This window comes from Stenotrophomonas daejeonensis (assembly GCF_001431505.1).
Classification (GTDB): domain Bacteria; phylum Pseudomonadota; class Gammaproteobacteria; order Xanthomonadales; family Xanthomonadaceae; genus Stenotrophomonas; species Stenotrophomonas daejeonensis.
Genome location: NZ_LDJP01000010.1, coordinates 1 through 54,473 on the forward strand (window position 1 = coordinate 1; position 54,473 = coordinate 54,473).

Sequence of the window (54,473 nt, forward strand, 5' to 3'; positions counted from 1 at the left end):
TTCGTTGCCGTCAACACCTCGTTGGAGAGTGTTGACCCTTCAACCCAACCCCAAAGGGCCAGCGCCGAAGCGAGCCGCCTATTATGACCGGCTTTTTGTTTCCGTCAACACCTAAAAAGTGGTGAATTCGACTTCCTTCGCCGTTGACCGCGTGGGCCGGCGGCGAGGGAGCGGAAGTATGTGCCTGTGTTGCAGCTTTGTGAAGGGGGCACGGGAAATTTCCCGCATATCGCCCCATCGCGGTTCAGCTTGCGTGGCGCGGTTGCCTCAACCCGCGACCAGCAGGACCCGCGCGAAGTTGCGCTTGCCCACCTGCAACAGGCCCTCGAAACCGGGCTGCAGCACGGTCTGCGGGTCTTCGACGACGTTGCCGTCGACCTTGACCGCGCGCTCCTTGAGCTTGCGCGAGGCTTCCGAGTTGCTCGGCGTCAGGCCGGCGGCGGTGAGCAACGCGCCAATGCGCAGGCCTTCGGCCGGGATGGCCACTTCCTGTAGGGGCAACTGGGTGATGTCGCCCTGCCCGGTCACCGCGGCGTTCCAGCCGGCGATGGCCTGTTCGGCGGCAGCGGCATCGTGGAAGCGGGTGGCCAGCTCACGCGCCAGCCGCAGCTTGATCTCGCGCGGGTTGATGCTTCCGGCCTCGACGTCGGCGCGCAGTTGCGCGGCCTCGGCGATGGAGATGTCGAAGCTGAGCAGGTCGATCCAGCGCCACATCAGCGTGTCGTCGATCTTCATGGTCTTGGTGACGATGTCGATGGCCGGCTCGCTGATGCCGATGTAGTTGCCCAGCGACTTGGACATCTTGTTGACGCCGTCCAACCCTTCCAGCAGCGGCATGGTCAGCACGATCTGCGGCTTCTGCCCGTAGTGCTCCTGCAGGCCGCGGCCCATCAGCAGGTTGAACTTCTGGTCGGTGCCGCCGAGTTCGACGTCGGCCTCCAGCGCCACCGAGTCGTAGCCCTGCACCAGCGGGTAGAGGAACTCGTGGATGGCGATGGACTGCTGGGCGGCGTAGCGCTTGGCGAAGTCGTCGCGCTCGAGCATGCGCGCCACGGTGTACTGGCCGGCGAGCTTGATCATGTCGGCCGCGCCCATCTTGCCGAACCATTCGGAATTGAAGCGGACCTCGGTGCGCTCGCGGTCGAGCACCTTGAACACCTGCTCTTCGTAGGTGCGGGCGTTGGCCAGCACGTCCTCGCGGGTAAGCGGCTTGCGGGTGACGTTCTTGCCGGTGGGGTCGCCGATCATGCCGGTGAAGTCGCCGATCAGGAAGATGACCTGGTGGCCGAGGTCCTGGAACTGGCGCAGCTTGTTCAGCAGCACCGTGTGGCCCAGGTGCAGGTCGGGAGCGGTGGGGTCGAAGCCGGCCTTTACCCGCAGCGGGCGACCGCTTTCCAGACGCTGGCGCAGTTCGTCCAGCTTGAGGACTTCGTCGGCTCCGCGGCCGATCTGGGCAAGGGCTTCATCAATCGAGGACACGCGTGGAACTCCGGCTTCGCCGCAAGGCATGAATGGTGTTAAGTGGAGGTTAACCGCCCAATTCATCAAAAAGCCATGCGGCTCAATGGTTTGACGCGGTATTTTCAGGTGTCTATGTTACCCGCGTTTGGGCCCACGATCCGGGCCGGCCAGAGAAACGCGAGATGTCCCAACCCGATCACGGCCATGCGCGCAAACAGCGCTTCCAGGAACGACTCCATGTCCTGCACGACACCGCCCTGCATCGGAAGCTGAAGCAGCACTTCCCGGCCGCGTTCAACGAGCGCTGGACGCGCCGGCACTGGATCCACGCCAGCCTGTTCGCGACCATCGGCGCGCTGGCGGCGACCATCGTCCCGGGCTTCTCCAATTCCATCGAGCAGGTGCTGCCGGTTTCGCAGGCAACGCTGGCGCTGCCGCTGCCGCCGCTTCCCCCCACCCACCGCAGCGAGGTGCCCGGCGACAGCTGGCAGGTGCTGCGGGTGGAGCCGGGGCAGACGCTGAGCGGCCTGTTCGCCTCGGTGGGCGTGCCGGCCACGGTGATGCACCAGGTGCTGGAGCACCCCGGCACCCGCGAGGTGCTGACCCGGCTGCGCCCCGGCGCCGAGATCGCCTTCGACCTGCCGGTGGACGGCGAGCTGCGTGCATTGCGCTTCGACCGCGACGCCAACCACCGCGTGCAGCTGTCGCTACAGGGCGGGAAGATCCAGGAGCAGGTGCTGGAACGCGTCACCAGCACCCGTACCGTGGTGACCAGCGGCGAGATCACCAGCTCGCTGTACGCGGCCGCGCGCAAGGCCGGGCTGAGCCCCTCGGCCATCGCCACGATGACCGAGGAGATATTCAACTACGACATCGATTTCTCCCGCGAAGTGCAGCGCGGCGACCGCTTCAGCGTGGTGCTGGACGAAACCTGGCGCGAAGGCGAGCGCATCGACACCAGCAAGATCCTCGCGGCCACGTTCACCACCGGCGGCAAGACCTACACCGGCTTCCGCTACGAGCATGGCGGCAAGACCGAATACTTCGACATCGACGGCCGGCCGCTGAAGAAGAGCTTCATGCGCATGCCGGTGAGCTATACCCGCATCAGCTCCACCTTCGGCATGCGCAAGCATCCGGTGCTGGGCACGATCCGCGGCCACAAGGGCATCGACTACGCCGCGCGCACCGGCACCCCGATCATGGCCGCCGGCGATGCCCGCGTGCAGTTCGCAGGCACCCAGCGCGGCTACGGCAACGTGGTGATCCTCGACCACGGCCGTGGCTACAGCACGCTGTACGGCCACATGTCGCGCTTCGGCAAGATCAAGGCCGGGCAGCGCGTGAGCCAGGGCACGGTGATCGGCTACGTGGGCATGACCGGCCTGGCCACCGGCCCGCACCTGCACTACGAATTCCGCGTCAATGGCCAGCAGCGCAACCCGGCCTCGGTGACGATGCCGCCGCCGGAACCGCTCAAGGGCGCCGCCCTGGTCGCGTTCCGTGCGCAGACCGCGCCGGCAATGGCTCGCATCCGCGGCATGGAGGAGATGCTCTATGCCCGGGCCGGCGGCGACAAGCCCGCCACCGCCGCGGCCGACAAGCGCGGCTGATCCAGAGCAGACATGCATTGACGATGCGGGCAGGGAGCCTCGAAGCTTCCCTGCCCGCTTTCTTTCCGGACGTCCCATGCCCGCCGCCGATCCACGATTGCCGCTGTTCCTCGGCCTGATGTCCGGCACCAGTGCCGACGGCATCGATGCGGCGCTGGTGCAGTTCCCCACCAAAGGCGGCTGCCGCTTCGTGCACGGGCACACGTTCGGCTGGCAGCCGGCGCTGCGCGCCGAACTGGTCGCGCTCGGCCAGGGCCGCGAGCCGACGTCGCTGGACGCGCTGGGGCAACTGGATGCGCGGGTCGGCATCGCCTTCGCCGAGGCCGCCAACGGGTTGCTGGCGCAGGCAGGCGTGGACCGCGCGCAGGTGCGTGCCATCGGCTCGCACGGGCAGACCATCCGCCACCGCCCCGCCGCCGAACCGGCCTTCACCTGGCAGCTCGGCGACGCCAGCCGCATCGCCGAGCTGACCGGCATCGCCACCGTGGCCGACTTCCGCCGCCGCGACGTCGCCGCCGGCGGGCAGGGCGCGCCGCTGATGCCGGCCTTCCACCTGGCGATGCTGGGCAGCGGCGACGAGGACCGTGCGGTGCTGAACCTGGGCGGCATCGCCAACCTGAGCCTGATCGCGCGCGACGGCGGCCTGCGCGGGTTCGACACCGGCCCGGCCAACGCGCTGCTGGACGGCTGGTGCCAGCGCCACCTCGGTACTCCTTTCGACGCCGATGGCGCGTTTGCCGCTGGCGGGCGGGTCGATGCGGCATTGCTGGCGCGGCTGCTGGCCGAGCCGTGGTTCGCGCTGTCACCGCCCAAGAGCACCGGGCGCGAGCAGTTCCACCTCGACTGGGTGCAGGCGCGACTGGGCGAGCCGGCGCTGGCGCCGGCCGACGTGCAGGCCACGCTGCTGGAACTCACCGCCGCCACGGTCGCCGACGCGCTGCTGGCGCACCTGCCCGGGGTGCGGCGGCTGCTGGTCTGCGGCGGCGGCGTGCGCAATCCGCCGTTGCTGCGGCGGATCGGCGCGCGGCTGCCCGGCGTGGCGGTCGTGTCCAGCGCCGAACATGGGCTGGACCCGGATTTCATGGAAGCGATGGGGTTTGCGTGGCTGGCGCGCGAAACCCTGGCCGGGCGTCCCGGCAACCTGCCGGCGGTCACCGGCGCGCGCGGGCCGCGGATCCTCGGGGCGATTCATCCGGCGTGAGTGCCGGAAGCATCGGCGGCCAAGCCCCGTGCCGGGCAAGCCCGACACCTACGTCGATCCGCGAAGAGTGGTCAGCCGAACTCGGCGCCGGCCGGCAGCGCCTGCAGGGCGTGGATGGCCTCGGACAGCGCATCCACCTCGATATTCCCGAAGCCGTGGCTCATTTCGTGCTCGCCGGCGAACAGGCCCTGCTCGAGCAGCACCATGCAGGTGTATTCGCGGGTCCAGCCACGCGCCACCGCCAAACGGCGAATGCGCTCAAGCAGCAGCGGGTCGACATCCCGCAAGATCACGTCGGCCATTTCATCGCGCCCGCCATCCAGCCGGTCCCCCCGCCCCGGATCATCGGCGAGGCCGTGGCCGGTTTCAACGGGCGCGACGCCAAGCTGCGACGTCCCGCTCATACCGGTGCGGCCCGCCTGCGCGCCTGCATCGCCGCCAATGCCAGGCACAGCAACAGCACCGGGATGGCCAACAGCGCGGTACCGACGAAGAACAGCGCATAGCCCTCCAGCAGGGTACGGCCCTGCGCCAGGTGCTGCACCGTCATGCCGGAGAAGCCCTTCAGCGCCTTGCCCGGCATCGCGTAGAACGAGCTGAGCAGGGCGTACTGGGTGGCGGTGTAGCCGATGCTGGTCAGGCTGGACATGTAGGCGATCAGCGCAGTGCCGGCAAAGCCGCTGGACAGGTTGTCCACCGCCATCGCTATGGCGAACTCGAGCCTGCCGGGGCCGACGTGGGCCAGCCATGCGAAGGCCAGGTTCGAGCAGGGGCCGAGGATGGCGCCCACCAGCAGCGCCGCCATCACCCCCCAGCGCACCGACACCACCCCGGCCAGGGCGATGCCGACGAAGGTGGCGACCAGCCCGACCGAGCCGCGCACCGCGCCCACCGTGTCCTCGTCCATGCCCAGGTCGACATAGAATGGGTTGGCCATCGGCCCCATCACGAAGTCGGCCATGCGGTAGATGCTGATCGCCGCCAGGATCAGCAGCGCGCCGCTGCGGTGCTCGCGGAAGAACATCAGGAACGGGCCGACCAGCGCGTCGAACAGGCCGCGCGGGGTCCACAGGCGCGCGGCCTGTTCGTGCACGGCGACCACGGCCCGCACCGGCTCGCGCGCCAGCGCCACGGCGGCCACGCCCAGCCCCAGCAGCACCGCCATGATTTCGTAGGACAGCTGCCAACCCACGCGCGCGGCGATGATCAGGATCAGCGCGTCGGTGACCAGCAGCGCGGTGCGGTAGCCCAGCGCCGAGGAGGCGGTCAGCAGGCCCAGTTGCTCGCTGTTGTCGGCCACCTCGATGCGCCAGGCATCGATGACGATATCCTGCGTGGCCGAGGCGAAGGCGACCACCGTGGCCAGCACGCCGAATACCAGCAGATGTTCCAGCGACAGGCCCAGCACGAGCAGATTGCCGCCCTTGGGCTGGACCAGCGCCATGCCCACCAGCGCCAGCGCCGCGACCAGCTGCGACAACAGCATCCAGCCGCGCCGCCGCCCGAGCATCCGCCCCAGCACCGGCACGTCGGTCTTGTCGACGATCGGCGCCCACAGGAACTTCAGCGAATACGCCAGCCCCACCCACGACAGGAAGCCGATGGTGTCCAGCTCGATGCCTTCCTTGCGCATCCAGAAGCCGAGCGTGTTGCCGACCAGGTAGATCGGCAGCCCCGAACTGAAGCCCAGCAGCAGCATCGCCAGCACCTTGCGCTGGCGCAGGTTGCCCAGCACCTCGCGCCAGCCCTGGCGGCGCTTCACCGCCGCTTCGCTCACAGGTCGTAGTCCACGATGAACGGGGCGTGGTCGGAGAAGCGCTCGTCGCGGTAGATCGAGCAGCCGCGCAGGCGCTCGCGCAGGCCGGGGGTGGCGAACTGGTAGTCGATGCGCCAGCCGACGTTGTTGGCACGCGCCGCGCCGCGGTTGCTCCACCACGTGTAGTCCTGCCCCTGCGGGTGCAGCGCGCGGTAGGCGTCCACCCAGCCGCGGCCGCTGGCCGGTTCGGCGTCGCCGGGCAGGTCGGCGCACAGGCCATTGAGCCAGTCGCGCTCTGCGGGCAGGCAGCCGGAGTTCTTCTGGTTGGATTTCCAGTTCTTGATGTCCAGCGCGGTACGGACGATGTTCCAGTCCCCGCACAGCACGTAGTCGCGGCCGCTGGCCAGCCATCCGGCGAGAATCGGCCGCAGCCATTCCATCACCTCGAACTTGAAGCCCTGGCGCAGTTCGCCCGAGGAACCGGACGGGATGTAGAACGACACCACGCTCAGGTTGCCGAAGCGCGCCTCGATATAGCGGCCTTCGTCGTCGAACGGCGCCCAGCCCAGCGCGGTGCGCACCTCGTCCGGCGCGCGCCGGCTCCAGATCGCCACCCCGCTGTAGCCCTTCTTGGTGATGGCGTCGCGGTAGAAGCAGTGGTGGCCATCGGGGCGGAACAGCGGGTCGGCCAGCTGCGCCTCCTGCGCCTTGGTTTCCTGGATGCACAGCACGTCGGCCTGCTGGCGGGCGAACCAGTCGCCGAAACCCTTGCTGGTGGCCGAACGGATGCCGTTGGCGTTGAAGCTGATGATGCGCATGGAAACCCGCTGGCGGCCTGGGGGAGCGGCACAGCATACCGCCGGCGCCAGCATTCGCCGAAGCCATGCTTTACCCTAGCCACCTTTACCAGACGACAAGAAACCGCAGCACCATGAGTGACCATCGTTCCCGTTTCCTGCAGCTGGCGCTGAATGCGGACGCCCTGCGCTTTGGCCAGTTCACCCTCAAGTCCGGCCGCGTCAGCCCGTACTTCTTCAATGCCGGCCGTTTCGACACCGGCCTGGCGCTGGCCCAGCTGGGCAACTGCTACGCCGACGCCATCGACGGCGCCGAGATCGCCTTCGACCAGCTGTTCGGCCCGGCCTACAAGGGCATCCCGCTGGCCACCGCGATCGCCTGCGAGTTCTCGCACCGCGGCCGCAACCTGCCGCTTACCTTCAACCGCAAGGAGGCCAAGGACCACGGCGAGGGCGGCAGCCTGATCGGCGCGGACATGGCCGGCAAGCGCATCCTGATCATCGACGACGTGATCACCGCCGGCACCGCCATCCGCGAGGCGCTGGCCACCATCCGCGCCGCGGGCGGCATCCCGGCCGGTATTGTCGTTGCGCTGGACCGCCAGGAGATCGCCTCCGAGGACGACCGCCGCTCCGCCGCGCAGGCCGTGGCCGCCGAGACCGGCATCCCGGTGATCGCCGTGGCCAACCTGGCCGACCTGCTTGCATTCGCCTCCGGGAACCCGGAACTTGTCGGCTACCGGGAACCGCTGCTGGCCTACCGCGGCCAGTACGGAAGCAATCCAACGAGCTGACCGCAGGGGGCTGCGATGATGCGAAATCCGTCCAAGACCGGCGCCACGGCGCTGCTGGCGCTGGCCGCGCTGGCCCTGCCGGCGCTGGCGCAGAACAAGCCGGAAGCCGGCAAGAAGCTGTATTGCTGGGACGAGGGCGGGCGCCGCATCTGCTCGGACACGCTGCCGGCCGAGGCGGTGAACAACGCGCGCGAGGAGTTCAACGCGCGCAGCGGCCTGCGCAGCGCCGAGGTGCAGCGCGCGCTCACCGCCGAGGAACAGGCCGACGCCGCGCTGGCCGCGGCGCAGGCGCAGGTGGATGCGGCCGCGGTGGAAACCCGCAAGCGCACCGAGCAGGCGATGCTGTCCACCTACGGCAGCGAGGACGCATTGCGCCGCGTGTTCAACGAACGCGCGGCGATCGTCGACAACAACATCCAGACCGCCGCCTACAACGTGGCCAGCCTGCGCGACGCGCTGGCCACGCAGCTGCAGGCGGCCGGCAACAAGGAGCTGTCCGGGCAGAAGGTCGCCGACAAGCAGGCCGACGACATCCGCCAGCGCCACCGCGAGCTGCAGGCGCAACTGCGGTTGCAGGCCGCGTTCGAGCGCCAGCGCAAGGCGCTGGACGTGGAGATCGACGAAACCCTGGCCCGCTACCGGGTGCTCAAGGGCATCGCCCCGGCCGGCGAGGTCGCGCCGCACGGCTGAGCGGCGGCGTGCAGGGGACGGGCGATCCAGGCCATCGGCAATACCCGTAGGAGCGCACCTTGGTGCGCGATGAAGCTTTCCCGGTGAGGCCCCATCGCGCACCAAGGTGCGCTCCTACAGTCAGTCAGAAGGACAGCTCGACGTCGGGCAGCACCTTTTGCAGCTGTTCGCGGAACAGCGCCTTGATCCGCTCCAGCGCGGCCTCGTCGTCGCCCTCGAAACGCAGCACCAGCACCGGCGTGGTGTTGGAGGCGCGCACCAGGCCCCAGCCGTCGGGGAAATCGACGCGCAGGCCGTCGATGGTGGAGATGCGCGCGGCGGCGAACGGCGAATCCTCGGCCTGCGCGGCGGCCACCACCAGCGCCACCTGTGCATGCTGGGTGCCCTCGGCCACCGGCACCTTCAGTTCCGGGGTGGCGACCGCGTCGGGCAGCTCGGCCAGCACCTCGTCCGGGGCCTCCTCGCGCTGGGCGAGGATTTCCAGTAGCCGCGCGGCGGCGTACAGGCCGTCGTCGAAGCCGTACCAGCGCTCCTTGAAGAAGAAATGGCCGCTCATCTCGCCGGCCAGCTCGGCGTCGGTCTCGCGCATCTTCGCCTTGACCAGCGAATGCCCGGTCTTCCACATCATCGGGCTGCCGCCGTTGCGCAGGATGTAGTCGGGCAGCTTGCCGGTGCACTTGACGTCGTAAATGACCAGTGCGCCGGGGTTGCGCACCAGCACGTCGGCGGCGAACAGCATCAGCAGGCGGTCGGCGAACACGATCCGGCCGTCCTTCGTCACCACGCCGAGGCGGTCGCCGTCGCCGTCGAAGGCCACGCCGAGGTCGGCGTCGAAGCGCTGGACCATCTGCACCAGGTCCTCGAGGTTGCGCGGCTCGCTCGGGTCCGGGTGGTGGTTCGGGAACTCGCCGTCGACCTCGCAGTACAGCGGGATGACCTCCGCGCCGATGGCTTCCAGCAGCTGCGGCGCCACCGCGCCGGCCACGCCGTTGCCGGCGTCGGCCACCACCTTGAGCGGGCGGTCCAGCTGCACGTCGTCGCCGATGCGCTGCACGTAGTCGTCGATGACCTCGCGCTGCTGCAGGCTGCCCGGTGCGTCGGCAAGGTGCAGGCGGCCGTCGCGGATGCGCTCGTACAGTGCGGTGATCGCCTCGCCGGCCAGGGTTTCGCCGCCGATGACGATCTTGAAGCCGTTGTAGTCCGGTGGGTTGTGGCTGCCGGTGACCGCCACGCAGCTGCCGGCGCGCAGGTGGTAGGCGGCGAAATACACCACCGGCGTCGGCGCCATGCCGATGTCGATGACCTCGCAGCCGGCGCGGCGCAGGCCGTCGATCAGCGCGTTGGCCAGCTCCGGGCCGGACAGGCGGCCGTCGCGGCCGACCACCACGTCGCGCAGCCCCTGCGCCTGCATCTGGCTGCCGATGGCCTGGCCGACCAGCCGGGCCACGGTGGCGTTCAGCTCGCTGCCGACCACGCCGCGGATGTCGTAGGCGCGGAAGATCCCCGGGACCACCGCGTCGGCTTCCGGCACGGCGGGGGCGGCCTCACCGGCGTCGTCGCCCGTGCCTTCCGCTGCCGGCGCCACCGGCAGCGGTTCCTGTTCCAGCGCCTGCTGCAGAGTGACACCGCCGTCGGCCGGCTCCGCGGCGGCCTTGCGGCGCAGCGGCGGCAGGCGCTTGCGGCCAACCAGCAGCAGCAACGCCACCAGCGCCAGCAATGCAGCCACCACCGCGCAGGCGACCGTACCCAGCCCCATCGGGCCTTCGGCGGCGTCGGGCAGTTCGGCGACCACGCGCAGGCCGGTATCGGGCACCGGCCGGGCCAGTGCGTCGGCACCGCCGCCGAGGCCGCTGTTGCCCTTCCGCACGACGGTGAAGGCCCCCTGGCGCAGGCCGAGAAAGGCGCTTTCCGGCGATTGCAGCATGTCGAACACCGCGGTCAGGCGGGCCAGCGGCTGGCGCACGTAGGCCACCGCCGCGCGGTCCTGCAACTGCACCGGCGCGGCCAGCCCCAGCCGCGGGCCATTGCCGTCGCGCACCACGCGCGCCACCGGCTTGCCTTCGCTCATCGCCAGCTCCAGCAGCGCCAGCCGCGAATAGCCGAAGGCCGCCGGGTCGGCGTAGGCGGCGGCCAAGGTGGCGTCGAACACCTGCACTTCGTCCACGCCGGTCCAGGTTTCCCGCAGCGCGTTGGCGGCGGCCTCGGCGTCGCCGGCCGCCAGCGCGGCCTTCACCGGTTCGCGTTCGAGCTGGCGGGCGAACTGCGCGTTCTGCTCGGCCACGGCCTTGCCGACGGCGGTCACGGCCTGGTCGCGGGCCTGCTCCAGCGCGGTGCCGGTATCGGCTTGTTGCCACTGGTCGAAGGCACTCCAGCCGAACCAGCCGGCCAGCAACAGCAGCAACACCGCCAGCAGCGGCGCCGAGCGCCCCAACCCGGCAGCCTTGCGCCGGCCTTCATTCCCCTCGCTCATCGCGCATCTCCCCCGTCAGCGCACGCCGGTATGGCCGAATCCACCCGTTCCCCGCGCACTGTCAGTGAAAGTATCCACCACCTGCAAGGCCACGCGGGCGATGGGCATCACCACCAGCTGCGCGATGCGGTCGCCCGGCTCGATGGTGAACGGCTCGCGGCCGCGGTTCCACACGCTTATCAGCAGCGGCCCCTGGTAGTCGGCGTCGATCAGGCCGGTGCCGTTGCCGAGCACGATGCCGTGGCGGTGACCCAGCCCCGAGCGCGGCAGCACCACCGCGCACAAGCCGGGGTCGGCAATGTGGATGGCGATGCCGCTGGGCAGCAGCGCGGTGTCGCCCGGCTGCAGCGTCATCGGCGCCTCGGTGGCCGCGCGCAGGTCGAGCCCGGCGCTGGCCTCGGTGGCGTAGGCCGGCAGCGGCCAGGCGTCGCCGAAGCGCGGGTCGAGCAGTTGTACCTGCAATGGCTGCAATGCGTTGTCGGTACTCATGCGTCCAGCCTCTCGGTGATCAGGTCCAGCAGCTGTTCGGCCAGCTGGGTCTTGGCGGTGCCCGGGAAGTCCCGCTGGCCGTCGGCCCAGTAGGCGGTGGCGGCGTTCTGGTCGCTCTCGAAGCCGCCGCCGGCGATGCCGACCTGGTTGGCGATGATCAGGTCCAGGTGCTTGTCGACCAGCTTGCCGCGCGCGTATTTCTCCACGTCGTGGGTTTCGGCGGCGAAGCCGACCACCAGCTTGAGCGCGTCCTCCTGCGCCGCCACCTCGGCCAGGATGTCGGCGGTGCGCACCAGTTCCAGCACCAGCGTGTGGCTGCCGGGCGTCTTCTTCAGCTTCTGCGGCGATACCTGCTGCGGCGTGTAGTCGGCCACCGCGGCGGCGCCGATGTAGATGTCGGCCGGCAGCTCGGCCAGCACCGCCTCGCGCATCTGCGCGGCCGAGCGCACGTCGATGCGGCGCACGCCGGGCGGCGTGGCGATCTGCACCGGACCACTGACCAGTACCACCTGCGCGCCGCGGCGCGCGGCGGCGGCGGCCAGTGCGTAGCCCATCTTGCCGCTGGAGCGGTTGCCGACGTAGCGCACCGGGTCGAGGTCCTCGTAGGTCGGCCCGGCGCTGATCAGCACGCGCACGCCGTTCAGGCGGTCGGGCGCGGCCGCGGGTACGGGGTCGGCGGCCAGCGCGGCGACGATCGCGTCCGGCTCGCTGAGCCGGCCGGGGCCGGATTCGCCTTCGGCCAGCGGGCCATCCTCCGGCCCGATCACCTGCACGCCGCGCCCGCGCAGCAGCGCGAGGTTGGCCTGGGTGGCCGGGTGCAGCCACATGCGGTGGTTCATCGCCGGGCATACCGTCACCGGCGCGGTGGTGGCCAGGCACAGCGTGGTCACCAGGTCGTCGGCATGGCCATTGGCCAGCCGCGCCAGCAGGTCGGCGGTGGCCGGGGCGATGACCACGCGGTCGGCCCAGCGCGCCAGCTCGATGTGGCCCATCGCCTGCTCGGCGGCGCCGTCCCACAGCGTGGTGCGCACCGGCTGGCCGGACAGCGCCTGGAAACTGAGCGGGGTGACGAATTGCTGCGCGCCCTCGGTCATCGCCACCTGCACGCGGGCGCCGGCATCGCGCAGCCGGCGCACCAGCTCCAGCGATTTGTAGGCGGCGATGCCGCCACCGACGCACAGCAGCAGCTTGCGTCCTTCCAGCGGCCGCGCAGGCGCCTGGGCATGGGAATGTGGGCCAGTCACGGGGGGAAAGTTCCTACCTGCACAAGAATCTTTAGCTTACCCGAAGGGTCTGCCGCCGCTTATTACTCCGGGTGCACGCCGCACCCATGCTTTGGGCATGCACATCCGCGACTGGCCCAGCACCGAACGCCCCCGCGAGAAGCTGCTGGCGCATGGCGCCGGCAGCCTGTCCGACGCCGAGCTGCTGGCGATCTTCCTCGGTTCCGGCCTGCGTGGCCGCGACGCGGTGCAGACCGCGCGCCACCTGCTGCAGCACCACGGCCCGCTGCGCCGGCTGCTGGACCGCAGCGCGCGCGAACTGGCGCAGCTGCCGGGGCTGGGGCCGGCCCGCGCCTGCGGCATCGCCGCCGCGCTGGAGCTGGGCCAGCGCCACCTCGCCGCCGACCTGGAGCGCGGCACCGCGCTGACCGACCCGACCGCGGCCGGGCGCTACTTCGCCCAGCGCCTGCGGCCGCGCCCGCACGAGGTGTTCGCCGTGCTGTTCCTCGATACCCGGCACCGCGCACTGGCCTTCGAGGAATTGTTCACCGGCACCATCGACAGCGCCGAGATCCACCCGCGCGAGGTGGTGCGGCGGGCGCTGGCGCACAATGCCGCGGCGGTGATCGTCGGCCACAACCACCCCAGCGGGAACCCCGAGCCCTCCGCCGCCGACCGCACCATCACCGCCCGCCTGCGCGAGGCGCTGGGGCTGGTGCAGGTACGCCTGCTGGATCATTTCGTCGTCGGCGACGGCCTGCCGGTGTCGCTGGCCGCGCGTGGCTGGCTGTAGGGGCCTATCAGGACGGGCCCGGCGCACCCTCCGTTGACCTTGCTGACCGCCGCATCCGCAAGGCCGGAGCGGCCGTCACGCCGGTCAGGTAAAATACGCAGTTCCGCGCTTCAAGCAGACCGTCAACGTGAAAGCCCTCCTCCGCGCCCTGATCGGCCAAGGCATCGAAGCCTTGCGCGCCAACGGCACACTGCCCGCCGACACCCTGCCGCCGGATTTCGTGGTCGAACGGCCCAAGACCCGCGAGCACGGCGATTTCGCCACCAATGCCGCGATGCTGCTGGCCAAGGCCGCGCGCAGCAACCCGCGCGCGCTGGCGCAGGCGCTGGTGGCGGCATTGCCGGCCAGCGACGACGTCGCCAGCGTCGAGATCGCCGGGCCGGGCTTCATCAACTTCAAGCTGGCGCCGGTGGCCTACCAGCGCGAGGTGGTCAACGTGCTGCGCCAGGGCGAGGACTATGGCCGCAACCTGGGCGGCAACGGCCGCAGCGTCGGCGTCGAATACGTCTCGGCCAACCCGACCGGCCCGCTGCACGTCGGCCACGGCCGCGCCGGCGCGATCGGCGACTGCATCGCCCGCGTGCTGGAAGCCAACGGCTGGAACGCCAAGCGCGAGTTCTACTACAACGACGCCGGCGTGCAGATCGAGAACCTCGCCCGCTCGGTGCAGGCGCGTGCGCGCGGCTTCAAGCCCGGCGACACACAGTGGCCGGCCGACGCCTACAACGGCGAATACATCGACGACGTGGCCAAGGCCTACCTGCTCGGCCAGAGCGTGGAGCTGGAAGGCAGCACCGTCACCGGCAGCGGCAACGCCGAGGACATCGACTCCATCCGTCGCTTCGCCGTAGCCTGGCTGCGCAACGAGCAGAACCTGGACCTGGCGGCGTTCGGCGTGGATTTCGACATCTACTTCCTCGAAAGCTCGCTGTACAAGGACGGCAAGGTCGCCGAAACCGTGCAGCAGCTCATCGCCTCCGGCCATACCTACGAGGAAGGCGGCGCGCTGTGGCTGCGCAGCACCGACTTCGGTGACGACAAGGACCGCGTGATGCGCAAGTCCGACGGCACCTACACCTACTTCCTGCCGGACGTGGCCTACCACCTCTCCAAGTGGCAGCGCGGCTACGAGCGCGCCATCACCGAGCTGGGCGCCGACCACCACGGCTCGCTGGCGCGGGTGCGCGCCGGTTTGCAGGCGCTGGGCGTGGGCATCCCGCAGGGCTGGCCGGAATACGTGCTGCACCAGATGGTCACGGTGATGCGCGGCGGCGAGGAAGTGAAGCTGTCCAAGCGCGCCGGCAGCTACCTGACCCTGCGCGACCTGATCGACGAAGTGGGCGCCGACGCGGTGCGCTGGTTCCTGATCGCGCGCAAGCCAGACTCGCAGCTGACCTTCGACATCGACCTGGCCCGCCAGCAGAGCAACGACAACCCGGTGTTCTACGTGCAGTACGCGCATGCCCGGGTCTGCTCGCTGCTGCGCCAGGCGCAGGAGAAGGGGCTGGACCACGACCAGGCACAGGGCCTGGCTGCGCTGGCGCAGCTGGACGACGCCCTCTCGCTGGAGTTGATGAACGAAATCTCGCGCTACCCGGAAGTGGTGGAAGCGGCCGGCGTCGCGCTGGAACCGCACCTGGTCGCGCAGTACCTGCGTGAATTGGCGCACGCCTTCCACACGTGGTATCACGGCACGCCGGTGCTGGTGGACGATGCCGCCACGCGCAACGCCCGGCTCGCCCTGGCCTGCGCGGCACGGCAGACCCTCGCCAACGGCCTGAGCCTGCTGGGCGTGAGCGCACCGGAAAAAATGTAAGCAAGGAGACGTGGCGGAAATGGCAGCACGACGCGGCAAGAGCCAGGCGCGGCGCAACAGCAGCAACGGTACCCCCGGCTGGGTATGGCTGGTCGCCGGCGCGGCGATCGCGGCCGTGGTGTTCCTGGCCGCGCCCGGCCTGTTCAAGAAGGACGGCGACGGCTTCCTGCGCGTGGGCCCGCAACCCAACCCCGATGCCCGGCCGGTACCGGTGGCCGACGCCGACCTCGATGCCGGCGTGGACCTGCCGCGCCCGGCCACTGGCGACGGCAAGCCGGCGACCCAGTACGACTTCTACACCCTGCTGCCCGGCAAGGAAGTGCAGATGTCCGACGCCGAACTGGCCGCCAGCGCCAAGGCCGAGGCGCAACGCCGCGCCGCCGCCGAACGCGCCGGGCAGGACAGCGAGGCCCAGCGTGCACAGGCCGCACTGGAAGGCCGCCCGGTGCCGCCGGCCGCCACGCCGCTGCCGACGCCGGTAAGCGAGGCACCGCGCCCGGTGGCGGCAGCAGGCACCGCGCCACAGGCGACCACCACCGCGGCCATCGACCGCAAGCCGGCCGAACCCACCCCAGCCACGGCTGCCGCCCCGGCGGCGGACAACGTGCGCTACATCCTGCAGGCCGGCGCCTTCGGTGCTTCCGGCGACGCCGAGGCGACCAAGGCCAAGCTGGCGATGATGGGCCTGAGCGCGCGCGTGGAATCGGCGCAGATCAACGGCAACACCGTCTACCGCGTGCGCATGGGGCCATACGGCAGCGCCAGCGAGCTGGCCGAGGCCAAGGCCAAGCTCGACGGCAGCGGCTTGCAGGCGATGGCCATAAAAGCCCAGTAACACCGCTTTGGAAGCCCCTCTCCCATCAGGAGAGGGGTTGGGGTGAGGGGCGAACGGAGTCCATGATGCATGGTCGGGATTGCATCCCCGACACGGGCATTCCCCCATCCCGCGCGTCGGGGGCGTAACCCCGGCCTACCTGCTTCGTACGCACCCTCATCCGGCGCTTCGCGCCACCTTCTCCCGGCGGGAGAAGGAACCTCAATGTCCAAGGAACCCGTCATGTCCAAGACCGCCCTGATCACCGGTGCCACCTCCGGTTTCGGCGCCGCCGCCGCCCGCCGCTTCGCCGCCGCCGGCTGGAAGGTGGTCGCCACCGGCCGCCGCGCCGCGCGCCTGCAGCCGCTGGTGGACGAATTCGGCGCGGACACGGTGCACGCCGCCGCCTTCGACATCCGCGACGGCGCGGCGATGGAGGCGGCACTGGCCGCGCTGCCGCCGGCCTTCGCCGGCATCGACCTGCTGGTCAACAACGCCGGCCTCGCCCAGGGCACCGCGCCGGCGCAGCACGCCAGCCTTGAGGACTGGCGCACGATGATCGACACCAACGTCACCGCGCTGGTCACCCTCACCCACCACCTGCTGCCGCGGCTGGTCGAGCGCCGCGGCGCGATCATCAACATCAGCTCCACCGCCGCCATCCACCCGTACCCCGGCGGCAACGCCTACGGCGGCACCAAGGCCTTCGTCAGCCAGTTCTCGCTGGGCCTGCGCGCGGACCTGCACGGCACCGGCGTACGCGTGACCACGATCGAGCCGGGCATGGCCGAAACCGAATTCACCGTGGTGCGCACCCACGGCAACCAGGCCGCCAGCGACCAGCTCTACAAGGGCGCCAACCCGATGACCGCGCAGGACATCGCCGAGCAGATCTTCTGGGTCGCCAACCTGCCGCCGCACTTGAACGTCAACCGCCTGGAGATCATGCCGACCAGCCAGTCCTTCGCCGGCTTCCAGGTCGCGCGCGAAGGCTGATTCCACCGTTGGCCGCGGGCTTCAGGCCCTCGGCTCGCCGGCGGCATGGATGTGGTAGCCGTTCTTGCCGCTGCCCTTGATCCGGTACATGGCGCGGTCGGCGCATTCCAGCAGTTCGGCCAGCGTGGTGCCGTGCTGCGGGTACAGGCTCACGCCGATGCTCACCCCCAGCTGGTACGGCTTGCCGTCCACTTCCAGCACCTCGGTGAGCGCATGCAGCAGCTTGCGCGCGATTTCGTGCACGTGCTCCTCCTGTTCGAGCTGGGTGCAGATGGCGACGAACTCGTCGCCGCCCACGCGCGCGCAGATGTCGGTGCTGCGCGTGGCCCGGCGCAGGCGCGCGGCCGTCGCCTTGAGCACCTCGTCGCCGACGCGGTGCCCGGCGCGGTCGTTGATCGGCTTGAAGTTGTCGATGTCGATGAAGATCACCGCCACCTGCTGGTGCGGGCGGGTGGCCAGGATCAGGGCGTTCTCGAACAACGCGCACATGTAGCGCTGGTTGCTCAGCCCGGTGAGCGGGTCCTGGAAGGCCATGTCCAGCGCGTGCGACTCGGCTTCCAGCAGGCGCTTCTGGAAGCTCAGCAGCACCGCCGCCAGCAGCGAGAAATACTGCGCCAGCACCAGCAGCGTGCCGAGCATGAAGCCATGCGTGAACCAACCTGGCTGGCGGTCGATGATCAGGAACGCGCTGGCCCAGTGCAGCGCAAGCAGCACGCTGGTCAGCGCGGTGAGCGACAGCAGCCGCGGGTCGAGCGCGTCGCGCCGGTGCCAGGCGATCCAGCCGGCCCAGGCGAGGAAACCGGCATTGAACGCGGCCACGCCGGCGCCGCGCAGCAGTGATGGCATGCCGATGGCCCAGCCCGCGAAGATCCAGGCCTCCACCCCCAACGCGGCGATCACCAGCCAGCGCATCCGCACCGGCACCTCGAAAAAGCGCGCCAGCCCGATCACCAGGCACAGCTTCTCCAGCACGTTCAGCGCGGTATAGGTGGATATGACGCCGATGCCGCCTTTCCCGCCATCGAGCAGAGCAACCAGCCCAGCCGCGACGCCAGCGCGAACAGCATCGCCGTCGCCCACCAGCCGGCGCCGGAATTTATCCGTGGCGTGCGCCGCACCCACAGGAACAGCAGGAAGAAAACGAAATAGACGGTCGAGCCAATCGTGTGGACGATCTCGTACGGCATGCGCGGGCACCCCCTGTTGTGCCTTGCCTTGCTTCCACGCAGGCGCGGCCCTCCCATTGCCTCCACCCGGCATGGGAGTACCACGGCCTCCGTTCCCCAGTGCGCAATATCGGCCGAATGTGACCGACATTACAAGTGAATGGTGATTTGCTTCACGCAAACCGGGTTCACGCGGGTACCGGCCATCCGCCGGAACTGGGGAGGCAGCCGGGCACCCGCGCGGCGAGGGCCGGCCGTCGCCGCGCCGTCGTGCTCAGCCCAGCGGCTCGTCGGACAGGTAGGTGTAGCCGGTGAGCCCGGCTTCCAGCGCGGCGTCCAGTTCGGCGGCGCGCGCGGGCGGCAGGTTGGCCGCCGCCACGCGCTGGCGGTAGGCCGCGCGCAGGTCGTCCAGCCGGTAGCCGACGTAGTCGAGCATCACGTCGGTGGTGTCGCCACGGCGCTGCTGGGCGATGCGGTAGCCGTCGCTGCCGACGGTGACCTCCACCGCGTCGGTGTCGCCGAACAGGTTGTGGATGTCGCCGAGGATTTCCTGATAGGCGCCGACCAGGAAGAAGCCGATGCGGTAGCCCTCGCCGGGGCGCAGCGCGTGCAGCGGCAGCGAGCTGTCCAGGCTCTCGTTCTCGACGTAGGTCTCGACCATGCCGTCCGAGTCGCAGGTCATGTCGGCGACGATGCCGCGGCGGTCCGGGCGTTCGTCGAGCCGCTCGATCGGCACGATCGGGAATACCTGGTCGATCGCCCACACGTCGGGGATCGACTCGAACACGCTGAAGTTGACGAAATACTTGTCCACCAGCCGCTCGTTGAGTTCGTCCAGCACCGGGCGGTGGCTCTTTTCGTCGTAGCTCAGGCGCGCGCGCACGCCGTGGGCGATGGCGTAGAACAGGTCGTCGATGCGCGCGCGCTGCGGCAGGTCGATCTGGCCCAGCGCGTAGGCGCTCAGGCCTTCGGCGTGGAAATGCTGGGCCTCGTGGAACAGCTCCACCGCCGGGCGCACGTCCAGTTCGCCATGGATCTCGCGCAGGTGGCGGATCGCCGCCGGTTCGTCGTCGTGCGCTTCGGGCACGCGGCCTTCCGGCGCCTGCTCGACCTCGGCGACGTTGGCGATCAGCACCGCGTGGTGCGCGGTCATCGCGCGGCCGCATTCGGTGACGATGCGCGGCTGCGGCAGGCCGTTGGCCTCGCAGGCCTCGGCCAGCGGCTGCACGATGTTGCCGGCGTAGGAATCCAGCCCGTAGTTGATCGAGCAGTAGCTGCGCGAGCGGGTGCCCTCGTAGTCGATGCCGAGGCCGCCGCCGACGTCGACGTGGCTGATCTTCGCGCCCAGCCGCGACAGTTCGACGAAGTAGCGGGTGGCCTCGCGCATGCCGTTGGCGATGTCGCGCACGTTGCTGATCTGGCTGCCCATGTGGAAGTGCAGCAGGTTCAGGCAGTCGGCGTACTCGGTGTCGCGCAGGGTCTTCCACAGGTCCAGCAGCTGCCGCGGCGACAGCCCGAACTTGGCCTTGTCGCCGCCGCTGTTCTGCCACTTGCCGGCGCCCAGCGAGGCCAGGCGCATGCGCACGCCGATGCCCGGCTTCACCTCCAGCGCCTTGGCCTCCTCCAGCACCAGCTTCAGCTCGGAAGGCTTCTCGATGACGATGAAGGTCTGCAGGCCGAGCTTGCGGCCGATCAGCGCCAGGCGGATGTATTCGCGGTCCTTGTAGCCGTTGCAGACGATCAGCCCGCCCGGGCGGCTCAGCGCCAGCACCGCCATCAGTTCCGGCTTGGAACCGGCCTCCAGCCCGAAGCCCTCGCCATGGTGCGAGGCCAGCGTGCCGGCCACGCCCTGGTGCTGGTTGACCTTGATCGGATACACGGCGGTGTAGCCGCCGCCGTAGTCCCAGTCCTGCTGCGCCTGCGCGAAAGCGGCCTGCAGCTTGCCGAGGCGCTGGCCGAGGATGTCCGGAAAGCGCACCAGCAGCGGCAGCTTGGCGCCGGCGGCGCGGGCCGAATCGACGATCTGCGGCAGCGACACGGCTGGCCCCTGCACGCCGGTGGGACGCACCACGACATGGCCGTTGCCGTCCACGTCGAAATAGCCATCGGACCAGTGCGGGATCGAATAGGTCTTGCGGGCCTGGTCGAGGGACCAATTGCTCATCGGTGTAGCGGCTCGGTGGGGCGAAAGAGCACGCATTCTAACGTCTGCGGGGCAAGGGTCCGTTACAATCCGCGCCCGCGCCCGCGCCTTCAGGCCCGGCTTTCAAGCCCCTCTCCCATCGGGAGGGGGGTTGGGGTGAGGGGCAACGGAGTCACGATGGTTCAACCATCATGGACTGCGTTCGCCCCTCATCCGCCCTTCGGGCACCTTCTCCCGGAGGGAGAAGGGCTTGTCCCCCAACTCCCAGCAGGACCACCGCCCATGACCACCCACGACAACTGGTTCATCGAACACTTCCAGCCGACCGGCTCGGCCATCGGCTTCCGCATCACCGGCAAACTCGATGAAGTGCAGTCGCCGTTCCAGAAGATCGAGATCTACGACAGCACCGACTGGGGCAAGCTGATGGTCATCGACGGCGCGATGATGCTGACCACGAAGGACAACTTCTTCTACCACGAGATGATTTCCCATCCCGTGCTGTTCACCCACCCGGCCCCGAAGCGCGTGGTGATCATCGGCGGCGGCGACTGCGGCACCCTGCGCGAGGTGCTCAAGCACCCGGGCGTGGAGAAGGCCACCCAGTGCGACATCGACGAACAGGTCACGCGCATGGCCGAGAAACATTTTCCGGAACTGTGCGAATCCAACGGCGACGCCCGTGCCGAACTGCTGTTCGACGACGGCGTGGCCTACATGGCCAACTGCGCACCGGGCAGCGTGGACGTGGTGATCGTGGATTCCACCGACCCGGTCGGCCCGGCCGAGGGCCTGTTCAACAAGGCGTTCTTCGAGAGCTGCTTCCGCGCGCTGAAGGACGACGGCCTGCTGGTGCAGCAGAGCGAGTCGCCGCTGGCACTGCTGGATTTGATCAAGGACATGCGCGCGGAGATGGGCAAGGCCGGCTTCGCCTCGTTCAAGACCCTGCCGTTCCCGCAGCCGTGCTACCCCACCGGCTGGTGGAGCGTGACCGTGGCCAGCAAGCAGGCCGGTTTCGGCTTCGGCTTCCGTGAAGCCGAAGCCGCCGCCAAGCCGTTCGACACCCTGTACTACACCGCGCCGCTGCACACCGGCGTACTGGTCAGCCCGCCGTTCGTGGCCAAGGCACTGGGCGAATAAGCCCGCACGCCACCGCAGCGCTCCACCCTCGACCCCGCGCCGGCCACCGGCGCGGGGTTTTTGTTGCCGCCATCCACGGTGACCTCCTTCGAGCCATCGGCAGGCGATGTCAAAACCGCTCCCGGCGGTTTTTCGTCGTGGCACCCCACGCCGGCACCGGAAGTAAACGCCACCGCAACAATCCGTTGCGCCATTTCGGCTCTTACATTTTTTTGACATTCAGGTTTTATGGACTGCCCAGTTCTAAAATTCAGCCCACGTTTCATCCCCCGCAAGACCGGCAGCCCCCGGCGCTTTCCGCGCCCCGCGCCGGGTCAGGAAAGCCTTCATGAACACCGTGTCCGCCTGCTGCGGCGATATCGCCGTTCCCGCCCCCGTCCAACTGCTCAAGCGCGGCGAACGCCTGCTCGAACCCGACGTCTATCGCACCGAGTTCAATGGCCAGCCGGCCGTGTTCAAGGACTATCGCCGCTACCGCGGCACGCTGCTGGCGCCGGTCGCGCACCTGCTGGTGCGGCGCGAGGCCGGGGTGCTGCGGCGGTTGCAGGGCTGGAAGCACGCGCCGGCCCTGCTGGGCACCATCGGCGGGCTGGCGCTGGGCATGGAGTTCGTACCCGGCGACACCCTGAGCAGCGTGCAGCACGCCGGCCAGGAGGTATTCGACCAATTGCAGCAGGCGTTGTCGCGCCTGCATGCGGCCGGCATCACCCACAACGACCTGCATGGCACCAACATCGTGGTCAGCGCCGGGGTGCCGGTGCTGCTGGATTTCACCTCGGCCCTGCGTACCCCGCGCTGGCTGCGCAACGGCCCGATAAGCCGCCAGCTGCGCCGCAGCGACATGAAGAACCTGGTCAAGATGCGCCAGCGCCTGACCGGGCTGGCGCCGACGCCGGAACAGGCGGCGCTGCTGGCCGAGCCGGGCTGGGTGCGCACGCTGCGCAATGCCTGGAAGCGGCTGTACCGGCGGATCAAAGGGCAGAATTGAGCCATCTTCCGTAGCTGCCGGGCTTGCCCGGCAGGGGCCTTGCCGGCAACGCCCGGCGGGGCAAGCCCCGCCGCCACGGGTGCAAAGCGGGCGCTCAGAGCGCGTCGGCGTCCAGCTCGCCGGTGCGGATGCGCACCACGCTGCCCAGGTCGTAGACGAACACCTTGCCGTCGCCGATCTTGCCGGTGCCGGCGGCCTTGACGATGGCTTCCACCACCTCGTCGGCCTGGGTGTCGGTGACCGCCACCTCGATCTTCACCTTGGGCAGGAAATCGACCACGTACTCGGCGCCGCGGTACAGCTCGGTGTGGCCCTTCTGCCGGCCGAAGCCCTTGACCTCGGTGACGGTGATGCCGGCCACGCCACGTTCGGCGAGCGCTTCGCGCACGTCATCCAGCTTGAACGGCTTGACGATGGCCATGATCATTTTCATCGGTCGGTTCCCTGTCGGTGTGCCGTCGAAGGATACCCCGCGCCACCGCGGGCAGGGCAAACGCGCAGGCGAGGGATTATCCTTACCGCCCGACGCAACAGAGCCTGATGGCCGCGCGTGCCGGCACCGAGCAACATCGGCCGGCCCCCTGCGGAGACTGCCCATGATCGACCTGAACCACATCGACGCCCTGGCCCGCCGCCTGAGCGAACTGGTGCCCCCGGGGCTGCGCGAATCGCGCGAGGAACTGCAGGCCACCTTCAAGGGCGCGCTGCAGGCCGGCCTTGCCAAGCTGGACCTGGTGACCCGCGAGGAATTCGAGGTGCAGCGCGCGGTCCTGCTGCGCACCCGCGAGAAGCTCGACGCGCTGGAACAGGCCGTCGCCGCGCTGGAAAAACACCCCGCCAACGACGCCTGAGGCGCCGGCCGTGAGCCTGGCGCTGGTGCACGCCCGCGCCCGTGCCGGCGTGCACGCGCCGCCGGTGCGGGTGGAAGTGCACCTGTCCGGCGGCCTGCCCTGCACCCAGATCGTGGGCCTGCCCGCGGCGGCGGTGCGCGAGGCACGCGACCGCGTGCGCGCGGCCATCCTCTGCGCGCAGTTCGAGTTCCCGGCACGGCGCATCACCATCAACCTGGCCCCGGCCGACCTGCCCAAGGACGGCGGCCGCTTCGACCTGCCGATCGCGCTGGGCATCCTCGCCGCCAGCGGCCAGATCGACCGCCAGGCGCTGGCCGGCCACGAGTTCATCGGCGAGCTGGCACTGACCGGCGAACTGCGCGGCGTCGATGGCGCGTTGCCGGCCGCGATCGCCGCCGCGCGCGCGCAACGCACGCTGGTGGTGCCGCCGGACAACGCCGAGGAAGCCGCGCTGGCCGGCAACGCGCAGGTGAAGGTGGCCCGCACCCTGCTGGAAGCCTGCGCCGCGCTGGCTGGCGAGAAAGCGCTGCCGGACGCGCAGGCGGCCGCCGTGGCGCCTTCGCCGCTGCCCGATCTTGCCGACGTGCGCGGCCATGCGCAGGCGCGGCGCGCGCTGGAGATCGCCGCCGCCGGTAGCCACCATCTATTGCTGGTCGGCTCGCCCGGCTGCGGCAAGACCCTGCTGGCCTCGCGCCTGCCCGGCATCCTGCCCGAGGCCAGCGAGGCCGAGGCGCTGGAAACGGCCGCCGTCGCCTCGGCCGGCGGGCATCGCGTGGACCCGGCACGCTGGCGGCAGCGGCCCTTCCGCTCCCCGCACCACACCGCCAGCGCGGTGGCGCTGGTCGGCGGCGGCCCGCAGCCGCGGCCGGGCGAGGTATCGCTGGCCCACAACGGCGTGCTGTTCCTCGACGAACTGGCCGAGTGGAAGCGGCATGCGCTGGAGGTGCTGCGCGAGCCGCTGGAATCGGGCGTGGTCACCATTTCCCGAGCCGCGCGCAGCACCGCGTTCCCGGCCCGCTTCCAGCTGGTCGCGGCGATGAACCCCTGCCCCTGCGGCTGGGCCGGCGACCGCAGCGGGCGCTGCCGCTGCTCGGCCGAGGCGGTCGCCCGCTACCGCGCGCGCATCTCGGGGCCGCTGCTGGACCGCATCGACCTGCACCTGCAGGTGCCGCGGCTGCCGCCGGCCGAGCTGCATGGCGATGCGCCGGGCGGCGAAGCCAGCGCCGTCGTGCGGGCGCGGGTGGTGCAGGCCCGCACCCGCCAGCTGCAGCGGGCCGGCAAGGCCAATGCCTGCCTCGACCCCGGCGAGACCCTGCGCGACTGCGCGCTGGCCCGCCCCGACCAGGCCCTGCTGGAACAGGCGATGGAACGCCTGCAGCTGTCCGCGCGCTCGATGCACCGCATCCTGCGCGTGGCCCGCAGCATCGCCGATCTCGCAGGCGCCGACGCCATCGAACGCCCGCACCTGGCCGAAGCCATCGGCTACCGGCAACTGGACCGCGCCGCGGAATGATGCCCGCTGTGCAAAACCCGTAGATGCGGGGCTTGCCCCGCATGGGGCTTTCCCGGTGAAGCCCGGTCGCGACGGGCGTCGCTCCTACGGGTTTGGCGGATGCCGGCGCCACGGTCGCCGCCAATGCGACGACAATGGGCGACGATCGCCCTTCCCCGCTGCTGAGCCGGACATGGACAGGATCGAACGCCCGTACTACCCGATCATCTACGTGCGCGGCTATGCGATGACCCGCGCCGAGATCGTCGAGACCACCTCCACCCCGTTCATGGGCCTGGAGGCCGGCTCGACCAAGATCCGCCAGGCGCAGGACGGCTCGGTGGTGAAGTTCGTGTTCGAGTCGCCGCTGGTGCGGCTGATGAAGGACCACGGCTACCGCGACGTCTACGACGGCGGCGCCGAGCTGCGCAGCGGCATTTCGCCGCGCAGCATCGTCATCCACCGCTATTACGACGTGGCCGACCCGGCGTTCGGCGGCGGCAAGGCGCCGTCGATCACCGAGGCCGCCGCCAGCCTCGGCAGGCGCATCCTCGAACTGCGCGACAGCGTGTGCGGCGGCAACGCAACGATGCGCCGCGATTTCCGCGTGTACCTGGTCGCGCACTCGATGGGCGGGCTGATCTGCCGCTGCCTGCTGCAGAACCCGGAGGTGGCCGGCGCCGAGGTGCGCGCGCTGGTGGACAAGGTGTTCACCTACGCCACCCCGCACAACGGCATCGACATCGCCGGCATCAACGTGCCCGACCTGCTCTCGCTCAACGACCTGAACAACTTCAACCGCGGCAACATGGCCAAGTACCTGAAGGTGGCCAAGGACAAGGTCAACACGCTGGGTGACTCCGGCTTCCCGTCGTCGCGGCTGTTCTGCCTGATCGGCACCAACAGCCGCGACTACGCGGTGGCCCGCGGGCTGTCCTCGTTCGCGGTCGGCGCCTTCAGCGACGGCCTGGTGCGCATCGCCAACGCCTACGTTGAGGGCGCGCCGCGCGCCTTCGTCAACCGCAGCCACAGCGGCCACTTCGGCATCGTCAATTCGGAAGAGGGCTACCAGAACCTGACCCGCTTCCTGTTCGGCGATACCTGCGCCACCGCGCAGTTGGACATCGCAGCGCTGCCGCTGCCGCCGGAGATCGAAAGCGCGCGCAAGCGCGGCAAGCAGGTGCGTTCCTCGTACTACATCGAGGCCACCGTGGCGCCGCGCGGCGCCTACACCTACCAGCTCACCGCGCGCACCCAGGCCAACGAATGCGCGGTGCGCCGCGAGTACGGCGAGCTGTTCGACGGGGACGGCAACCTGCGCCGCGACGCGCGCTCGCCGGTGCTGTTCTCGGTGTTCCTGGACAGCCGCCGCATCACCGCCGGCAGCGAGATCGCCTTCTCCATCGAGCTGGCGGTGTGCAACGCCGGCTACGAGGTCGATGGCGCGTTGTTCCTGAAGAACCACATCCCCGGCGAATACCTGTTCCGCAACACGCTGGTGCTGTTCGCCAAGCCCGGCGAGGACGGCCAGTGGCGGCTGCGCTACGTGTGGGGCGACGACCAGTGGGCCGGTGGCCCGAAGACCCGGGCCGAACTGGACAGCGCGCGCAGCCGCGCCATCGGCATCGTCCAGCAGGCGCCGGACGTGTTCTCGGTGCCGCTGTCCTCGGCCAAGGGCTTTGCCGCCGAACTGAAGATCGCGCTGTCGGCATGGGCGTGAACGGCATCGCGAAAAGGGGGCGTACCTAGCACGACCCCAGGCGCACGAAGCGCTCCACCTCGTCCAGCCAGACGATGTGGATGCCCGCATCGCCGGTGTCGATCCGCAGCTGGCCGTTGGTGCCCTCGTTGCCTTGCGGGTCGAGGAACTGCTGGACCGTCGGCCGGTCGGGAAGCGTGCCCACCCGCGTCGTTCCATCGCGCAGGTGCAGCTCGACCGTCAACTCCGCGTCGAGCGCCAATTGCAGCTCCTTCAATCGTTCGATGGTGGCCTGGTCCACATGGACGCGGGGGGCTGTTCTGCTCATTGCATGCCTCGCCTGTCATTCGTTGCGTGGAAAGGGAAAATCCGGTGGCCACGCGCCAACCGTTCCGCGCTCAGGTGCCGGTCTGCGAAGCGGGCGCCTGCAGCGGCTTGGATTGCGGCGACTTGTCCTGCCGCAGCCAGATGCTCAACACGACGATGGACAGCACCGCGAGGAATTCGCTTTGCCAGTTCTGCATCGACTCGAACCAGAACCGCGCACTGCACAGATGCTCGAACAGGCTGATCGCGGCCTGGCCCTGCATGACCCGCTGCTCGTTCTCGTGCAGCCAGCTGCCGCAGGCGTGCCCGGCGAAACTCAGCAGGAACAGCAGTGCATACGCCAGCGACAGCGAGTTGGCGTACAGCACCTTGCAGATACCGCCCCTGCGCAGCGGCCACGGCCGCGTGCCGGCTTCCACCCGTTCCCGTTCCTCGCCCGGGTCCAGCGGCCGCGATTCGGCCGAGCCCTGCTGGCGCAGGCCCACGGTCAGCAGCACGTACATGCCCATCTGCAGGAACTCGCTTTCCCAGTTTTCGAAGGTGGCCGACAGGAAGTGCCCGCTGGCCAGGTACCGGCGCAGCGATTCCGGCGCGGCGCCGGCATCCAGCAGCTCCGCGTTGTGCACCAGGAACCCGGACCACACCTGCCCGGAAAGGAACACGCCGAACAATCCCAGCAGCACCAGCGACAGGCCATTGCGGCGGAAGAAGGATGACGGTTCGTTGCCCATGTGCGGTCTCCGGCGATGACAACGCAAGCTGGACGCCGACGTTGCAAGGACGCGTAAAGGAACCGCGGCGGACGTCGCCGCCCCGGTCACATCCATGAACCGGCGCGCGCGGAGACGACGGCGTGAACGCAGGCGGCGCCGGCTTCACGTGCGGATCAAGCGGCGGCCGGAACAATCGCCGGTACCTGCCAGGAGGTTGTGCCATGTCCAGAGACCGCAAGGATCCGCCGGATCCGTCCGAAGACCGCCAGTGCGGGGAAACCCGCAAGCAGCACCACGAGCGCAAGCAGCACGAAAGCGCCAACCATGACGAAGCGCTGGAAGAGACGTTCCCCGCCAGCGACCCGGTATCGCCCTTCGTCCCGGCCAGGACCCCCGAATGAACCGTGCCCGGCCACGCGCATCCCGCTGCGTGGCCGCCGCGGTGGCGCCACGCAGCGCGCGACGCTAGAACCAGCGGCGGTGGCGCCCGAGCAGGAAGGCGCCGGCGGCCAGCAGCAGCAACCCACCGACCACGGCGAAGAACCCCACGTCGTCGGTCTTGAAGAAGCCGGCGCGGAAGTTCATGCCCAGCGCGCCGACGATGGTGGCCAGCAGGCCGGTGACCACGGTGACGAAGGTGAGCACGCGCATGGCGTCGTTGGTGCGCAGCGCGGTCTGGTTGCTGAACAGCTCGAAGCTGCCCAGCACCAGCTCGCGCGCGTTCTCGACCATGTCCATCGCCCGCTCGAAGCGGGTGTCGAGCGCGACGAAATGGCGCTCGGCGGTGCGGTTCTCGTCCGGGCGGAAATCCGGCCGCGACAGGGCGCCGAACACGCGGCGGTGCGGGGCCAGCATCCGCCGCAGCCGCGAGGCCCAGCGCCGCAGCCGCTGCAGCTCGGGCAGCATGTCGCGCGCGCGCTCGCCGAGGATGCGGACCTCCAGGCGCTCGATGGCGATCTCGTAGTCGTTGATCGCCGTGAAGTAGCTCGCCAGCTGGCGGTCGAGCAGGGTGGCCACGAAGCTCTCGGCACACAGCACGCCCAGCGCACCGTTGCCCCACTGCCGCCCGCGCATGTCCTCGACGAAGTCGATCGGTTGCCGGTGGAAGGTGACCACGCGGTTGTCGCCGGTGATGCACGACAGCACGCTGCCGGCAAGCTTCTCGCGGTTGCCGCTGCCGCCGGCGGCGATGACCCGCACCCAGAAATGCCTGCCCTCCTGCCCCATCTCCGGCGCGGTGCCGCCGTCCACGAAGGCCCGCGCCGCCGCCGGCAGTTCCCAGGCCTGCCATACCGCATCCAGCATCGCGGCCGGTGCGTCGCCCAGGTCCACCCACGCCAGCGCGTCGTCGCCGGGGCAGCATTGCGCCAGTGCCTCCAGCGCGACCGCGCGGGAGTGGCCTTCGGCATCGAACACGCGGCAGAAGAACGCCCCGTCCGCCGGGGGATCGTCCGCCGTGCTGGCCGCCGCGGTCGCCACGTGCGGTTACAGGTAGTCCTTGCGTGCGTTCTCCGCCCGCGCCGCGCCGATGGCGGTCTGCACGTCCTTGCGTTCCTCCGGCGGGGGCAGCACCGCCGGCATGCCCAACTGCTGGATCCACAGTTCCCGCGCCCAGCCCTTGGTGTGGTACAGGTGGTGGTCTTCCTGTTTCTCCACGGCCTCGTAGGCCTGCATCAGCACCTTGGCATGCGGGCCACGCCTGCCGGCGACCTTGCCGATCAGTTCCCAGTTCAGGTGGTCCTTGGTTTCGGCAAGGACGACGCATTCGGCCGCCACCAGCTCCGCCTCGGCAGGTCTGGCGTTGGCCAACGCCATCTCGATCGCGGCCACCAGCGAAGCGCCCAGGTGGGCGACGACCTCGCGGCCGGGGCTGGCGGTTTCCGTATCCAGGCCGATCTGCCCGAACACGCGGGTCAGGATTTCCTCGTGGGTGCGGGTTTCGTCCAGGTAGCCCTGCCACTCCTTGCGCAGGTCCTCGTTCCCGGTGGCGCGCAACGCGGCGGTATAGACCTGGATGCCACCGCGCTCGGTTTCCAGCGCCTGCAGCAACAACTCGGTGACGGATGCTTCATCTGCTTTCGTGGCCATGCCTGCTCTCCTCGTCGGGGACGGCCGGTATAGCCAGCCATCCGCAAAGCACGCGTGAGCCGGCGTGAACGGCAGGTATTCGCCGTGGCAGGGCCTCCCGTGCGGGCAGGCCCCGGCCCGTCAGCCGACCACCAGCGACCAGGGGATTTCCGATCCGTTGAACTTGAACTTGAACCCGTCGCAATCCACCTGCCTTGCCAGGTTGCCGCGCTCGTCGACCAGCGTGCTGACCTCTATCCGCGTATCCGCCGCGGCGGGCCCGCTCCTGCTCGGGATGCCGGCTGTCCTGATGTCGGCCATTTCCCTGGAAACGATCGTGACCGGGCGCAGCTCCCGCCCCGGGCCCTCCAGATAGAATTGAATGCCTTTCACGGTGCGATGTCCTCGAGATCATTCCCCCCATCCAGCGCCACCTTTTCTACAGGTGGCGGGGTTAAGGCGCCGGGTACGGCATGCCTTGCATTCGTTAAGCGGCGACATGGAACGCGGCATGGATCGCGACATGCCCTTCACGCCGATACGCCACCGCCGCGCTTTCCGACCGGCCGCGCGTGCACGCGCCCCTCACCAATGGCTGCATGTTCTTAATCCATGCCCCGACACGATGGCGGCGGAGCATTCCTGCTCCCCAAGTGGAGGATCGACATGAAGACTCGCAAGCTCAAGCAACTCCTGTTCGCCACCTTGGTCGCCACCGGTTGCGCGGGAACCGCCATCAGCGTCCAGGCCGCCGGCCAGGCCACGGCCGGGCAGGAATCCGTGCAGCCCGGCAGCGACACCTGGATCACCACCAAGGTCAAGGCCGAACTGCTCGCCACCAAGGACGTTTCCGGCCTGGACATCAAGGTCGAGACGGTCAACGGCGTGGTTTCCCTGAGCGGCACCGTGGACACGCAGGTCGAGGCCGACCGCGCGGTGGCGGTGGCGCGGGCCATCGAGGGTGTCAGCCGGGTGGATGACAGCGGGCTGGTGGTGCGCAACAAAAGCTGAACACGCCGCCCGCGGTGGTCCGCTGGTCATGCCGGCCGGCGGACCCACCCGCGCCTGCCGGCGCGATCATCCGCGCCGCTTGCGGGCCGAACGCGAGACGGTCCTGTCCAGATCCTGTTCCATCGCGGCGATGTCGCCCCACGGATGCGCCTTCATCCGCGCCATGCGCCGCGGCGCGGAGGCCAGCGTGCAGGCATCGCCGCGCTTCACTCTTCCCAGTTCCTCCCAGCGCAACGGCATCGCCACCGGTGCTCCCACCCGCGCGCGCAGCGAGAACGAGGCCACGCTGGTCGCGCCGCGGCCGTTGCGCAGGTAGTCGATGAAGATGCGCCCCTTGCGCTGCGCCTTGCCGGCGGTGGTCACGTACGACAACGGATCGGCCGCGGCCATCGCCTCGGCGAAGGTGCGCGCGAATTCCCGCACCCGCGGCCACGGGCAGGCCGGCCGCAACGGCGCCACCACGTGCAGGCCCTTGCCGCCGGAGGTACGCACGAACGATTCCAGGCCGAGCGCGCGCAGGCGGTCGCGCACCTGCCGCGCGGCCGCCACCACCCGCGGCCAGGCCACGCCCGGCGCCGGGTCGAGGTCGAACACCATGCGGTCGGCCTTGTCCGGGTCATCGGCCAGCGCGCCCCAGGGGTGGAATTCCAGCGCGTTGAACTGCACCAGCTCCAGCAGCGCATCGGCGTCGCGCACGACGAGGTAGTCGGCGCGGGTGCCGTCCTCTTCCTCCAACGGCAGCGCATCGACCCGCGCCATGCCCGCCAGCAGGTGCTTCTGGAAAAAGCACGGCCGCTGCGCGCCCTGCGGGCAGCGCACCACCGGCGATTTCCGGCAGCAGCCAGGGCAGCATGGTGCGGTAGTAGGCGAACACGTCGCACTTGCGGATGCCCGCGCCCGGGTACACCACGCGGGCCGGGCTGGTGAGCGTCACCGCGGCTGTGAACTTCCCGATCTGGTGGTGGCTGCAGGCATTTCCGGCTCCCGGTGGGTGTGGGTATCCGCCGCACGCAGGCCGGTGATCATCCTGCTGTCGGCGTGGATCATCTTGAATGCGGCCTGCCGCGTTGGCGCCCCCCATCACCAGCATGGGCTTGGTCCCGTTGCACCCGGGGAACCGCCACCAACGCCGACCGGCATGAAAAAGCGCCGCGGCGATTTCACGGCGGCACCGGGAACAGGCCGGGCACCGAGCGCGACGAACGGGTGTCGCCGTCCAGCGACTGCGCGACGACGGCCAGCGCGGCGCGCTTGCGCCGTGGGGTGATCGCCGCCACGCAGTCGCCGGGCACCCACAGCGCGAACTCGCGCATGTTGGCGTCCTGCGCGGTGGCCAGCACGCAGGAATCGGCGGCCACGCCGGTCAGCACCAACCGTCGCACCTGCAGCTTGGCCAGCAGGATCGTCAACGGCGTGGCGAGGAAACCCGAGTGCTTGGGCTTGAGCACGTGGTAGTCGTGCGGGCGCGGCGCCAACCGCCGCGCCACCGCCGCCGCATGGCCGCCGGCATCGGCGCAGGCCGTCACCAGGTTGCCGAACTGCCCCTGCCAATGGGCGAAGTTGTCGTTGACGTGGATCACCGGCGCCGCGGCGGCGTCGAAGCGGCGGCGCAGGCGCACGATGCCCGCGCAGGCCGCCTCGGCGGCGGCACCGAGCGCGTCGCCGCCGGCGAAATCGAACAGGTTGATCATGTCCAGGATCAACAGCGCGGTCACGTCGCCGTGGCGGGAGGCAAGGGCCTGCCCGCCACCGTCGCCGCCCGCCTTGCGCTTCGTGCCCATGACCGGCCGCCGCCGCTCAGCCGCGCGGGCCGCCCATCACCGGCAGGATCGCCCCGCTGATGTAGCTGGCGGTCACCGGCGAGGCGAGGAAGACGTAGGCCGGCGAGAGTTCCTCCGGCTGCGCCGGCCGGCCCATGTCGCTGTCCTTGCCGAACCTGGCGACATCCGGGGCCTGCTTGTCGGCCGGGTTCAGCGGCGTCCACACCGGCCCCGGGGCGACGCAGTTCACCCGGATGCCGCGGCCCAGCAACTGCGCGGCCAGCGCCTTGGTGAAGGCATGGATGGCGCCCTTGGTGGCGGTGTAGTCGAGCAGCGACGGGCTGCCGAACAGCGCGGTTTCCGAGCCGGTGTTGATGATGCTGGCGCCTTCGCCCAGGTACGGCAGCACCGCGCGCGCCATCTGCACGTAGCCGGCGATGTTGGTCTGCAGGGTTTCCTGCAGGTGCGCGTCGTCGAGGTCCTCCAGGCGGTGGCAGTGCAGCTGGAAGGCGGCGTTGTTGACCAGGACGTCGATGCCGCCGAGCGCCTCGTTCACCCGTGCGGCCGCCGCGTTGCAGAACGCCGGGTCGCGCACGTCGCCGCTGATGGCGATGCAGCGGCCGCCCTCGTCCTCGACCGCCCTGCAGGTTGCCTCCGCGTCCTCGTGCTCGTCCAGGTACAGCACCGCCACGTCGGCACCTTCGCGCGCGAACAACAGGGCCACCGCGCGACCGATGCCCGAGTCGCCGCCGGTGACCAGCGCGCGCATGCCCTGCAGCTTGCCGCTGCCCCGGTAGTCGGCCGCCAGGTAGCGCGGCTGCAGTTGCAGGTCGTGCTCGTTGCCCGGCTTCTTCAGGCTCTGCGCGGGCAGTTTCGCCGGCTGGCGGCGGGTGCCCGCCTGCACCCCGCCGGACGGTGCCGGCTTCGGCTTGCCGGCGCCCTGCTGCTTCGTCTTCGCCTGCATGCGGCGCTGGCGTTCGGCCGTCGCCTCCGCCCCGGCGCGGGCGGAACTGGCGCTCTTGCCGGCGGCCTTGCGGGCGGGGGTTTTCTTGCTGGGGGTCATGGGCTCGATCTCCGATGTGGGTTCGCGGGCACGTCGTGATGGGCGCTCAGCCCGCGGAGGCATGGCGGGCGCAGTGTTCGCAGCAGAAGACCGCCTTGCCGACCTCCACGCCGTGGCCAATGACGGCGCACTCGCAGTGCGCGCAGCGCGGTGCCATCGCATGGATGGCGCATTCGAACGAATCGAAGGTGCGCGTCACCGCGCCCTGGGTGATGGTGAAGCTCCTGTCGTAGTTGTTGCCGCAGACGTCGCAGGTGGCCATGGGCGTTCCTCGGTTGCTTGCCGGGCAACCGATTCTTCGCGGGCCGGTGCTGCGCGGCAGTGAAAAAACGTGGAAGCGCCGTGTAGGCGCGCGCCCGCTCAGCGCGGCGCCGGGCAGGCCTTCAGCACCTTCAGCGCCGCCCGTTCGCACTGGCGGATGCCGCGCAGCGCGCGCAACGGCCGCAGCGCGCCGTCCTGCCAGGCACGGAACACGCGCGGGTCGATGTAGGACTTCCGGCAGACCGCGGGGGTATTGCCGAGCGTCGCGGCGACCGCGGCGACGACCCGGTTGCGCAGCGGCGCCAGCGTCCGTTCGTCCGCATCCGCCGGTACCGGCAACCGCGCCAGTTCGATCATCGCGGTCAGGGTGGCGCCCCAGGTGCGGAAATCCTTGGCGGTGAAATCGCTGCCGGTCAGCCGCTTCAGGTAGGCGTTGACGTCGCCCGAATCGACCGGGCGCACCCGGCCCGCGTCGTCGCGGTACTGGAACAGCGGCTTGCCGGGCAGGTCGTGGCAGCGCCGGATCAGCGCCACCAGCCGCCGGTCGTCTATCCGCAGGTGCTGGGAACGGCCGGATTTCCCGGCGAAGCGCATCTCCGCGCGCGCCCCCGCGCACAGGTGGAGGTGGCGGTTGCACAACGTGGTCAGGCCGTAGGAATGGTTGCTGCGCGCATAGGCGTCGTTGCCGATGCGTGCGTAGGTCCTGCCCATCACCGTGACCACCAGGGCCAGCACCTTGTCGCGCGGCAGGCCGGGCAGCGCCAGGTGCCGGCGCAGCTTGCCGCGCAGCGCCGGCAACGCCCTGCCGAAGGCGAGGATGCGGGCGAACTTGTCCGCGCCGCGTTGCCGCACCCAGTCCGGGTGGTAGCGGTACTGCTTGCGCCCGCGCGCGTCGCGGCCGGTGGCCTGCAGGTGCCCATCGGCGCGCGCGCATATCCACACCTCGGTGTAGGCCGGCGGTATCGCCAGCCGGCGGATCCGTTCGAGTACCGCGCCGTCGCGTACCGGCGCACCGGCGCTGTCCACGTAACGGAAGCCGCGCCCGGCGCGCTGCCGCGAGATTCCCGGCTGCCGGTCGTCGCTGTGGCGCAGGCCGGTGCCGCGCAGCGTGCGCGAGGGCGTTTCACGGGCGTTGGCGCTTGGCATCAGGTGGGAGGCGGGGCGGGGTTCTCCGGCGCTCGGCAGGGGCGCCGCATCACCAGGGCGGCACGCTCAGCACCACGGCCAATGCCAATACGACGATAACGATGACGATGATCCATCGGCGGGGAAACCTGCGGCGCTGCGTCATGTGCGGAGCCCTCTGGCGGGTGTCGATGGCCCGAGGGTGCGGCAGGCGGCGTCAAGATGGCGGGAAGCGCGGCGCCGTCGTCGGCTCGGAAGGAGGGCCGCAATGTGGCGGGATGCGGTTACGCCTCCGGGTCGGTACGGTCCGTTACCGCGACGCGATCGACGAACGCTTCGATTCCCAGTGGGCGTGCCAACGCATAGCCCTGCCCGTAGCGCACCCCCGCCGCCAGCAGCAGTTGCACCTGCTCCATCTTCTCGATGCCCTCGGCGACGGTCTGCGCCTCGACGGCGTGGGCGATGTTGACGATTTCGGGGATCAGGTTGGAGCGCACCGTGGCGTCCTCCAGCTCGTAGACGAACGAGCCGTCGATCTTCAGCAGGTCGGGGGAAAGCTGGGTGACCGACCTGAGGTTGGAATAGCCGGTGCCGAAGTCGTCCACCGCGATCAGGAAGCCCCGGGCCTTCAGCCGCTGCACTTCCGGGATCAGCTCGCTGGACAGACTGTGCTCGGTGATCTCGATGCAGACTTCGAGGTCGTTGCGGCCGGTGGCCCGCAGGGCCTGTTCCAGCAGCGGAATCAGCACGTCCGGCTCGATGCTTTCGGGAAAGCAGTTCAGGGCGATGCCGAACCTGCCCTCCCATGCCGGCAGGTGCGCCGCCAGTTCCCGGATCGCCTTGCGCGCGACCGCATGGTCGAAGCGGCGCTGCAGGCCGGCGCCGCGGATGGCCGGGATCATCCGGTCGGGCGCCCAGGTCGTTTCACCCTCCCGCAGGCGCGCCAGCACCTCGCAGCCGACCGGACGCAGCGTCGCCAGGTCGAACACGGGCTGGTAGACCAAGGCCAGATGGGCTTCGTCGCAAAGCAGGCCGATGCGGTTGCGCAGGCTGCCGAGCCGGTACACGAAGGGCGTGACCGTCCCGATGACCAGCCCGGCGATCAGCAGCGATCCGGCCAGCAGCACCGGCAGCAATGCGTTGCCCTGCACGATGGCCGGCAGGTTGCGCCGCGTCTGCAGCACCACGTCCTGGCCGGGCGCCATGCTGACCCGCTCGTAGCCCAACCCTTGCCACGAAAGGCTGGAGCCCTCCAAGTGGCCGGCACGCGCCTGCATCGCCGGCAGGGCCCGGGCCTCGATGCCGTTGGCATTGAGCAGGAACAGCCCGTCCGTGGTGCGCAGCCATACCGCGTCGGCGCTGGCGTACAGGTCGTCGGTGGCATAGGGGCTGACGACGACGTTGACCGGCGGGCGCTGGATGATGGTGGCGGCCACCTTCCTGCCCGCCATCGTCAGCGGGACGTTGGTCAACAGCTCCAGCCCCGACCGCGAGACATGGACCGGGTAGTCGTCCTTGATCGGCACGGACAACCGCCCCAGCGCCGTGGAGCAGATCAGCTGCCGGTTTTCGTCCAACACGCCGATCTCGCGCAGGTAGCGGGAGCCCAGCAGTTCGGCATTGAGGTCGACCAGGCCCTGGTCGCTGCAGTTCAGCCGGCCCTTGCGGGCCAGGCGGTCCAGCAGCCCGCTGCCTTCCGCGGTGACCTTCTGCATCAGCTGCAGGGCCGCGTCGTGGCGCTGCGCCGTCCGGCTCTGGTCGAGCCATGCAACGGCGGCCACCGAGGCCAGCATCAACGCGAGGGAGACGAATATCCCGATGCCGCAGATGAAGACCCTCGGCATCCTGGCGATCTTCAGCAGCAACCAGTGGCGCACCTTGTGCAAGAAGCCTCCCGACCTTGCCGCGCGGCTCGAAGCCAGCCGTTGGAATCGTATGCGCTGTTCAACCGGGCGACAACGTCGGCTGGACGGCCATGCGCCAACCGCAGCCGATGACGACCGGGAAATGGTTTGGAAGATGGCGCGCCCGGAGGGATTCGAACCCCCGACCAATGGCTTCGGAAGCCACTACTCTATCCGGCTGAGCTACGGGCGCGTTGTCTGTTGCGGCGGGAGCGTTGCACTCCCGGACCGGCCGGCATCGCCGGGCGGAGGCGCATTCTAACGGCAAATGCCTGCGCAGGTCTGCCCCCGTGCGCCGAGGGCGGCGGGGGCTGCTGGTAATCTTCGCGCATGGGTTACGAACGACACGAACCGCCGCCGGCTCCGGCACCGTCGCGGCTGCTGCCTTACTGGAAGCTGATGCGCGCCGACCGCCCGATCGGCACCCTGCTGCTGCTGTGGCCCACGTGGTGGGCGCTGTGGCTGGCGGCCGGTGGCCTGCCGCCGCTGTGGACGCTGTTCGTGTTCACCGCCGGGGTGTGGCTGACCCGCTCGGCCGGTTGCGTCATCAACGACTACGCCGACCGCTGGCTGGACCCGCACGTCAAGCGCACCCGGGACCGCCCGCTGGCTACCGGCGCGGTGTCCGGGCGGCAGGCGCTGGCACTGTTCGCCGGGCTGATGGGGGTGGCGTTCGCGCTGGTGCTGACGATGAACCGGCTGACCGTGCTGCTGAGCTTCGTCGGCGTGTTCCTGGCCGCCACCTACCCGTACCTGAAGCGCTACACCCACCTGCCGCAGGTCTACCTGGGCATGGCCTTCGGCTGGGGCATCCCGATGGCGTTCGCCGCGGTGCAGGGCGAGGTGCCGCCGCTGGGCTGGGTGCTGTACGGCGCCAACATCCTGTGGTCCACCGCCTACGACACCTGGTACGCGATGGTCGACCGCGACGACGACCTGAAGGTCGGCTCGCACTCCACCGCCATCCTGTTCGGCGATCTGGACCTGGTGATCCAGGGCATCCTCTATGCGCTGTTCCTCGGCGCGATGGCGCTGGTCGGGCAGCGCGCGCAACTGGGCGCGTGGTACTGGCTGGGGCTGCTGGTGGCCGCCGTGCTGGTGGCCTGGGAGTTCTGGCTGGCGCGCAGGCGCGAACGCGAACCGTGCTTCAAGGCATTCCTGCACAACAACTGGGTGGGCGCGGCGCTGTTCGCCGGTATTGCGGCCAGCCAGTATCTGGATTGATTGGGGTAGCTGGCATGATGCCGGTGATGCGCCTGTCGTGAAGGTTCCGCGGCCGGTACTGGTGCCAAGGGTGGTGGTGAGGGCATGCGGGGCGAGCCCCGCATCTACGGCTTTCGAGCCGACCGGCGCGGGCGCGGGTCACTGGCCCGCGGGCGGCTCCCACAGCTCGACCTTGTTGCCGTCCGGGTCGATGACCCAGCCGAACTTGCCGAAGTCCGAGGACTCGGTGGCGTCGAGGACGTCGCAGCCCTCCGCGCGCAACGCGGCCAGCAGCGCGTCGAGGTCGTCCACGCGGAAGTTGACCATGAAGGTCGCCGAACCCGGTTCCATCTTCTTCGTGTCGCGCGCGAACACGCTCCAGATGGTCATCCCCGACGCGCTGCCGGGGCCGCCCCACGGGAACACCGCCCCGCCCCACTCGCCCACGTCCAGCCCGAGGTGGTCGCGGTACCAGGCGCCAAGGCGCACGGGGTCCGCGGACTGGAAGAAGATGCCGCCGATGCCTGTCACGCGCTTCATTGACCTGTCTCCGGATTGGCTCGCGCCCGTGGTCCGGCAGCATGCCACGGCGCCATTGCCGCCCGGCATTCACGGCACCCGCGCGCAGACCCAGGCATCGACACGCGTCACGCCGGCCCGGCGCAGCGCACGGGCGGCCGCGTGCAGGGTGGCGCCGGTGGTCATCACGTCATCGACCAGCGCCACGTGCGGCGGCAATGGCCCGGCGGCGACGAAGGCCGCGCGCAGGTTGCGGCGGCGCGTGGCTGCATCCAGCTCCGACTGGGCGGCGGTGGCGCGTACCCGGCGCAACCCGGCCAGCAGCGGCAACTGCAGGTGGCGGGCCAGCGGCCGCGCCAGCTCCAACGCCTGGTCGTAGCCCCGCTGGCGCAGCCGCGACCGGTGCAGCGGTACCGGCACCAACGCCTGCGGCGGGTCGGCGGCGGCCAGCCGCTCGCCCATCAACTGCGCCAGCAGGCGCCCGGCGGCAAGGTCGTGGTGGAACTTGAAGCGGCGCAGCAGGCCATCCACCGGCGCGGCGTACAGCAAGGCGGCGTGCACCTGTTGCAGCGGCGCGCGCGCCTGCCGGCAGGCGCCGCACAACGTGCCGGCGCTCTCCGCGGCCGGCAGCGGCAAGGCGCAGCGGCGGCAGGCACTGTCCAGCCACGGCAGGCCGGCGGCGCAAGCGGCACACAGGTCGCGGCCGGCGGCCGCCGGTTCGGTGCAGACCAGGCAGGTCGGCGGGAACAACAAGCCGGACAACCGGCTACCCCATATGTAAACCCGCTCTGAAATCGATTGGTTGACAGGGGTGACCATGCTCACCAGACTGCCGCGTTTCCCCTGCCCGAATCTGTCAGGAAACCACGATGTCCGCCGTCATCCGCCACGACTGGAGCCGCGAGGAATTGCTGGCGCTGTTCGACCTGCCGTTCCCCGAGCTGCTGTTCCGCGCCGCCGGCGTGCACCGCGAACACTTCGACCCGACGCAGGTGCAGGTGTCCACGCTGCTGTCGGTCAAGACCGGCGGCTGCCCGGAGGACTGCGCCTACTGCCCGCAGGCGCAGCGCTACGACACCGGCGTCAACGCGCAGAAGCTGATGGACACCGACGCGGTGGTCGAACGCGCGCGCGCGGCCAAGCACGCTGGCGCCTCGCGCTTCTGCATGGGCGCGGCGTGGCGTTCGCCGAAGGACCGCGACATCCCCAAGGTGGCGGCGATGATCGCCGAGGTGAAGGCGCTGGGCCTTGAAACCTGCGCCACGCTGGGAATGCTCGAAGACCATCAGGCCAAGGCGCTCAAGGACGCCGGGCTGGACTACTACAACCACAACCTCGACACCGCGCCGGACTACTACGACTCGATCATCCACACCCGCCAGTACCAGGACCGGCTGGACACGCTCGAACACGTGCGCAACGCCGGGCTGAAGACCTGCTGCGGCGGCATCGTCGGCATGGGCGAGACCCGCGAGCACCGCGCCGGCCTGCTGCTGGCGCTGGCCAACCTGCCGGCGCACCCGGATTCGGTGCCGATCAACCGGCTGGTGCAGGTGGCCGGTACGCCTCTGCATGGAAGTGCGGAGCTGGACCCGTTCGAGTTCGTGCGCATGATCGCGGTGGCGCGCATCGCGATGCCGCGCTCGATGGTGCGGCTGTCGGCCGGGCGCGAGAGCATGAGCGACGAATTGCAGGCGCTGTGCTTCGCCGCCGGCGCCAACTCCATCTTCTACGGCGAAAAGCTGCTGACCACCGGCAACCCGGACACCGAACGCGACCAGGCACTGTTCGCGCGGCTGGGCATCCGCCCGATGGAAGTGGCGGTGGATGCCGAGGACCACGATCATCCGGGCACCGTGCATTTGGATATTGCGCCGCAGTGCGGCTGTGCGGCTTCGGCCTGAGTTGCCTTGTTGATTGGCAGCGGGTGCCTGGGGGTGCCGACCGTTGGTCGGCACAATCAACCAATCCGCGACGAGCCGCCGCCCACCCAACGGTCAAGCGCTACCGGAAAGCCATGTGATCCGGCACCAGCCTCGGGACCCTCGCCATTGCAGATGCCGGCCAGCGGCCGGCACTGCCTTCAATCGGCCGACACCGTGCGCCCGCGCGCCCAGTCGCGCAGCGCCTGCACCTGCTCGGCCATCAGCACCGACAACGGCCGCGTGTTGCGGATCTCGGCCATCAGCAGGTCGGTATCCAGCGGCTTGCGCTCGGCGTGCGCGGCATACAGGCCGGCGACCACCGCCTGCTCGATCTCGGCGCCGGAAAAGCCGTCGGCCGCCGCCGCCAGCGCCGGCAGCGCGAACGCCTCGGCGTCCAGCCCGCGCTTGCCCAGGTGCAGGCGCAGCAGCTCCACGCGGGTGTCGGGCGCGGGCAGGTCGACGAAGAAGATCTCGTCGAAGCGGCCCTTGCGCAGCAGTTCGGCCGGCAGCTCGTGCACCTGGTTGGCGGTGGCGACGATGAACACCGGCGCCTTGCGTTCGGCCATCCAGGTCAGCAGGTAGCCCAGCACCCGGCGCGAGACGCCGCCGTCCTCGCCGCTGCTGGCCAGGCCCTTCTCGATCTCGTCGATCCACAGCACGCACGGCGCCAGCTGCTCGGCCGAGGCCAGCGCCTGGCGCAGGTTGTTCTCGGTTTCGCCGTGGTACTTGTTGTAGAGCGTGCCGAAGTCCAGCCGCAGCAGCGGCACGCCGAAGCCGGCGGCGGTGGCCTTGGCCAGCATCGACTTGCCGCAGCCCTGCACGCCGAGCAGCAGCATGCCGCGCGGCGGGTCCAGCCCCGGTGGCGCGTCGCCGGCGACGAACACCGCGCGGCGCTGCTCGATCCAGCGCTTCAGGCGCGCCGCGCCGGCCACCTCGCCGAAGCGCGCGCTGTCGTATTCGTAGTGCAGGTGGCCGCTGCGGTTGAGCAGCTCGAACTTCAGCTTGGCCAGCTGCGGCAGGTCGTCGGCATGCAGCGCGCCGTCGCCGTGGATCAGCTGGCGGGCGATGCGCCGCGCATCGGTCAGGCTCAGGCCCTGCAGGTTGCGCAGGATCTGCCGCACCGCGTCCTGGTCCACCTCCACGCGGCGGCCGCCGTTCTCGCCGGCGTAGGCCGCCGCTTCCTCGCGCAGCATCTTCAGCAGCGCGTTGGCGTCGGGCAGGCGCGGGTTGAAGCGGGTCGCCAGCGGTTCCAGTTCGGCCGGCAGCTCGACCTTGGCGCCGACCAGCACCAGCACGTGCGGCTGGCTATGGCGGCGCTGCACGATGTCGCGCAGCAGCCGCTGGTGGCTGGCGTAGCCGAGGTAGGGGTGGAAGTCGAGCAGCAGGTAGATGCCGCGCTGGTCGGCCTCGTGGATCATCCGCAGCACCGAGCTGGCGTCCGGCGGGCCGCTGGCCTCGTCCTCGCGGTCCATGTCGATGCGGCGCAGGCCCTCGGTGATCGACCAGCGGTACAGCGCGCGCCACACGTTCATCAGCGCCTGCCGGAACAGCTCCACGATCCGCGCCTCGTCCCGCGTCTCGATGACGATCAACGGCGTGCTGGCGCGGATCAGCGCGGTCAGGTCCTGCAACTCGCTCATGGGGGCTCCGGCGGCGGGGCCGACAAGATAGCAAAGCGGCAGGGGCGTCGTGGTTGCATCCGGAGTGATGCAGGGGCAACGTCAGTCGCGACCGGGCCTTTCCCGGTACGGACACCGCCCGGCGACTACCGCGGCCATCGCTTCGCGGTGTACGCTGCCGGCCAGTCCCGCGCAAAACGAGGCGTGCATGAAGACGATCCTGGTGGCCGGTTCCAAGGGCGGTGTCGGCAAGACCACCATCGCCACCCATCTGGCCGCGCATTCGGCGCTGGCCGGGCAGGCGACGGTGATCGCCGATGCCGATCCGCAGGGGTCCAGCACGCGCTGGGCGCAACGCCGCGCCAACCTTGAAAGCGCGGTGCTGCCGGTGGACGTGCACCGCAGGAAGAACTGGGAAAAACTCATTCCCGAGGGCGCCGAGCAGGTGATCGTCGACGCCCCGGCCGGTGCCTACGCCGAGGACCTGGAGCGCTTCATCGACGCGGCCGACGCGATCGTGGTGCCGGTGCTGCCCTCGGCGCTGGACATCGAGGCCATCGTCGGCTTCCTGAACAGCCTGTCGAAGATCAAGCGCGTGCATTCGCGCGCGCTGCCGGTGGGGCTGGTGCTCAACCGCACCCGGCCGTGGACGCAGACCTCGCAGCAGGCGCGGCAGATGCTGGCGCAATGGCCCTACGAAGTGGTCGCGCAGCTGCGCGACAGCCAGAGCTACGTGGTGATGGTCGGGCTGGGCCGCAGCCTGTTCGACTACCACTCGGCGATGGTCCGCGAGCACCAGCAGGACTGGGCGCCGCTGCTGCACTGGTTGAACAAGGCCTGACCCGGAGTGATGCCCCGCCATGCGTGAACTGATCCTGCTGCGACATGCCCATGCCGAACCGGCCGACAATGGCCTGGCCGACATCGACCGCCCGCTTTCCCCGCACGGCCTGGCCGAGGCCGAGGCGGCCGGGCGCTGGCTGCTGGAACAACGGCTGGTGCCCGACCGGGTGCTGTGCTCGCCGGCGCGGCGCACCCGCGAAACGCTGGAGGCGGTGCTGGCGCTGACCGGCTACGTCGAGCAGCGGCTGGACCCGCGCATCTACGACGCCACCCCCGGCGCGCTGGCGGCGCTGGTGGACGAGCACCGCGAGGTCGAGCGCCTGTTGCTGGTCGGCCACAACCCCGGCCTGGAGCAGCTGGTGGCGCTGATGCACAGCGGCCAGTCCGGCGACTACCGCGGCATGCCGCCGTCGGCGGTGGCGGTGCTGGCGCTGCCGAAGGAGGCGACCATCGAGCCGGGTGTGGCCCGGTTGGCGGCATTCTGGTGGCCCTGAGCCCATGCCGGCGGTACGCGGCGCCCTGCTTGCCCTGCTGCTGGCGGTAACCGGCGCTGCGTCGGCGACGCAGCCGCTGCCCTTCGACACCACCCACTCGCGCTTCGGCTTCGAGATCCGCACCCGCTTCGGGCAGCGCATCGAGGGCGAGTTCCCGCACTTCGAGGGCTGGCTGACGATACTGCCCGACGGCCGCCACCAGGTGCGCCTGCGCATGTATTCCCGCTACGTCGAGATCCCCGGCAAGCCGCGCTACACCAGCTGGATGCGCGGCGAGGATTTCTTCGACGCCGCCCATTACCCGCTGGTCGAGTTCGAATCCGAGCCGTTCGAGCCGGACATCGTCAACCAGGGCGGCGACGTGCAGGGGCAGCTGTCGATCCGCGGCATCAGCCGGCGCGAGACGCTGCACGTGGGCGAACCCGAGTGCGCCCGGCCCGGCTATGATTGCGACCTCGTCAGCCGGGGTACCGTCTTGCGCGGCCGTTACGGCATGGACAACTGGCAGTTCGCCCTGAGTGACCGAGTGACCTTCATCCTGCGTACGCGCCTGTCCGGCGCGCCCCAACCGTGAACCTGCCCTTGCGCCTGCTGCTGCTGGCAGCCGCCGTGCTGGCCGGCGGCTGCGCCTCGCTGTCGCCGCAGCAGCGCGAGCGCGCCGAGGGCATCGCCGTGGCCGCGCGCTCGACCGTGGTGGACTGCGGGCGCCCGGACCGCTGCGCGCTGGATTCGCCGCTGCGCGCGCTGGGCGGGCAGGCGATGGCCGAAACCGCCGCCGCCGGCGCGCCGCGCCATTACGCCACCCTGCTCGACGAAGGCGAGCTGTCGCTGGTGGCGCGGCTGAACCTGATCCGCAGCGCCACCCGCGGCATCGACCTGCAGACCTACATCTTCGACACCGACGACAGCGCGCGCATGGTCATCGACGCGCTGCTCGACGCCGCCCGCCGCGGGGTGAAGGTGCGGGTGCTGATCGACCAACTCTCGGCCATTTCCAACCTGCAGATGCTCGGCGCGCTGGCCGGCGCCCACGCCAATTTCGAGCTGCGCATCTACAACCCCACCTTCGGCAAAGCCGTGCCGAACTACTTCGACTACGCCGGCAGCGTGCTGTGCTGCTTCCGCCGCTTCAACCAGCGCATGCACAACAAGCTGCTGGTGATCGACGACGTCATCGGCGTGGTCGGCGGACGCAACTACCAGGACGACTATTACGACTGGGACGCCGAGTACAACTTCCGCGACCGCGACGTGGTGGTGGCCGGCCCCGAGGTGCGGGAGATGGCGGCCAACTTCGACGCGTTCTGGAATGCGCGCCGCAGCGTGCCGGCCGAGCGCCTGAACGACGTCGGCCGCAGCCTGTTGCGGCAGGGCGTGCCGCCGTTGCCGGACCCGGCGTTCCTGCGCCCGGAGCGCATCGCCCGGGTGGATGCCGAGGCCGACGATGCGGCGTTCGTCGCCAGCCGCTTCGTGGACACCGCGCTGCCGGTGCGCGCGGTGAGCTACGTCGCCGACCTGCCGCGCAAGCACCGCCGCGAGCGCGCCGGGCAGCCACCGCCGCCGCACCTCACCGAACCGCGGCTCGACGCGCTGATCGCCGGCGCGCAGTCCGAGGTGCTGCTGCAGACCCCCTACCTGGTGCTGTCGCGGCCGGCGCGGCGCCTGTTCGAGGACCTGCGCGAGCGCGAGCTGCCGCCGCGCGTGGTGGTATCCACCAACAGCCTGGCCGCCACCGACAACCCCATCGTCTATGCGATGGCCTACAAGTACAAACGCCGCAACCTGCGCGAGCTGGGCTTCGACATCCACGAATACAAGCCGTTCCCGCAGGACGCGCCGGTGGACTACGCCAACCTGCTGCCGCCACCGCCGGGCACGGCGGCGCCGCCGTCGGGCCGCAACCCGTTGCTGGGCGCCAGCGCCGCCGGCAGCAACGCCCGCGGCAGCGCCCGCCCGCCGGCCGGCAACGAGATCGAGCGCGAGGTGCTGCGTACCGAGACCCGGCCCTCGTTCCTCGGCAGCAAGGCGGTCAACCGCCCGCTGCCGGTGACGCGCGAGGGCGCGCGCATGGGCCTGCACGCCAAGTCGCTGGTGGTGGACCGCCGCATCGGCGTGGTCGGCACCCACAACTTCGACCCGCGCAGCGAGAACTACAACACCGAAGGCGCGGTGATCATCGACGACCCGGCCTTCGCCGAAGCGCTGGCGCAGAGCATCCTGCGCGACACCCGCCCGGAAAACGCCTGGGTGGTGGCGCCACGGCAGAAGCCGCCGGTCCTGTCGGGCCTGAACTACAGCCTCGGCAAGGCCTCCGAGGCGCTGCCGGTGCTGGATTTCTGGCCGTGGCGCTACGCCACCAACTACGAGTTCCGCCCCGGCCCCGACTGCCCGGCGCCGCTGCCGCGCCAATCCCCGGACTTCCACCGCTGCTACGTGGCGGTGGGCGATTTCCCGGAAGTGGCGGTCGGCCCGAAATGGCTGCTGGTGCGGATGCTGACCGCCTTCGGCGCCGGGCTGGTGCCGATCCTGTAGATGCCGCCGGCGCGGCATGCACGGCGCGTGGACGGCGGCCGCGCTGCAATGGCCGCACCGTCCGCAACCGGAGACCCGCCATGCCCCACGCCTTCAAGGTCGGCGACCACGTCCGCTGGAATTCCGAGGCCGGCCACGTCAGCGGCCACATCACCAAGGTCCACACCCGCGACACCGAGTACAAAGGGCATATGCGCCGCTGCAGCCCGGACGACCCGCAGTACGAGATCCGCAGCGACCGCACCGAGCACGTCGCCATGCACCGCGGCGCGGTACTGGAAAAGATCGGCTGAGATGGGCGACGCCGCCACCCTCTGGACCATCGGCCATTCCACCCGCGGCTGGGAGGAGTTCCTCGCCCTGCTGGCGACGCAGCGCATCGAGGCGATCGCCGACGTGCGCCGCTTCCCCGGCTCGCGCCGCTACCCGTGGTTCGCCAGCGAAACGATGGCCGCGAACCTGCCGGCCGCCGGCATCGACTACCTGTGGCTGCCGCAATTGGGCGGCCGCCGCCGCGTGCAGCCGGGCTCGCCGAACGGCGGCTGGCGCAACGCCTCGTTCCAGGGCTATGCCGACCACCTGTACAGCGCCGAGTTCGCCGAAGGCCTGGAGCAGCTGCTGCAGCTGGCCGTCCGCCGCCGCACCGCAGTGATGTGCGCCGAAGCGGTGTGGTGGCGCTGTCACCGCCGCCTGATCGCCGACGTGCTGACCGAACGCGGCATCCCGGTCCTGCACATCCTCGATGCCGGCCACGTGCAGCCGCATGCGCTGACCGGAAACGCGCGGATGGTCGATGGCCGGCTCGTCTACCCGCCCGAACAGCAGGATCTGTTTGCTGCAACGTGATTACCCCGGGAGCAGCTGCCCCTGTAGAGCGGGGCTTGCCCCGCTGAGGCCTTCCCGGCGGAGCTTCAGCGGGGCAAGCCCCGCTCTACAAGAGAACCGCACACACTGAACCAACCGGCCGGCAGCTATAAACTGCCGCTTTCTCCAGCATCCATTCCACACATGGCCTTCCGCGCCCCGGTCTCCCTCGAAGCACTCAACCGCCTCAGCCAAGGCACCCTGATCGAACACCTCGGCATCGTCTTCACCGGCGCCGGCGACGACTGGCTGCAGGCCACCATGCCGGTGGACCCGCGCACCCGCCAGCCCTACGGCCTGCTGCACGGCGGCGCCTCGGTGGTGCTGGCCGAAACCCTCGGCAGCAGCGCCGGCAACCTGTGCGTGGACACCACCACCCACATCTGCGTCGGGCTGGAGATCAACGCCAATCACCTGCGCGCGACCCGTACCGGCACCGTCACCGGCACCGCCCGCGCCGTGCACGTCGGCCGCACCACCCAGGTCTGGGACATCCGCATCGAGAACGAGGCTGGCAAGCCAGTCTGCGTCTCGCGGCTGACGCTGGCGGTGGTGCCGGCCTGACACTGTATGGCGCCGTGCGGAAACGCTTCTCATCCAGCTGGCGGAAGCCGGACCGCATCCGGTATCGTGCGCGGATGACTTCCCCCCGTCCCGCCCGCCAGGGCCGCGTGGCGCGTGCCTTCCGCTACCTGTACCGCGTGCCGCTGCTGCTGGTCCACGTCCTCGTGTTCCTGCCGTTGATCCTGCTGCTGATGGCACCGCCGTTCGGCCGCCTCGGCGCGGCGGCCGACCCGCTGGAACACAAGGTCGTGCGCTGGTGGTCGGGCGGGCTGATGTGGATCTTCGGCTTCCGCCTGCAGCGCCGCGGCCAGCCGCTGCCGGGGGCGGTGCTGTTCGTCGCCAACCACGTCGGCTGGGTCGACATCAGCATGATCCACAGCCAGAAGATGGTCGGCTTCGTCGCCAAGCGCGAGATCGCCAGCTGGCCGCTGGTCGGCTGGGTGGCCAGCCGCGGCCACACCATCTACCACCAGCGCGGCAACACCGAGTCGCTGGACGGGGTGATGGGGGAAATGGCCAAGCGCCTGCGCGAAGGCCGGCCGGTGGCGGTGTTCCCGGAAGGCCGCACCCGTGGCGGCCACGAGGTCGGCCCGTTCCACGCACGCATCTTCCAGGCCGCGGTGGAAACCGGGGTGCCGGTGCAGCCGGTGGCGCTGCGCTACGGCGTGCGCGGCGACGCGCAGACGATGGTGGCGTTCGCGCCGGGCGAAAGCTTCGCCGGCAACTTCCTGCGCCTGCTCGGTGAGCCGGCGCGCCGCGCCGAGGTGCACTTCCTCGCCCCCATCGGCAGCCACGATGGCGAAGGCCGCCGCCACATCGCCGAAACCGCGCGCGCGCGCATCGTGGCGGTGATGGAGGGCGCGTGAGGCGATGGCGGTGGTCCGCGCCATTTCCCGCACGCATCGCCCGGCATGGCCGCCATGCTGAGCGCCGCCCAGTACCGACCGCCGCGCTGGCTGCGCAACCCGCACCTGCAGTCGATGCTGGCCTCCAGCAGCGTGCGCCTGCGCCGCGGCCAGCGGCTGCTGGCCGGCAGCGGCGCAACCACCCGTGAACTGATCCTCGGCGGCGGCGGCGACGTGCGCCTGCAGGCCTGGCACAGCCACGTGCCGGGCACCGCCCCGGTCGGGCTGGCGCTGCTGCTGCACGGCTGGGAGGGCAGCGCCGAATCCAGCTACATGCGCATGGCCGCCGCGCGCCTGCTCGGGCAGGGCTTTGACGTGGTGCGGCTGAACTTCCGCGACCACGGCAACACCCACCACCTCAACCCCGGCATCTTCCACTCCTGCCGCATCGGCGAGGTGGTGCATGCCGCCGCCGACGTGGCCAGCCGCTTCCCCGGCCTGCCGATGGTCGCCGCCGGCTACTCGCTGGGCGGCAACTTCGTGCTGCGCCTGGCCCTGCACGCGCCGGACGCCGGCGTGCCACTGCACCACGTCGCCTCGGTCTGTCCGGTGCTGGACCCGGCGGTGACGATGGAGAGCATCGAGCGCGGCCCGGCGATGTACGACTGGTATTTCCGCCGCAAGTGGACCGGCTCGCTGCGGCGCAAGCGCGCGCTGTTCCCGGAGCTGGCCGACTGCGACGACGACGTGCTGAAGCTGGACATCCGCGCGCTGACCGGCTGGCTGGTGAACCGGCATACCGACTTCGCCAGCCTGCAGGACTATTTCGACGGCTACTCCATCGCCGGCCAGCGGCTGGCCGGGCTGCGGGTGCCGGCCAGCATCCTGATGGCGCAGGACGACCCGGTGATCCCGTTCGCCACCTTCGAGCATTGGCAGCTGCCGGCGCACGCGCAACTGGAAACCGCGCGCTGGGGCGGGCACTGCGGCTTCCTCGAGAACCTGCGCGGCGACGGCTTTTCCGAACGCTGGGTGGCGCAGCGGCTGGCCGCGGCCATCGCGTAGGGGCGGGGCCTGCCCCGCCCGTGCACATCGCCGCCGAGGACATGCGGAGCAAGCTCCGCATCTACAATGCGTGTTTTGCGCCCTCACGCCGGACCATCATGCAAGACACCCTCATCCAAGCCCTGCGCCGCAACGCCACCGACGAGGCCGTGGCCACCGCCCGGCAGTGGGTCACCGCCGAACCGCAGCAGCCGCAGGCCCACCGCTGGCTGGCGCTGGCACTGCAACAGCATGGCGACGTCGACGCCGCGCAGGCCAGCCTGGAACAGGCACTGGCACTGGCGCCGGACGATGCCGCCCTGCACCTGCAGCACGCCGGCCTGCTGCTGGCGCAGCGCCAGCTCGACGCCGCCGGTGCCGCGCTGGACCGCACCACCGCGCTCAACCCCAACGAATTTTCCGCCTACCTGATGCAGGCGCACCTGGCGCTGGCGCGCGAGGACATCGACGAGGCCGAGCGCCTCGGCCGCCTCGCCGCGCGGGTGCAGCCGGACAGCCCCGAGCTGGGCACGGTCGAAGGCATGGTCGCGCTGCGCCGCGGCGACGTGGACCGCGCGCTGGCGGTGCTGTCGGCCGCCAGCCAGCGCCTGCCCGACGACCCGCGCGTGCTCTACGCGCTGGGCTTGGCCTATCTCGGCAAGGGCATGCTGGCCTTCGCCGAGCAGGCGTTCCGCCGCGTCCTCGAACTGAACCCGGCCAACCACGCCCTGCACGGCCTGCTGGTGCAGCTGGCGCTGCGCCAGGGCCATACCGACCGGGCCGCCGAGGCCATGCGCCAGGTGCTGGCCACGCCACAGGGCGACAACCCCGGCATGCACCGGCTGGCCGGCGAACTGGAACTGGCCTCGGGCCAGCCGCTGCAGGCACTGGAACACCTGCGCCCGCTGCTCGCGCAGCTGCCCGGCGACCGCGCCACCCTGCAACTGCTGCTGCTCGCGTGGCAGCGACTGGGCCGCGACGAGGAAGCGCGCAGCGAGCTGGACGCCGCCCTTGCCAACCACCCGCAACTGCACGACCTGTGGCTGTCGCGGCTGGCGGTAGCCGCGGTCGGCAGCGACGAAGCAGTGGACGTGGTCGAACGCTGGCTGGCGGCGATGCCCGAACACATCCCGGCGCTGGAAGCGCGCATGCGCCTGCACGACATGAAGGACGAAGCCGACGACGCCGAAACCGTGGCCAAGCACATCGTCGCGCTGGAACCGGGCCGCGCCAGCGGCGAGCAGCGCATCGTCGAAGCCCTGCTGGCACGCGACCCGGCCGCCGCCATCGCCCACGTGCAGGTCCTGCTCGACAACGCCCCCGCCGCCGCGAAGCCGGCATTGCGCGGCTGGCTGGGCGCGGTGCAGGACCGCGCCGGCGAACCGGCGGCGGCGCTGGCCACCTGGCTGCAGCAGCATGCCGACCAGGCCCCCGTGCGGCTGCCGCTGCCGCCGCAGGCCAAGGCCCCGGGCGAATGGCCGGCGCTGGGCGAAGTGGCGCAGGACAACCCGGTGCGGCCGATGTTCGTCTGGGGTGCCCCCGGCTCCGGCGTCGAGCGCGTGGTCAGGGCGATGGCCGCGGCCAGCCCGGTGCTGCGCGGCGACCGCTTCGGCCCCACCCCGCCGGACGACGCCTTCCAGAATTTCAACACCCTGCAGCGCCTGTCCGACGGCAGCCTCGATGCCGCCCAGCTCGTGCAACAGTGGCGCGACGGCCTGCCGGCGCGCGGCATCGCCGACGGCAACGTCATCGACTGGCTGCTGTGGTGGGACAACGCCCTGCTGTGGGCGCTGCGCCCGCAGCTGCCGGAAGGCCGGCTGGTGGTGGCGCTGCGCGACCCGCGCGACATGCTGGTGGAATGGCTGGCGCTGGGCGCCCCGGCGCCGCTGGCGCTGGCCTCGGCCGACGAAGCCGCGCGCTGGCTGGCGCGCGCGCTGGAACAGGTGGCCGACCTGCACGAACAGGACCTTTACCCGCTGCTGATCCTGCACACCGACGCCGCGGCCAACGACCCGGCGGCAATGGCCGCGCTGCTGGAACAGGCCTTCGGCCTGCGCTTCCCGGTGGCGCGCAGCCTTGGCCCGACCACCATCGCGGCCGGCCACTGGCGCCGTTTCGCGCAGGTGCTGGCCGCCGAATTCGCCAAGCTGACCCCGGTCGCGGTGCGGCTGGGCTACCCCGAGGCCTGACCCGCAGGAGGACATGATGAAACTGAGCAGCCAGAGTTTCGGCAACGGCCAGCCGATCCCGGCCGAATTCGCCGCCGGCGGCAGCGACGGCTTCGCCGGCAACCGCAACCCGCAGCTGGCGTGGAGCGAGGTGCCCGAAGGCACCCGCTCGTTCGCGCTGGTCTGCGTGGACCCGGACGCACCGACCGTGCCGGAGCTGGTCGGCCGCGACGACGTGAGCATCCCGCTCGACCAGCCGCGCGGCCACTTCATCCACTGGGTGATGGTGGACATCCCCGCGGCACTGCGCGAACTGGCCGCGGGCAGCTGCAGCGACGGCTTCAGCGCGCGCGGCAAGCAGCCGCCACCCGGCCCGGCCGGCGCCCGCCAGGGTTTGAACGACTACACCGGCTGGTTCGCCGCCGACCCGGACCTGTCCGGCAGCTACCGCGGCTACGACGGCCCGTACCCGCCGTTCAACGACGAGCGCGTGCACCGCTACTTCTTCCGCCTGTACGCGCTGGACGTCGAACGGCTGCCGCTGGAAGGCGACTTCACCGCCGCCGACGCCCACCGCGCCATGCACGGCCACGTGCTGGCCGAAGCAGCGATCCACGGCAGCTACACGCTGAACCCCGCGCTGGGCGACGGTTCCTCCGTCACGGCTTGACCGAAGGCGGCCGCCAATGCCAGCGGCCGGTTTCGTCGATCACCAGGCAGTGCCGCGCGCTGGCGGGGCATCGCGTTGCCACCCGGATATCGCCGGGGGCAATGCCAAGGCGCCACGCAAGCCCCGCTTGCCCCAGGGCGTAGAAGCGGTGTTCGTCGCGTATGGCGACGTGCATCGGCGCCGGCACCGGCTGGCGTTCGAGGTCCTGCAGCAACGATTCGGCCCAGCGTGCGCGGCCGATCAGGCCGGGATGGTCCAGCCGGCGGCTGCCCTCCACCGCGATCCACGAAGAAAGTGCGATCAGGGCGGCGACCACGAGCACCTGCGCATCGTCGGCGACGCAACGCGCCAGCGCGATCACCGGGAAGACGGCGGCGATGGCAGCGTAATAGGCGTAACTGTTCCACGAGAACAGGAAGTACGGCCCATAGGCGAGCCCGGCGAACACGGCCACTGCAACCCACTGCCGGCGCAGCAACCGCGACCGGCCACGCCACGACGCGATGCCCCAGGCAGCCAGCATGGGCAGCGCGGTGGCGGCAATCCAGGCCAGGGCCTGCATCCGGTCGCCGGTGAGCACCATGCGCAGCGCTTCGCGCGGCACGTTCGACATCCAGGCCACGAAGGAAAGCGTGTTGCGGACGAGATTGCCGCCCACGGTCAGCTCGTAGGCCGTGTCGGCATCGGTGGTGAAACGTGCGCGCAGGACGAGCCATGCGGCCACCACGCCGACACAGGCCAGCCACGCCACGAGCGCGCCTCGACCAGGCCGGCCCGCACCGACGAACCACGCCACGACCAGCATCAACCCCGGCGTCAGCGCCGCCGATTCCTTGCTCAGCAGGCCCAGTGCCAGCAGGACCGGCGTCGATGCCAGCAACAGGGCGCGGCGTACCGGCGCCGCGTCGCGGGCACTTGCCCAGGCGGCCAGCAGCAAGGTGGTGAACAGCGCCAGCATGGCGTTGTTGGCGGCGGCGGCCCAATGCAGGGGCAGCAGGTGCATTGCCAGTGCGGCGTACACGATGCCGGCGATGGCCGCGATGCGACCGGCATGCGGCCAGCGGCAGGCACGCGCCAGGCGGAACCCGAACAGCGCCACGCCCAGGCTGGCGGCCATGTGCAGGACCAGGCTCACCACGTGCGCGGAATGGGCGTTGCCGCCCAGTACCGCCTCGACCCAGCGCCAGTAGCCTTCCTGCGACAACGGCCGCCAGAACAGCAGCGGCGAGGTCGGCCAGAAATCCGACCACCACGGCATGCCCGCGGCATTGGTCGCGCGGGCAGCCAGCAGGAAGACGTAGTCGTCGCCCCAGAATGGCGTCTTCAACGCCGGCAGCCACATCACCAGCGCGGATACGGCCAGCAGGGCCACCGCCCCCCAGGGAAGAAGCATGCTGTTTCTCGCGTGGTGGTTCATGGCTGGCAGGCACGGGTCCGGGAGGCGCGGCATCGTACCAGCCGGGGATGGTCCCTCCACCGGAAACCCCGCCCCGCAAGCGGTTCCGCCTGCAACCGGTTAACCTAACGGGCCGTCCACCCCGCCACCGACGTCATGGCCCGTCCCGACCTCCACGACCGCATCCAGAACCAGCGCCGCCTGCGCGAGGCGCAGGGACGCGTGCGCGTGCGCCGCACCGTGGGCCGCCGCGACGGCGTGCGCGTGGAAGTCGACGGCAAATGGCTGGCCGGGTTCTGCAGCAACGACTACCTGGGCCTGTCGCAGCAGTTCGAGGTGACCGCCGCGCTGCAGGACGCCGCCTCGCGCGAAGGCGCCGGCGGCACCGCCTCGCACCTGGTCTGCGGCCACCATGCGCTGCACGAACAACTGGAGCGGGAAATGGCCGACTGGCTCGGCTACCCGCGCGCGCTGCTGTTCGACAGCGGCTTCATGGCCAACCTCGCCGTGCAGCAGGCGCTGCTGTCCGAGGACAACGACGTCTGCGTGCAGGACCGGCTCAACCACGCCAGCCTGCTCGACGCCACCCGGCTGGCCGGCTGCCGCCTGCGCCGCTACCCGCACCTGGACAGCGAGGGCGCGATGCGCCAGCTGAAGAACGCCGCCGACGGCGCGGCCATGCTCGCCACCGACGGCGTGTTCAGCATGGACGGCGACATCGCCCCGCTGCGCTCGCTGTCGCTGGTGGCGCGCATGCAGCAGGCGCTGTTCTACGTCGACGACGCCCACGGCGTCGGCGTGGTCGGCGAACACGGCCGCGGCAGCGTCGCCGACGCCGGGCTGGGCGTGAACGAAGTACCGCTGCAGCTGGCCACGCTGGGCAAGGCGCTGGGCAGCCACGGCGCGGTGGTGCTGGGCGAGGAAAACCTGATCCGGCACCTGGCCGAGACCGCGCGCCCCTACATCTACACCACCGCGCTGCCGCCGGCACAGGCCGCGGCCTCGCTGGCGGCGGTGAAGCTGGCGCGCCGCGACCACTGGCGCCGCGACAAGCTCACCGAGCTGGTCGCCGTCTTCCGCGAGCGCGCGCGCCACCACGGGCTGGAACTGATGCCCTCGTCCACCCCGATCCAGCCGCTGCTGTGCAGCGACGACGCGACGGCG

General features: G+C 70.4%; 55 protein-coding genes and 1 tRNA gene (1 of these 56 running past the window's edge). 29 read left to right on the forward strand and 27 right to left on the reverse strand.

All coding sequences use genetic code 11. From position 1 onward, the window contains the following. Window positions 1–267: 267 nt before the first annotated feature. A complete protein-coding gene (gene tyrS / locus ABB34_RS01575) occupies window positions 268–1,479 on the reverse strand; it encodes a tyrosine--tRNA ligase (protein ID WP_057639484.1) in 1,212 nt (403 codons plus the stop codon). 164 nt (window positions 1,480–1,643) lie between these two features. On the opposite strand from tyrS, the gene ABB34_RS01580 reads away from it, so the two are divergent. Continuing rightward, window positions 1,644–3,074, forward strand: coding sequence for a peptidoglycan DD-metalloendopeptidase family protein (locus tag ABB34_RS01580; protein ID WP_057639485.1), 1,431 nt, complete (start codon window positions 1,644–1,646; stop codon window positions 3,072–3,074). 76 nt (window positions 3,075–3,150) lie between these two features. Continuing rightward, window positions 3,151–4,275, forward strand: a complete 1,125-nt coding sequence (locus ABB34_RS01585) for an anhydro-N-acetylmuramic acid kinase (protein ID WP_057639486.1) — start codon at window positions 3,151–3,153, stop codon at window positions 4,273–4,275. A gap of 71 nt (window positions 4,276–4,346) precedes the next feature. Here ABB34_RS01585 and ABB34_RS01590 read toward each other — a convergent pair whose 3' ends face one another. The 3 genes from ABB34_RS01590 to ABB34_RS01600 form a co-directional block, all read right to left on the reverse strand. Continuing rightward, entirely contained in the window at window positions 4,347–4,577 is a 231-nt protein-coding gene (locus ABB34_RS01590) for a hypothetical protein (protein WP_057639487.1), read from the reverse strand. Between the two features lie 98 nt (window positions 4,578–4,675). Next, complete coding sequence (locus tag ABB34_RS01595) at window positions 4,676–6,052, reverse strand: AmpG family muropeptide MFS transporter (RefSeq protein WP_057639488.1); 1,377 nt, start codon at window positions 6,050–6,052, stop codon at window positions 4,676–4,678. Beyond that, window positions 6,049–6,849: an exodeoxyribonuclease III gene (locus tag ABB34_RS01600; RefSeq protein WP_057639489.1), complete on the reverse strand. Its 801-nt coding sequence runs from the start codon at window positions 6,847–6,849 to the stop codon at window positions 6,049–6,051. Before ABB34_RS01600 ends, ABB34_RS01595 begins: the two co-directional genes overlap by 4 nt. A gap of 113 nt (window positions 6,850–6,962) precedes the next feature. Between ABB34_RS01600 and pyrE the strand changes: the two genes are divergently transcribed. Both pyrE and ABB34_RS01610 read left to right on the forward strand, forming a co-directional pair. Then, on the forward strand, window positions 6,963–7,622 hold the full coding sequence (gene pyrE / locus ABB34_RS01605) for an orotate phosphoribosyltransferase (protein WP_057639490.1): 660 nt from the start codon (window positions 6,963–6,965) through the stop codon (window positions 7,620–7,622). A 15-nt stretch (window positions 7,623–7,637) separates the two neighbouring features. Beyond that, a complete protein-coding gene (locus ABB34_RS01610) occupies window positions 7,638–8,312 on the forward strand; it encodes a hypothetical protein (protein ID WP_057639491.1) in 675 nt (224 codons plus the stop codon). Window positions 8,313–8,436: 124 nt separating this feature from the next. Here ABB34_RS01610 and ABB34_RS01615 read toward each other — a convergent pair whose 3' ends face one another. Genes ABB34_RS01615 through coaBC form a run of 3 tightly spaced genes read right to left on the reverse strand, consistent with a single transcriptional unit; the run spans window position 8,437 to window position 12,515 of the window. Then, entirely contained in the window at window positions 8,437–10,782 is a 2,346-nt protein-coding gene (locus ABB34_RS01615) for a phosphomannomutase/phosphoglucomutase (protein ID WP_057639492.1), read from the reverse strand. A 15-nt stretch (window positions 10,783–10,797) separates the two neighbouring features. After that, window positions 10,798–11,271 carry a dUTP diphosphatase gene (gene dut, locus ABB34_RS01620; RefSeq protein WP_057639493.1) on the reverse strand — a complete coding sequence of 158 codons (474 nt, stop codon included), beginning with the start codon at window positions 11,269–11,271 and terminating at the stop codon, window positions 10,798–10,800. Beyond that, on the reverse strand, window positions 11,268–12,515 hold the full coding sequence (coaBC, locus tag ABB34_RS01625) for a bifunctional phosphopantothenoylcysteine decarboxylase/phosphopantothenate--cysteine ligase CoaBC (protein ID WP_057639494.1): 1,248 nt from the start codon (window positions 12,513–12,515) through the stop codon (window positions 11,268–11,270). Before coaBC ends, dut begins: the two co-directional genes overlap by 4 nt. A gap of 97 nt (window positions 12,516–12,612) precedes the next feature. Here coaBC and radC point away from each other — a divergent pair, with 97 nt between their 5' ends. The 4 genes from radC to ABB34_RS01645 all read left to right on the forward strand — a co-directional run bounded on the left by radC (window position 12,613) and on the right by ABB34_RS01645 (window position 16,913). Further along, a complete protein-coding gene (gene radC / locus ABB34_RS01630; RefSeq protein ID WP_057639495.1) occupies window positions 12,613–13,287 on the forward strand; it encodes a RadC family protein in 675 nt (224 codons plus the stop codon). Between the two features lie 127 nt (window positions 13,288–13,414). After that, on the forward strand, window positions 13,415–15,103 hold the full coding sequence (gene argS / locus ABB34_RS01635) for an arginine--tRNA ligase (RefSeq protein WP_057639496.1): 1,689 nt from the start codon (window positions 13,415–13,417) through the stop codon (window positions 15,101–15,103). 19 nt (window positions 15,104–15,122) lie between these two features. Further along, the gene (locus tag ABB34_RS01640) at window positions 15,123–15,938 is read left to right on the forward strand and encodes an SPOR domain-containing protein (RefSeq protein ID WP_057639497.1); all 816 of its coding nucleotides are present in this window, start codon (window positions 15,123–15,125) and stop codon (window positions 15,936–15,938) included. Between the two features lie 222 nt (window positions 15,939–16,160). Further along, window positions 16,161–16,913: an SDR family NAD(P)-dependent oxidoreductase gene (locus tag ABB34_RS01645; protein WP_057639585.1), complete on the forward strand. Its 753-nt coding sequence runs from the start codon at window positions 16,161–16,163 to the stop codon at window positions 16,911–16,913. A 21-nt stretch (window positions 16,914–16,934) separates the two neighbouring features. On the opposite strand, the gene ABB34_RS01650 is transcribed toward ABB34_RS01645, so the two are convergent. The 3 genes from ABB34_RS01650 to speA form a co-directional block, all read right to left on the reverse strand. Continuing rightward, window positions 16,935–17,885: a GGDEF domain-containing protein gene (locus tag ABB34_RS01650; RefSeq protein WP_211258139.1), complete on the reverse strand. Its 951-nt coding sequence runs from the start codon at window positions 17,883–17,885 to the stop codon at window positions 16,935–16,937. A gap of 2 nt (window positions 17,886–17,887) precedes the next feature. Continuing rightward, window positions 17,888–18,100: a hypothetical protein gene (locus ABB34_RS15495; RefSeq protein ID WP_211258140.1), complete on the reverse strand. Its 213-nt coding sequence runs from the start codon at window positions 18,098–18,100 to the stop codon at window positions 17,888–17,890. A gap of 253 nt (window positions 18,101–18,353) precedes the next feature. Continuing rightward, entirely contained in the window at window positions 18,354–20,243 is a 1,890-nt protein-coding gene (speA, locus tag ABB34_RS01655) for an arginine decarboxylase (RefSeq protein WP_057639498.1), read from the reverse strand. 261 nt (window positions 20,244–20,504) lie between these two features. Here speA and speE point away from each other — a divergent pair, with 261 nt between their 5' ends. Further along, window positions 20,505–21,362 carry a polyamine aminopropyltransferase gene (gene speE / locus ABB34_RS01660; RefSeq protein ID WP_057639499.1) on the forward strand — a complete coding sequence of 286 codons (858 nt, stop codon included), beginning with the start codon at window positions 20,505–20,507 and terminating at the stop codon, window positions 21,360–21,362. A 328-nt stretch (window positions 21,363–21,690) separates the two neighbouring features. Then, window positions 21,691–22,350 (forward strand): RIO1 family regulatory kinase/ATPase domain-containing protein, encoded by a 660-nt coding sequence (locus ABB34_RS01665; protein WP_057639500.1) that lies wholly within the window; start codon window positions 21,691–21,693, stop codon window positions 22,348–22,350. A 94-nt stretch (window positions 22,351–22,444) separates the two neighbouring features. Here ABB34_RS01665 and ABB34_RS01670 read toward each other — a convergent pair whose 3' ends face one another. After that, window positions 22,445–22,783 (reverse strand): P-II family nitrogen regulator, encoded by a 339-nt coding sequence (locus tag ABB34_RS01670; protein WP_057639501.1) that lies wholly within the window; start codon window positions 22,781–22,783, stop codon window positions 22,445–22,447. A gap of 163 nt (window positions 22,784–22,946) precedes the next feature. Between ABB34_RS01670 and ubiK the strand changes: the two genes are divergently transcribed. From ubiK to ABB34_RS01685, 3 genes are all read left to right on the forward strand, one after another. Continuing rightward, window positions 22,947–23,201, forward strand: coding sequence for a ubiquinone biosynthesis accessory factor UbiK (gene ubiK, locus ABB34_RS01675; protein WP_057639502.1), 255 nt, complete (start codon window positions 22,947–22,949; stop codon window positions 23,199–23,201). A gap of 10 nt (window positions 23,202–23,211) precedes the next feature. Next, the gene (locus ABB34_RS01680) at window positions 23,212–24,714 is read left to right on the forward strand and encodes a YifB family Mg chelatase-like AAA ATPase (protein ID WP_057639503.1); all 1,503 of its coding nucleotides are present in this window, start codon (window positions 23,212–23,214) and stop codon (window positions 24,712–24,714) included. A gap of 172 nt (window positions 24,715–24,886) precedes the next feature. Next, a complete protein-coding gene (locus tag ABB34_RS01685) occupies window positions 24,887–26,413 on the forward strand; it encodes a lipase family alpha/beta hydrolase (RefSeq protein WP_057639504.1) in 1,527 nt (508 codons plus the stop codon). 25 nt (window positions 26,414–26,438) lie between these two features. Here ABB34_RS01685 and ABB34_RS01690 read toward each other — a convergent pair whose 3' ends face one another. Further along, window positions 26,439–26,720 (reverse strand): DUF3247 family protein, encoded by a 282-nt coding sequence (locus ABB34_RS01690; protein ID WP_057639505.1) that lies wholly within the window; start codon window positions 26,718–26,720, stop codon window positions 26,439–26,441. Between the two features lie 70 nt (window positions 26,721–26,790). Beyond that, on the reverse strand, window positions 26,791–27,450 hold the full coding sequence (locus ABB34_RS01695) for a DUF6766 family protein (RefSeq protein WP_057639506.1): 660 nt from the start codon (window positions 27,448–27,450) through the stop codon (window positions 26,791–26,793). A gap of 203 nt (window positions 27,451–27,653) precedes the next feature. On the opposite strand from ABB34_RS01695, the gene ABB34_RS01700 reads away from it, so the two are divergent. Continuing rightward, window positions 27,654–27,833 (forward strand): hypothetical protein, encoded by a 180-nt coding sequence (locus ABB34_RS01700; RefSeq protein ID WP_057639507.1) that lies wholly within the window; start codon window positions 27,654–27,656, stop codon window positions 27,831–27,833. A gap of 64 nt (window positions 27,834–27,897) precedes the next feature. Here the strand turns inward: ABB34_RS01700 and ABB34_RS01705 are convergent, their stop codons facing one another. From ABB34_RS01705 to ABB34_RS01715, 3 genes are all read right to left on the reverse strand, one after another. After that, window positions 27,898–28,911, reverse strand: coding sequence for a magnesium transporter CorA family protein (locus ABB34_RS01705; RefSeq protein WP_057639508.1), 1,014 nt, complete (start codon window positions 28,909–28,911; stop codon window positions 27,898–27,900). 6 nt (window positions 28,912–28,917) lie between these two features. After that, on the reverse strand, window positions 28,918–29,520 hold the full coding sequence (locus ABB34_RS01710; RefSeq protein ID WP_057639509.1) for a hypothetical protein: 603 nt from the start codon (window positions 29,518–29,520) through the stop codon (window positions 28,918–28,920). Between the two features lie 120 nt (window positions 29,521–29,640). Then, window positions 29,641–29,892, reverse strand: coding sequence for a hypothetical protein (locus tag ABB34_RS01715; protein WP_057639510.1), 252 nt, complete (start codon window positions 29,890–29,892; stop codon window positions 29,641–29,643). 273 nt (window positions 29,893–30,165) lie between these two features. Here ABB34_RS01715 and ABB34_RS01720 point away from each other — a divergent pair, with 273 nt between their 5' ends. Beyond that, window positions 30,166–30,510 (forward strand): BON domain-containing protein, encoded by a 345-nt coding sequence (locus ABB34_RS01720; RefSeq protein WP_057639511.1) that lies wholly within the window; start codon window positions 30,166–30,168, stop codon window positions 30,508–30,510. A gap of 66 nt (window positions 30,511–30,576) precedes the next feature. Here ABB34_RS01720 and ligD read toward each other — a convergent pair whose 3' ends face one another. From ligD to ABB34_RS01755, 7 genes are all read right to left on the reverse strand, one after another. Beyond that, window positions 30,577–31,332 carry a non-homologous end-joining DNA ligase gene (gene ligD, locus ABB34_RS01725; RefSeq protein WP_057639512.1) on the reverse strand — a complete coding sequence of 252 codons (756 nt, stop codon included), beginning with the start codon at window positions 31,330–31,332 and terminating at the stop codon, window positions 30,577–30,579. 338 nt (window positions 31,333–31,670) lie between these two features. Then, window positions 31,671–32,291, reverse strand: coding sequence for a cysteine hydrolase family protein (locus ABB34_RS01730; protein WP_083490018.1), 621 nt, complete (start codon window positions 32,289–32,291; stop codon window positions 31,671–31,673). 16 nt (window positions 32,292–32,307) lie between these two features. Beyond that, the gene (locus ABB34_RS01735) at window positions 32,308–33,333 is read right to left on the reverse strand and encodes an SDR family oxidoreductase (protein ID WP_057639513.1); all 1,026 of its coding nucleotides are present in this window, start codon (window positions 33,331–33,333) and stop codon (window positions 32,308–32,310) included. Between the two features lie 46 nt (window positions 33,334–33,379). After that, a complete protein-coding gene (locus tag ABB34_RS01740) occupies window positions 33,380–33,595 on the reverse strand; it encodes a hypothetical protein (RefSeq protein ID WP_057639514.1) in 216 nt (71 codons plus the stop codon). Between the two features lie 98 nt (window positions 33,596–33,693). After that, window positions 33,694–34,740, reverse strand: coding sequence for a DNA topoisomerase IB (locus ABB34_RS01745; protein WP_057639515.1), 1,047 nt, complete (start codon window positions 34,738–34,740; stop codon window positions 33,694–33,696). 263 nt (window positions 34,741–35,003) lie between these two features. Next, complete coding sequence (locus ABB34_RS01750) at window positions 35,004–36,596, reverse strand: EAL domain-containing protein (RefSeq protein WP_245625387.1); 1,593 nt, start codon at window positions 36,594–36,596, stop codon at window positions 35,004–35,006. A 143-nt stretch (window positions 36,597–36,739) separates the two neighbouring features. After that, window positions 36,740–36,816, reverse strand: a tRNA-Arg gene (locus ABB34_RS01755). 137 nt (window positions 36,817–36,953) lie between these two features. On the opposite strand from ABB34_RS01755, the gene ubiA reads away from it, so the two are divergent. After that, complete coding sequence (gene ubiA / locus ABB34_RS01760) at window positions 36,954–37,847, forward strand: 4-hydroxybenzoate octaprenyltransferase (protein WP_057639517.1); 894 nt, start codon at window positions 36,954–36,956, stop codon at window positions 37,845–37,847. A 138-nt stretch (window positions 37,848–37,985) separates the two neighbouring features. Here ubiA and ABB34_RS01765 read toward each other — a convergent pair whose 3' ends face one another. Together ABB34_RS01765 and ABB34_RS01770 are read right to left on the reverse strand one after the other, a co-directional pair. After that, window positions 37,986–38,366, reverse strand: coding sequence for a VOC family protein (locus ABB34_RS01765; RefSeq protein WP_057639518.1), 381 nt, complete (start codon window positions 38,364–38,366; stop codon window positions 37,986–37,988). 69 nt (window positions 38,367–38,435) lie between these two features. Beyond that, window positions 38,436–39,164 carry a ComF family protein gene (locus ABB34_RS01770; RefSeq protein ID WP_152979471.1) on the reverse strand — a complete coding sequence of 243 codons (729 nt, stop codon included), beginning with the start codon at window positions 39,162–39,164 and terminating at the stop codon, window positions 38,436–38,438. A 50-nt stretch (window positions 39,165–39,214) separates the two neighbouring features. Here ABB34_RS01770 and bioB point away from each other — a divergent pair, with 50 nt between their 5' ends. After that, complete coding sequence (bioB, locus tag ABB34_RS01775; protein ID WP_057639520.1) at window positions 39,215–40,249, forward strand: biotin synthase BioB; 1,035 nt, start codon at window positions 39,215–39,217, stop codon at window positions 40,247–40,249. Between the two features lie 179 nt (window positions 40,250–40,428). Here the strand turns inward: bioB and ABB34_RS01780 are convergent, their stop codons facing one another. Continuing rightward, window positions 40,429–41,910, reverse strand: coding sequence for an AAA family ATPase (locus ABB34_RS01780; protein WP_057639521.1), 1,482 nt, complete (start codon window positions 41,908–41,910; stop codon window positions 40,429–40,431). 187 nt (window positions 41,911–42,097) lie between these two features. Here ABB34_RS01780 and ABB34_RS01785 point away from each other — a divergent pair, with 187 nt between their 5' ends. The 11 genes from ABB34_RS01785 (at window position 42,098) to ABB34_RS01835 (ending at window position 51,913) form a co-directional block, all read left to right on the forward strand. Then, window positions 42,098–42,730, forward strand: coding sequence for a ParA family protein (locus tag ABB34_RS01785; RefSeq protein WP_057639522.1), 633 nt, complete (start codon window positions 42,098–42,100; stop codon window positions 42,728–42,730). Window positions 42,731–42,749: 19 nt separating this feature from the next. Beyond that, window positions 42,750–43,226: a SixA phosphatase family protein gene (locus tag ABB34_RS01790; protein ID WP_057639523.1), complete on the forward strand. Its 477-nt coding sequence runs from the start codon at window positions 42,750–42,752 to the stop codon at window positions 43,224–43,226. 4 nt (window positions 43,227–43,230) lie between these two features. Continuing rightward, on the forward strand, window positions 43,231–43,800 hold the full coding sequence (locus ABB34_RS01795) for a YceI family protein (RefSeq protein WP_057639524.1): 570 nt from the start codon (window positions 43,231–43,233) through the stop codon (window positions 43,798–43,800). After that, on the forward strand, window positions 43,797–45,758 hold the full coding sequence (locus ABB34_RS01800; RefSeq protein ID WP_057639525.1) for a phospholipase D family protein: 1,962 nt from the start codon (window positions 43,797–43,799) through the stop codon (window positions 45,756–45,758). The genes ABB34_RS01795 and ABB34_RS01800 overlap by 4 nt, the downstream gene beginning before the upstream one ends. 80 nt (window positions 45,759–45,838) lie before the next feature. Further along, on the forward strand, window positions 45,839–46,051 hold the full coding sequence (locus ABB34_RS01805) for a hypervirulence associated TUDOR domain-containing protein (protein WP_057639526.1): 213 nt from the start codon (window positions 45,839–45,841) through the stop codon (window positions 46,049–46,051). 1 nt (window position 46,052) lies between these two features. Further along, window positions 46,053–46,604, forward strand: a complete 552-nt coding sequence (locus tag ABB34_RS01810; protein WP_057639527.1) for a DUF488 domain-containing protein — start codon at window positions 46,053–46,055, stop codon at window positions 46,602–46,604. 162 nt (window positions 46,605–46,766) lie between these two features. Next, window positions 46,767–47,186: a hotdog fold thioesterase gene (locus ABB34_RS01815; RefSeq protein ID WP_057639528.1), complete on the forward strand. Its 420-nt coding sequence runs from the start codon at window positions 46,767–46,769 to the stop codon at window positions 47,184–47,186. 74 nt (window positions 47,187–47,260) lie between these two features. Further along, window positions 47,261–48,052, forward strand: a complete 792-nt coding sequence (locus ABB34_RS01820) for a lysophospholipid acyltransferase family protein (protein ID WP_057639529.1) — start codon at window positions 47,261–47,263, stop codon at window positions 48,050–48,052. Between the two features lie 57 nt (window positions 48,053–48,109). Next, window positions 48,110–49,096, forward strand: coding sequence for a YheT family hydrolase (locus ABB34_RS01825; protein WP_211258142.1), 987 nt, complete (start codon window positions 48,110–48,112; stop codon window positions 49,094–49,096). A gap of 98 nt (window positions 49,097–49,194) precedes the next feature. Beyond that, window positions 49,195–51,264, forward strand: coding sequence for a tetratricopeptide repeat protein (locus tag ABB34_RS01830; protein WP_057639588.1), 2,070 nt, complete (start codon window positions 49,195–49,197; stop codon window positions 51,262–51,264). A 16-nt stretch (window positions 51,265–51,280) separates the two neighbouring features. Further along, the gene (locus tag ABB34_RS01835) at window positions 51,281–51,913 is read left to right on the forward strand and encodes a YbhB/YbcL family Raf kinase inhibitor-like protein (RefSeq protein WP_057639589.1); all 633 of its coding nucleotides are present in this window, start codon (window positions 51,281–51,283) and stop codon (window positions 51,911–51,913) included. Here ABB34_RS01835 and ABB34_RS01840 read toward each other — a convergent pair. Beyond that, the gene (locus tag ABB34_RS01840) at window positions 51,903–53,306 is read right to left on the reverse strand and encodes a hypothetical protein (protein ID WP_152979472.1); all 1,404 of its coding nucleotides are present in this window, start codon (window positions 53,304–53,306) and stop codon (window positions 51,903–51,905) included. The genes ABB34_RS01835 and ABB34_RS01840 overlap by 11 nt on opposite strands. A gap of 159 nt (window positions 53,307–53,465) precedes the next feature. Here ABB34_RS01840 and bioF point away from each other — a divergent pair, with 159 nt between their 5' ends. Then, window positions 53,466–54,473 carry the 5' portion of an 8-amino-7-oxononanoate synthase gene (bioF, locus tag ABB34_RS01845; protein WP_057639531.1) on the forward strand. The gene runs 204 nt beyond the window's last position, so only the first 1,008 of its 1,212 coding nucleotides appear in the window; its start codon is at window positions 53,466–53,468; the stop codon falls past the right edge of the window.

What these genes read in the sequence shown, in the direction of transcription:
- ABB34_RS01720 (WP_057639511.1), top strand. Translation starts at nt 30,166, where the DNA reads ATGAAGACTCGCAAGCTCAAGCAACTCCTGTTCGCCACCTTGGTCGCC.
- ABB34_RS01735 (WP_057639513.1), bottom strand. Translation starts at nt 33,333, where the DNA reads ATGACCCCCAGCAAGAAAACCCCCGCCCGCAAGGCCGCCGGCAAGAGC.
- ABB34_RS01580 (WP_057639485.1), top strand. Translation starts at nt 1,644, where the DNA reads ATGTCCCAACCCGATCACGGCCATGCGCGCAAACAGCGCTTCCAGGAA.
- ABB34_RS01640 (WP_057639497.1), top strand. Translation starts at nt 15,123, where the DNA reads ATGGCAGCACGACGCGGCAAGAGCCAGGCGCGGCGCAACAGCAGCAAC.
- ABB34_RS01835 (WP_057639589.1), top strand. Translation starts at nt 51,281, where the DNA reads ATGAAACTGAGCAGCCAGAGTTTCGGCAACGGCCAGCCGATCCCGGCC.
- ABB34_RS01730 (WP_083490018.1), bottom strand. Translation starts at nt 32,291, where the DNA reads ATGGGCACGAAGCGCAAGGCGGGCGGCGACGGTGGCGGGCAGGCCCTT.
- ubiA (WP_057639517.1), top strand. Translation starts at nt 36,954, where the DNA reads ATGGGTTACGAACGACACGAACCGCCGCCGGCTCCGGCACCGTCGCGG.
- ABB34_RS01690 (WP_057639505.1), bottom strand. Translation starts at nt 26,720, where the DNA reads ATGAGCAGAACAGCCCCCCGCGTCCATGTGGACCAGGCCACCATCGAA.
- dut (WP_057639493.1), bottom strand. Translation starts at nt 11,271, where the DNA reads ATGAGTACCGACAACGCATTGCAGCCATTGCAGGTACAACTGCTCGAC.
- ABB34_RS01665 (WP_057639500.1), top strand. Translation starts at nt 21,691, where the DNA reads ATGAACACCGTGTCCGCCTGCTGCGGCGATATCGCCGTTCCCGCCCCC.
- ABB34_RS01765 (WP_057639518.1), bottom strand. Translation starts at nt 38,366, where the DNA reads ATGAAGCGCGTGACAGGCATCGGCGGCATCTTCTTCCAGTCCGCGGAC.
- ABB34_RS01840 (WP_152979472.1), bottom strand. Translation starts at nt 53,306, where the DNA reads ATGCTTCTTCCCTGGGGGGCGGTGGCCCTGCTGGCCGTATCCGCGCTG.
- ABB34_RS01670 (WP_057639501.1), bottom strand. Translation starts at nt 22,783, where the DNA reads ATGAAAATGATCATGGCCATCGTCAAGCCGTTCAAGCTGGATGACGTG.
- ABB34_RS01590 (WP_057639487.1), bottom strand. Translation starts at nt 4,577, where the DNA reads ATGGCCGACGTGATCTTGCGGGATGTCGACCCGCTGCTGCTTGAGCGC.
- ABB34_RS15495 (WP_211258140.1), bottom strand. Translation starts at nt 18,100, where the DNA reads ATGCCGTACGAGATCGTCCACACGATTGGCTCGACCGTCTATTTCGTT.
- ABB34_RS01830 (WP_057639588.1), top strand. Translation starts at nt 49,195, where the DNA reads ATGCAAGACACCCTCATCCAAGCCCTGCGCCGCAACGCCACCGACGAG.
- ABB34_RS01805 (WP_057639526.1), top strand. Translation starts at nt 45,839, where the DNA reads ATGCCCCACGCCTTCAAGGTCGGCGACCACGTCCGCTGGAATTCCGAG.
- ABB34_RS01770 (WP_152979471.1), bottom strand. Translation starts at nt 39,164, where the DNA reads ATGGTCACCCCTGTCAACCAATCGATTTCAGAGCGGGTTTACATATGG.
- ABB34_RS01820 (WP_057639529.1), top strand. Translation starts at nt 47,261, where the DNA reads ATGACTTCCCCCCGTCCCGCCCGCCAGGGCCGCGTGGCGCGTGCCTTC.
- ABB34_RS01645 (WP_057639585.1), top strand. Translation starts at nt 16,161, where the DNA reads ATGTCCAAGACCGCCCTGATCACCGGTGCCACCTCCGGTTTCGGCGCC.
- ABB34_RS01710 (WP_057639509.1), bottom strand. Translation starts at nt 29,520, where the DNA reads ATGGCCACGAAAGCAGATGAAGCATCCGTCACCGAGTTGTTGCTGCAG.
- ABB34_RS01585 (WP_057639486.1), top strand. Translation starts at nt 3,151, where the DNA reads ATGCCCGCCGCCGATCCACGATTGCCGCTGTTCCTCGGCCTGATGTCC.
- bioB (WP_057639520.1), top strand. Translation starts at nt 39,215, where the DNA reads ATGTCCGCCGTCATCCGCCACGACTGGAGCCGCGAGGAATTGCTGGCG.
- speE (WP_057639499.1), top strand. Translation starts at nt 20,505, where the DNA reads ATGACCACCCACGACAACTGGTTCATCGAACACTTCCAGCCGACCGGC.
- ubiK (WP_057639502.1), top strand. Translation starts at nt 22,947, where the DNA reads ATGATCGACCTGAACCACATCGACGCCCTGGCCCGCCGCCTGAGCGAA.
- ABB34_RS01785 (WP_057639522.1), top strand. Translation starts at nt 42,098, where the DNA reads ATGAAGACGATCCTGGTGGCCGGTTCCAAGGGCGGTGTCGGCAAGACC.
- pyrE (WP_057639490.1), top strand. Translation starts at nt 6,963, where the DNA reads ATGAGTGACCATCGTTCCCGTTTCCTGCAGCTGGCGCTGAATGCGGAC.
- ABB34_RS01610 (WP_057639491.1), top strand. Translation starts at nt 7,638, where the DNA reads ATGATGCGAAATCCGTCCAAGACCGGCGCCACGGCGCTGCTGGCGCTG.
- ABB34_RS01810 (WP_057639527.1), top strand. Translation starts at nt 46,053, where the DNA reads ATGGGCGACGCCGCCACCCTCTGGACCATCGGCCATTCCACCCGCGGC.
- ABB34_RS01700 (WP_057639507.1), top strand. Translation starts at nt 27,654, where the DNA reads ATGTCCAGAGACCGCAAGGATCCGCCGGATCCGTCCGAAGACCGCCAG.
- speA (WP_057639498.1), bottom strand. Translation starts at nt 20,243, where the DNA reads ATGAGCAATTGGTCCCTCGACCAGGCCCGCAAGACCTATTCGATCCCG.
- ABB34_RS01600 (WP_057639489.1), bottom strand. Translation starts at nt 6,849, where the DNA reads ATGCGCATCATCAGCTTCAACGCCAACGGCATCCGTTCGGCCACCAGC.
- radC (WP_057639495.1), top strand. Translation starts at nt 12,613, where the DNA reads ATGCACATCCGCGACTGGCCCAGCACCGAACGCCCCCGCGAGAAGCTG.
- ABB34_RS01815 (WP_057639528.1), top strand. Translation starts at nt 46,767, where the DNA reads ATGGCCTTCCGCGCCCCGGTCTCCCTCGAAGCACTCAACCGCCTCAGC.
- ABB34_RS01615 (WP_057639492.1), bottom strand. Translation starts at nt 10,782, where the DNA reads ATGAGCGAGGGGAATGAAGGCCGGCGCAAGGCTGCCGGGTTGGGGCGC.
- ABB34_RS01790 (WP_057639523.1), top strand. Translation starts at nt 42,750, where the DNA reads ATGCGTGAACTGATCCTGCTGCGACATGCCCATGCCGAACCGGCCGAC.
- ABB34_RS01780 (WP_057639521.1), bottom strand. Translation starts at nt 41,910, where the DNA reads ATGAGCGAGTTGCAGGACCTGACCGCGCTGATCCGCGCCAGCACGCCG.
- ABB34_RS01740 (WP_057639514.1), bottom strand. Translation starts at nt 33,595, where the DNA reads ATGGCCACCTGCGACGTCTGCGGCAACAACTACGACAGGAGCTTCACC.
- ABB34_RS01795 (WP_057639524.1), top strand. Translation starts at nt 43,231, where the DNA reads ATGCCGGCGGTACGCGGCGCCCTGCTTGCCCTGCTGCTGGCGGTAACC.
- ABB34_RS01745 (WP_057639515.1), bottom strand. Translation starts at nt 34,740, where the DNA reads ATGCCAAGCGCCAACGCCCGTGAAACGCCCTCGCGCACGCTGCGCGGC.
- ABB34_RS01685 (WP_057639504.1), top strand. Translation starts at nt 24,887, where the DNA reads ATGGACAGGATCGAACGCCCGTACTACCCGATCATCTACGTGCGCGGC.
- ABB34_RS01695 (WP_057639506.1), bottom strand. Translation starts at nt 27,450, where the DNA reads ATGGGCAACGAACCGTCATCCTTCTTCCGCCGCAATGGCCTGTCGCTG.